The following is a 57,671-nucleotide window of genomic DNA, read 5'->3' on the forward strand; positions in this document are numbered from 1 at the left end:
ATGCATCGCGGCAAGCTGGTGCGGTTCGGCCCGAAATCGACGGCGCTGTCGCCGCCCTTTGACGACTACACGGATCTGCTCTTGAAATCCGTGCCCGCGATGGAAATCGGCTGGCTGGAGAAGGTGCTCACGACGCGAAAGATGGCCAGCGCCGGGAATTGACCAAGCGGTCGTTCGAGACCAGCAGGCGTAATGAAACATGGAATTATACAATGACTAACCGCAGCTTCACTGTCATCGAAAACGAATGGATCATGCTCAAGGACGGAACGCGGCTGGCGGCGCGTATCTGGATGCCTGACAATGCCGAGGCACAGCCGGTGCCGGCGGTGTTAGAATTCCTACCCTACCGCAAGCGCGACGGAACCAGCCTGCGCGACGAATCCACCTATCCCGTCTTTGCCGCGGCCGGCATTGCCGGGGTGCGCGTCGATATCAGAGGGTCCGGTGAATCCGACGGCGTTATCGACGGCGAATATACCGAGCTCGAACTCGCCAATGCCTGCGAATTGATAGCCTGGATCGCAGAACAGCCATGGTCGAACGGCTCCGTCGGCATGATGGGCATCTCCTGGGGCGGCTTCAATTGCCTTCAGGTCGCGGCCCTTCGCCCGCCGGCGCTGAAGGCGGTGATTTCGATTGCCTCCACTGTCGACCGTTACAACGACGATATCCATTACAGGAACGGTTGCCATCTGTCGGCGCAGCTCTCCTGGGCTGCCACCATGCTTGCCTATCAATCCCGTTCACCCGATCCGGCCATCGTCGGTGAAGACTGGCGGGAGATGTGGCTGCGGCGCCTTAAGCAGGAACCTTTCTTCATGGAGGAATGGCTTCAGCATCAGCGCCGCGACGACTTCTGGCGACATGGGTCGATCTGTGAGGACTTCGACAGCTTCGATATTCCGGCCCTCGTCATTGCCGGCTGGGCCGACGGCTATCGCAACACGCCGTTGCTCGCAGTGGAAGGCCTCGGCGAGAAGGCGAAAGCGCTTGTCGGACCATGGATCCACAAATATCCGCACCTCGCCTGGCCGATGCCGCGCGCTGATTTCCAGGGCGAAGCCATTGCCTGGTGGAATCGCTGGCTACGAAACGGGGATAATGGTGCGGAGACCATGCCATCCGTGCGCGCCTATATTCTGGATGCCATCAAGCCCGCCACGCGCCGGGATTTCGACCCTGGCTTCTGGATCGCCAAGCGTAGTTGGCAGCAGCCTGACATGCAGTGCTTCTATGTAGAGCAGTTCGGCACCTTGATGGAAGGCAAGCCGATCCCGCACGCGCCGGAGCACCCCGTCTATCTGCGCTCGCCGCTCGACACGGGCACCGCCTCGGGCGAGTGGTTCTCGCTGAAGCCGGATGCCGAACTGGCGATCGATCAGCGCGTCGATGACGCCGGGTCGCTGACCTTTCAGACCGCGGCGCTGGCCGAAGATCATGATTATCTCGGCCGTCCGGTTGTGACGCTGGCGCTCAGATGCGATGCCGAAACCGCCAATCTCTGCGCAAGGCTTGTCGATATCCATCCGGACGGCACAGCAACCCGTGTCTCCTTCGGCCTGCTCAATCTCGCCCATCGCGATAGCAACGCCGCGCCCGAACCGATGAGCAAGGGTGAACGCACGACTGTGAACCTGACTCTCGATGCCTGCGGCTACCGTTTTCGCAAGGGGCACCGCATCCGTCTATCGCTATCGACTGCCTATTGGCCAATGGTTCTGCCGCCTCCGGAAGATCCGGGTCTGACGATCGACATCGCCTCCATCGGCCTTGGCCTGCCAATTCTCGGGCCGCATGAGCTCATCGACGTGAAGCAGCCTGACAATCCCGATCCGCTGCCGAAATATATCGAACATGCGCCGGGCTCGACGAAGCGGCAAGCGGTGCGCGATCTCTCGGCCGGCCTTACCCGCTATGAAATCCAAGAGGACACCGGCCTTTTCGAACATCCCGGTACCGGCCTGTCGACGCGGCAGCTGCGCGAGGAAACCTGGTCGATTGCGCCGGATGACCCGCTGTCGATGTCCGGCATCTCGACCTGGACCTGCGATATGCAGCGCCCCGGCTGGTTCGTTCGCACGGTCGCGACCTCATCCATAGCCTGCACGGCAAAGGACTGGATCATCAGCGCCTCGGTCATTGCCTATGAAGGCGAGACAGAGATCTTACGGAAGATATTCGAAGAGAAGCGCATCGCGCGCGACCTGATGTAAATCAGCGCTGACAGGCAAATGGGCTCGCCGCCGCAAACCGCGGCATGATTGCAATTGGTGGGGCAGTTTAGCCCGTGCCCCAAAAATGCTTAACCAGCTTGGGACAAATGTCCGGACATCGATGTTAAGGGCGTGCGTGCTTTCCATTTCAAGAGCTGGTGGAGAGCGGCCCAATTTCCGGCCAACTTCGCATCGATCCCGACGTGGATGCTATTGAGCCAGTCGCACGCTGATTGCAGCACTGCCAATTCCTGCGTCACGAGGTTGGGGTCGTATCGCTATGTCTCGACGATCTCGTCCTCCTGGTTCAACGTGACCAGAGCCCTGAGCGCGCTGCGCTGATCCCTGTCCCACCCCGTCAACTCCTCGGCGGTAATCGGTTTCTTCACCGACTTCGCTACGTTTCTGTCCGTTGGATACCGGAAGAACACACCGCGCTCATCCATTGCCTCTATAGCGCTAATGGCCCTGTCAAGTTCGTCCGGCATCGGCAGCCACGCCGTTCGCGCCTGCTTTTCAAGCTCAGCTTGGTTCTTGCTAAGGACATCGACCAACGTAGCGTACGGTGCTCCAACGCCGTGCACGCCGGTCATGGGCCTGAATTTACCCCCACCGACACAGCAGGATAGCCCGCGCCCCGGCCTACAAATGCTCGATGCGCCACCACAACGGCGGACTTCAAAAACAACTCGGTCGCGTGTCACTGTAGAAAGCAAGTGGCAATTTTCGATCGGAATCCTTCTCCGCAGCCAGCGACATCTCTGCGCTGGCTTTGAAAGCACCGGCCATAGCGCCGAATCCATCATCCGAATGGTGGTCGTAAGAAGGTGTAGTAGCCAAAGCACGGTGGGGCACATCGCTTGGACTGAGGCGGAATGGTTGCTTTGAGAAATCGCCGGCCGCGAAGAGGAAAAGGAAATCAGCGAGTTGTCTGTCATCCCTGTTGTCCAGCGGCGTCGCCCCAACGTGAACGGCCGCCGGTGGCGATTCTCCGGTAAGCTGCACGTATTCGATCTATTTCGGCGCGTCAGCCGAAATAAATTGACTTTTTGCGGAATTTACGCGAAATATGGACTTGATACAGGAAGGCCATAAATTATGTTGCTCGAATTCCGCGTCAATAACTACCGCTCAGTCCGTGACGAGGCTGTGCTAAGCATGGCCGCGAGTTCCGACTCCACCCTAGAAAGCACGCATACCCGCGAAACCGGCCTGGAAAAGGTCAAGCGGGTGCTCAATACCGCGGCTATTTATGGAGCCAACGCCAGCGGCAAGACGAACATCATCCGTGCCCTGCAATTCATGCACAGCATGGTGATAACCTCAAACCAGGTTCAACCCGACCAGCAAAACAACCTGACCCCATTCCGAATGCGGCCAGATCATGAAACTCACCCGACCTTATTCGAGGCGACGTTCCTTATTGCCGGAAAGCGCTTTCAGTACGGTTTCGAGCTGACGCGCACCCATGTCCTAAGCGAATGGCTGCTGGTTTACGAAAGTGCGAAGCCGCAGGTCTGGTTCTCCCGCACGTACAATGAGAAGAAAAAGAGCCGCTACGACTATACCTACAGCGACTATTTCACCGGCTCGAAGAAGCTCTGGGAGAGCGCGACCCGAAAAGAAACGTTGTTCCTCACAACGGCGATCCAGCTCAACAACGAGCAGCTGAAGCCCCTCTACCAGAAGTTCGCCGAGGATATGGCCATCTTCCCCGACGGAGGAGGTATAGGCTACGGGTTCTCAGCTAACTATGCGGAAGAGAACTCCCGCAACCTTTCGAGCGTTGTGTCCCTGATCGCTGCGGCCGACACGGGCATCTGCCGTGTATCCTTCACGAAACAGCCGGGTCGACAATTTCATATTAATCTAGGCACAGGTGTGCCGGAGGTTAAAGACACGGAAATCGACGTTCCGCAGTTTGGCCACCTCGCCGAAGGCCAGGTATACGAATTTGAGTATGGCGAGGAATCCGCCGGCACGCAGATCCTCTTCAGCCTCTCGGGGCCAATCTTGGATATTCTCCAGCGCGGCCGCCTACTGATCGTCGATGAACTTGACCGGAGTCTTCATCCGCTGCTGGTGCAGAAGATCGTCAAGATGTTCAACAATCCGGAGCTGAACCCCAAGGGAGCGCAGCTGATCTTTACCACCCATGACGTGTCCCTGCTCGACGGCAAACTCCGGCGCGACCAGATCTGGTTTGCCGAAAAAGACGCAGCCCAGGTCTCGCATCTCTTCCCCTTGCTGGAGTTTTCGCCACGGAAAGGCGAAGCCTTGGAGAAAGGCTATTTGGGCGGTCGCTACGGCGGCATCCCAATCTTCGGTACGATGAAAGAGTAAGATTTGGCCAAGAAGCACCGCTTTGAACGCACCGAAGCACGCCTGACACGCCGACCGGGTCGGAAGAGGTCCTATGACCGGACGCTGATCGTGTGCGAAGGCGAAAAGACTGAGGTCAATTATTTCGAGGCGATCCGCCGCGAAAAACGGCTTCCCAACGCCGATGTCCGGATTGTGCCGTCCGACTACGGAACCTCCCCATTGAACATCGTCGAGTATGCGATCGACCTGTTCAACGAAACCAAGGGCTTTGATCGCGTCTACGTCGTCTTCGACCGGGACGACCATCCGAGCTACCACAATGCCCTCGCCAAAGCTGAGGCCACCGACAAGAAGCTGAAAAGCGACGAGGGGAAAGCGGTTCCGTTTACCGCCATCCCATCGGTTCCGAATTTCGAGCTGTGGGTATTGTTGCACTTCCGCGACATTCTCGCTCCCATCCACCGGACCGAGGTTCATGCCGAGTTGAGAAAGCCGGCGCACTACCCAACCTACGCCAAGAACAGCAAGACAGTGTATGAAGACACCAAGGACCGGATTCCCACCGCCACGGCCCGCGCGGTTAATCTTCGCGCGCACTTTAACGCACATAACGGCACGGATCCCTACACGGCCGCCGACGTGCTGACCGGCGAGCTGATGAAGATTGCCGGACGGTTCTCCTAGATGGACGAGCTTGCAAAGGCGACCGCGGCGTTTCGGGCTGCGATTGAACATACGCCGTCGAGCAAGTTGTAGATCGGCCTTCAGTGGTTCCCCCGTAGAGCCCGTGGCGATACGACTGACCGTCTAGGCTACTATCTGAAAACTCACGGGGATCCGGATCAGGACAGGTTTGCCTATCATCTCCGCCGCTGTGAAGCCAACAGGCGCTTCGCGCCCCCATTCCAACTGGTGTCAAGCCGTCCAGCGTCTTGTTCTCACGTGCCCTTTATGGGACCCCAAAGGAGGATCTGGTCCGATCTTAAATCGAATTCGCCTTGAAGGGATCAGAACCAAGCATCCTGTTATTACACATTTCCTTTGTAATAGTTTCGTTAGGAGAGCCAAGAACTTGGCCTAACTGGATTGGGTGGTGATATGTGAGGAGGCGCAGGGACGATCCTGCACCTCCAAGCTTTAGTAGAAACCTGCTACGGGTAAAACGCCGCGCCATATCGCGGTGAGAACCATGGCAAGCGCGGCGAGGATCGCGAGATTACCATCGGCTTTTGCTTCGAATACGTAGAGCTTGAATTTCAGCCACATCTTCGCCAGCGCGATGCCAGTTGATCAGGGTCTGGACGGCGAAACGGTGACGAAGATCGTGAATCCGCGGGCCATCGCGATCCCCCTCCTGCCGTAAACCAATTTGCCGGGATAGTCGCCAGAACACCCGGTGCACGTATTGATGCAGCAACCTGCCGCCCTGTTCGGCGACGAAGAAATAGGGACTGCGCGGCGTGCCAAGGTGTGCATCGCGTCGAGCAGCATAGTTTGTAAGGACAGCGATTGTCGTGCCATGCAGCGGCACCAGCCGTGACTTGCCGAACTTTGTCTCTCGGATAGTGAGGACACCTTGCTCGAGATCGACGTCGGCCCGGAGCAGGCCGAGCGCTTCAGAATGGCGCAGTCCGGCGACCGCTATCAGTCCGAACAGGCAATGATACGTCCAGCGTCGAAGGGCGTTGGCTGGCGGCAGCGACAGTGCTGCCGCCAGCAGCGCCTGAATCTCGATGTCGCTATAGATGTAAGGCTTTGTCCGCCGCGCCGGCGGCACTGCGTCGCTCGGTGGCACTTCCGTCAGAGGATCGAAATGACTGAGGTGCTGGGCAAAGCCGCGCACATCAGCCAGGCGGATGGACCAACTCGGCTGTCGGCCCATCGACGTCACCCACTGCATTGCCAGGTCCGACGTGATGGTCTCGGCGCCGCGGGCTTCCATGAAGGTGACGAATGCCGACAACCGTCGTGCCGGCCCATCATATTTGTATCCCAGCCCTCGGCGCATGCCGACATAGCGGTTGAGGGCAGTGCGAAGCCGGCTCATTGGACACCTCCCGGCCAGGGCAGGCTCAGTCCACGCAGCTTCTCAACATCGAGCTTGGCATAGATCCTTGTGCTGTCGATGCTTCGATGGCGCAGCAGTTGGCCGATCTCGGCAAAGCTGGCACCCGACCGTAAAAGGTCGGTCGCGAGGCTGTGGCGGAAAAGATGGGCGCCGTGATGGGCATAGCCATCAATGCCTGCCCGCTCGAGTGCCTGCTTCGCGATCATCGTGATGGCGCAGCCGGAGGCAAAGCCCACGTGCGGCGCAAGTGTTCGCAAGAAAACTCGCCGACACGCCGAAGCGGGACGCCCATGCCGGATATAAGCCACGATAGCTGTTCCGACGTCGTGACGCAGCGGCATAGTCGCTTGCCGCCGTCCCTTTCCTTGTACGAGAATCGTGCCCGACTGCCAGTCGATGTCATCGAGATTGAGGCTAGCAACTTCGCTAGCGCGCAAACGGAGCTTGGCCAAGATCATCAGAACCGCATAGTCCCGATGCCCCATTGCCGTCGTCCGGTCACAGGCATCGAGAACCTTCTGGACCTTTTCGGGCGGCAGGAAGGTTGGAAGGCCGGCAAGTCGCCAGCGGCGGATGGATGGCACGCAATCGGCCAACGCCGTCGAAATGAAGCCCTTCAAATGCAAGTAGCGCAGCAAGGCACGCACGACTCCGCACATTGCCTTGCCGCTGTCGGCGGAGCCATCGAGCGCATTTCGTTCGACATACCCGATGACAATCTCCGGGGTGAGCGCTGCAAACCCATTCGCGCCGGCAGGACAGGCCTCCCGTAGAAATCGAAGTGACAGAAGCTTGTGGCTACCCACCGTCGAGGCGGCGAGCCCTCTCTCATTCGAGAGATATGCCCCGAATACATCGACGATCTGCTCGTGCTCAGTGCGCTCAACCGGAAGCGCAGCTGGTATTAAGCCCTCTTCCCGTAACGCTGAAAGCACACGTCGGAGTGCCGATCGGTCGCCCGTATCGGGACTCCAGTGTTTGAAGCGATGCTCAAGAAAACGATCGACATAAACTTCGTTCAAATCCTGCGGGGCATATCCATTGCCAACATGCCAGTCCATCATGTCTCGAAACAGGCTCAGCGAGCGCCACGTGCATTGCCGACCCAAACCTTCTTTCGACATCTTGGCGGCGTAGACACGCGCAAACTCCCGATACGGACCGTGGAGCAGCTTCCGATATAGGGCGCTGCGATTCAAATAGTCAGTTGTGTTCATGTGTCCTCTCCTTCGCGTCAATTGCGACGGAGAGACCCTAATCTATGCCGACTGAGCGACCGCTATGCTGCCGGAAACGTTGGGAAAAACTTGATTAATCGGCATAGTTCGCCGGTCGGCATAAACTGCTAAACTCCATGGCCACAATCCGGAGGTCTATCTCACAGACGTCCTGACCCGGATCAAAGATTACCCCATAGACAGGCTTGAAGACCTGTTGCCATGGAATATGCTCCCAGCAGATTCCGCCGTGCAAAAGGCTGTCTGATGGCTCGTTCGATGCACATCTATACGATCGAAAACGTCGCTGCCATGATCGGCGAAAACCTCGAACTGCTCCAAGAGATCGCTGCAAACTCGGACAATATCGACTACGGCGAAATGGTGCGCGTCCACAACGGGACCGAAGATGGCACAACCGGCTTCACGGACCGGGGCGTCGAATGCCTCGAGGAGTTCCTAGCGGATGTCAGGACATGGACCGGAGGGATCCGGCAGTTCTTGGTCGATGAACAATGCGATCCCGAGATGATCGAGCGCGTCATGGCAGATGAGCTAAGCCGCAAGTCCTAGACCGCGCCTCGTAGACGAAGAAATGCATTCGCCGGACGCTCACAAATCAGCTGCGGGCAGTCGAATATCTTTACTTTCCCGCACAACAGCCATCAGCGCCGCAACGTTGGCAAGGCCGCCGGTCGCGATGATCCCCGGTTCAGCCAGATGCGTACGCAAGGCGTTGACCGACTGCGTCCTCTGCTGGACCAGAAGGGCACGGGTTTTCAACACCATTACGTCTGCCTGCTGTTCGGCGGTCTTGATGGGAACGAAGCGCATGGTCTTGCGGATCACCGCCTCGCTGATGGCTTCCGCATCGGCCGCGTCCGTCTTGCCGCGTTTGACGAAAGGTTTGACGTAACCCGGTGGAATGAGGCGCAGATCATGGCCGAGTTTCGCGATCTCGCGCACCCATACCCCGACCTTAATCCGATCGAGCAGGCCTTCGCCAAGATCAAGCACTGGATGCGCCAGGCCCGAAACATTGAGGAAACTTGGCGACATCTGGGTCTGCTCGCCGACACCATCAAGCCAGAATGCGCCAACTACTTCTCAAACGCCGGCTACGCTTCCGTCAAAACATGAAGCGCTCTAGTGCTCACGAATAGCGCGCCGCAGTCGGTCAGAAAGCGGCTCCCAGAGATAATCGAGAAAAGTACGCTTGGATGTTGTGATAAAAGCCTCGACCGGCATGCCCGGAACAACTTGTGTACCATTGAGCCGGTCAAGCTCGCCCGGTGGCAGATGAACGCGGACGGGGTAATAGGAGATCCGCGTTGGAGTATCCTCGACCAGGTCTGCCCCGATCATTTCTACCTTTCCCTCGAGATCTGGAGTCGTGGAACGATTGAGGCCACTGATTCTGACAAATGATTTATCCCCCACATGGATCGAATCCACCTCTTGCGGCGAGATGCGCAATTCGACGTTGAGCTCTGCCATCTCCGGCACGATCATCATAAGCACCTCGCCTGCGCCAACAACGCCACCGACCGTGTGGACGGAGAGCTCGTGTACGACACCGGCCAGGGGCGACCGGACGCTGACGCGTGTCAAGGCATCCTCTGCCTCAATCTGTTTTTCGCTGAGTTCATTGATCTTGCTCTCGGTTTCCGCAAGATCCTTGCCCGCCTCGGCAACCGCGATCTGATCCAGATTCAACACCTGGAGTTTTGTTTCCGCGATCTTTGCCCGAATCTCGGCTGTGGACGCTTGAAGCTGCCCGATCTCACCATCGAGTTGCGCCATGTTCCGCTCGAGGATCTTTACTTGGCTAACCAAGACAAGCTGCCTGTCGAGGAGACTGCGAAGGCTGCGAAGCTCTGTATCGAGCAATTGACGCTCGTGTCGTTTGGCACTCTCTTGCAGGCTAAGGCCATCAATCTGATTCATCAACTGCGTCACGCGCTCGGTAAGCTGCTGCTTCTGTCCCTGCCTTGCCTTCAGGCGCGCATCGAGAAGCCGCTGCTCTCGGTTGAAAAGGACGCGAGCCGACACGGCATTAGAATATCTGGTGAAGTAGCTGGGAAGTTCGAAATGGACTGCTCCGTCGCGTTCGGCGACCAGCCTTGCTGCGCTCATTTGAAGTTCCGCAAGCTGATGCTCGACGATTTGGAGTTCAGACCGCGCATTGGTATCATCAAGACGCAGAAGTGTCTGTCCTCCCGCGACCCGCTGTCCCTCATGGACAAGTATCTCCGAAACAATACCACCTGCCTTGTGTTGAATCTTTTTTATGTTTCCTTCGACCTCGAAATGTCCTGACGCAACGACAGCGCTGGAAAGTGGTGCAACGGTTGCCCAGACACCGAACGTAGATGCGAAGGCGGCAATCAACATCGCGCCGGCTCGCCTGTAGCGGCGAAGCGAAAGCGAGTGGTCGGAATACAAAGGGGTCGAGCTATACATGGCTGGAATTTCCACTGGCCCTAAGGGGGATCGTGCTTTCGGAGGGCCTCGAAAGCACCGCCATGACCTCATCCTTGGGGCCAAAGAGCTTGATGCTCTTTTCGTGAACAAACGCGACCTTGTCCACGGATGCCAGTCCGAGCGGTCGATGCGTGATTACAATCGCGATTCCGCCTCGACTGCGCACGCCGCTGATGGCATTGCTGAGCGCCGCATCACCGGACGCATCGAGGTTGGAGTTCGGCTCATCGAGAACGACGAGAAACGGATCGCCATACAGTGCCCTCGCCAAGCCAATCCTTTGACGCTGACCCCCGGACAGAAAAATGCCCCCGTCGCCGATTCTGGTATCATAGCCGTCCGGCATGCCGACAATGAGCTCATGGGCGCCCGCGGCCGTCGCCGCCTTGATAATCTTCTCGGAGTTGCCCTCAACCTGAAACCGGGAAATCGCCTCCGCGATCGTGCTGTCTACCAGGGCGAGATCCTGCGGCAAATAACCGATATGGCGCCCAAGGCTGTCGCGGTTCCATTGATGAAGCAATGCACCATCGAGCCTCACACTGCCTTTCATCGGCAACCAAACGCCGACAAGGGTGCGCGCCAGCGATGACTTGCCTGAGCCACTTGGCCCGATGATACCGAGGCCGTCACCGGCTTTCAGTTCAAACGCGGCGTTCAACACGACAGGATCCTGGGCACCCGGCGCGGCAACAGCAAGTCCGTCGACGGTTACCTTCAGGCGGGGTGCCCGCAACTCGACCTGCTCGCCTTCGACAGCAATCGACAGGGAGCTCTTGAGTCTCGTATAAGCCGCCCTCGCGGAGACGAATCCCTTCCAATGTGCGATTGCTGTTTCGATCGGCGCCAGTGCTCGAGACGTCATAATCGAGGCGGCGATCATAGCGCCGCCCGATACCTCCTGGTTAACCGCCAAGTAGGCTCCCAACGCCAGTATTGACGACTGAAGGACCGTGCGGAATATCTTTGCAAACGCACCGAGACTGGCCTGCACGTCACTTGCCTGCAAGCTCGTATCGCGAAAATCGCGACTGAGCTTCCTCCACCTGTTTCCCATCGATCCATGCATGCCCATGGCATCGATCGCCTCGCAGTGGCGTCGCGCCGATTCTGCGAACAGTTGCTTCCGATTGCCATGCAAACTGGCTTCATGTGTCGGGGCGCGAACTTGCACATCCGTCGCGATGGCCAGAATGACGATGACACTCCCGCCACCGACCGCGAGCCAACCGAGCCATGGATGCAGCAAAAAGCAGCCGACCACGAAAAGCGGCATGAAAGGGAGGTCAAACATGGCTGTTGGACCAGGACTGCCAAGGAATGCGCGAACCTGATCGACATCGCGTAGAGGCTGCATTGCTTCGTCTGGCTTTGCACCCTTCAAGGGCAAAAGGCTTGCAGCACGAAAAGCCAGACTTGAGAGGTCTTCATCGAATTGCGCGCCAATGCGGCTCAGCATTCGTAGTCGAAACGAGTCGAGTAACCCCTGTAACAGAAAGGCAATAAGCGCTATCGCAGAGAGCACAATTAAAGTCTCAACGCTCCGGCTCACCAAGACCCGGTCATAGACCTGTAGCATGTAGAAGGATCCGGTCAGCGTCAAAATGCTGATGACGCCGGAAAAGATCCCGACTGCCCGAAGATCAGGCAGTCGGCGCCTGAGGGCGATGCTCGCTGGTAGTGTTCTGGATAGTCTAGGATCGAACAAAGCATGGTTTGCGTTTGCAGCACGCAGTGGTTGATGCATGTGAAGCTCCATCTATCGCCCGGCGAATGTCTCGATGGGGCCAGCCAATACCGGAGGGGTGCACGGGGCTGGCCGGCCCCCCGGCATCAGACGACCAGGAAGTCGGCTGCCTGCAGCGTGAGGTTTGCTTCGAGCGTGGCAAAATGCACCGGCGATCCGCCGTTGGCGGTGCCGTCGCTGTCGTATGTCAGCCAACCGTTCGTGGTGTTATAGATAACTCTGTCGGTAATATCGTGCGCCGTACCCGTTGCAGAGCTCCAAAAAGCTGCTGCCAAAAGATTTCCATTGTTTCCGACCTGGCTGAAAATGCCGTTTGCATTATCCAAGACGATACGATCGTGTTCAGCGGGATTGGCGGAGGTGCTGACGAAACCGGTAATCGTATCAACGCCCGCGCTGTTCAGGTTGGTGTTAAAGACAAACTGATCGGCACCTGCGTTGCCCGCAAGGAAATCGTTGCCAGAGCCGCCGACCAGGGTGTCGTTGCCGTTTCCACCATTCAGGCTGTCGCCGCCGCCGCCGCCCGTCAGCGTATCGTTTCCGTCCCCGCCATTCAGGGTATCGCCGGCACTGCCTCCGGTGATGGCGTTGTTGAGGGCATTGCCGTTGCCAGTGAATGATGCGTTGCCGACGTATACCAGATTCTCGACGTTGTCAGACAACGTGAAGATGGGCAACGAGGTGCGTACTGTATCAGTGCCCTGATTGGCATTTTCATGGATCGTATCACCTGCGTTGTCGACGATGTATGTGTCATTGCCGGCCCCGCCGGTCATCGAGTCTGCGCCCGCCCCTCCGTCGAGCGTGTTGTTGCCGGAGTTGCCGACGAGACTGTTTAAACCACCGTTGCCAGTACCGTTGATATTGCCGCCGCCGGTCAGTGTCAGGTTTTCGAGGTTGTTGCCTAGAGTATAGCTCGTCGAACTGAGCACAAGGTCTGCCCCGCCGTTTGCTTGCTCCACGATCGTGTCAGTACCCCCAAAAAACCCTCCATTGTTGGCGATCACGTAGGTGTCATCACCGATGCCACCTGTCAGAGTGTCATTGCCGGCTCCGCCATCGAGATAGTCGTTGCCATCGCCGCCGTTCAGAACGTCGTTTCCATTGCCACCAAACAACCGATCATCGCCGGCCAACGCGTTCAATGTATCGTTCCCTGCAAGACCGAAAATCGCATCCCCGATCAACAGACTGCTGGTGCCGCTCAAAGCGGCGCCGCCAGCGTTGTTGGAGGTGGTACCAACGATGAGGTTCCATGTATTCGATTGCACGGATTCGGGATTTCCGAGCGAGTCCACGAAGGATGCCACAAGCCTAATCAGCTTGCCCGAGGTCTGCCCCTGACTTAGAACGTGCTGGTTGGATTGCTGTCCGCTTCCGTTGCCACTCTGCACCGTTGTCCAGACGACGCCGTCGGCGCTTGTTTGCCAGTTGTAGCCGCTGTTCGGAATGGTGACGCTGCCCTGCGGGTTTGCGACAGTGATGTTATCGGCGTCAAAAAGCGCACTCGTCGGTGTAAGGCGCGCGAGACTTCCCTGCTCCCCGGCACTAAACGACAATGAGCCCGTGGCCGCGTGATTAGCCAATTGATCAATGGTGATCGTCCGATCCGCAAATTGCACGAGATCAATCCCAACCAGCAGGTCTGTGCCATCCGGCGAACCAGGTCTATTGTCCTGTATCTTGTAGGCTAGGACAGTGCCCTGATTTGCCGACGAAAAGGTGATCGCGGTAATGGTGTAGTCGGCTCTGTTGCCCGAATAGACCGTGGTATCCGCTCCGGCAGCCGCCGAGTCGGAGCCGAGTACCATGTCCTTGAACTTCTCGGTCTTAAGCAGATCGGTATAGTGCGTGGCAAACATTTGCGTACCAAGCGCTACATTGCCAAGGAGACCGGCGCTGAGGATATTTCCGACGGAATGAACGGCGTTGCCAATTGCATCGAGACTGATTGAATAACCGCCGTAGGCGCCGATTAGGGTGTCGAGACGGATACTGTCTCCGATGACGACGTCATTGCCGCCACTGCCGATGTTGCCGGTCGCGTCGGCGATCGTGGTATTGAAGCGATCGGCACCCCCACCCCCGATTAGCCAGTTGTCTCCGGCATCTCCGATCAGCCTGTCGTTGAATTTGGATCCGATAAGGCCTTCAATTTGGCTCAGCAACTGGTTGAACGGATTGAAGGCGGTTCCGCCATTGGCCGCGGTCAGGCCCTGGTTGCGAAGATCGGCAGCGACGTCGAGCACGATGCTCACATCGCTGTATGACGCCATGTCAAAGCCGTCGCCGCCAAGAGCTTCGTCGGCGTCGCCAACTTGCGCGGCCTGTCCGATACCACCCATGATGATGTCGTCGCCACCTTCGCCGAGCAACATGTCCGCACCGGAGCCGCCGGAAAGTATGTCGTCCCCTAGGCCGCCGCGCAGTTCGTCGGGGCCGTCGCCGCCATACATCTCATCGTTACCGCCGTCTCCGAATGCAAGGTCGGTGTCGCCGCCGGCGTCGATATAGTCGTCGCCGCTGCCGCCGTAGATTTCGTCGATGCCGGCTTCGCCGTAGAGCTTGTCGTTGCCACTTCCGCCGATAACGACATCCAGCGCCCCGGCACTGGTGCCAGCGTAGACAATATCGTCGCCCATCCCTCCATCGAGAAAGTCCTCGATATCTCCGCCGTAGATCACGTCCTGACCGTCGCCGCCGTAGAGATGATCTGCACCGGCCTTTCCGTCCAACACATCATCCCCCCGGTCGCCATAAACCGTATCGTCGCCATTACCTGCGTCGATCCAGTCGTCGTTGTCTGTGCCGGCGAGTACCTCGTGGGAATTGTATCCCGAGGCCGGTGTGCCATCCGGGTTCTCGCCCATGTCCGGACGAAAATCGCGAATGAAAGTACGCGTGATGCCAAGGTCGGAATTGGTTTTGGTTATAAGACCACCATTGCCGACGATGCCATTACCGAAACCTGAATATATGCCATAGCCCAGATTGGCTGCACCGCCGACAACATCTATGCCGTTGGGCGTCGCTGCGTAGCTTGACAGCAACGCGCCATAGGCGTGTGCGTTTTGATAGTCCTGTGTGATCAGTTGGTGGTTTGCATCATATTTCAGGTCGCCCAGGTTGCCGGCGACTGGATTGCCATTGATGTCAAGAATGAGCTCGCCTCGTACAGCCCGCAATGCCGTGCCTGGCACCACTGTACGGGCGAGTTCGATATTGCTATCCGCATAACCCATAACGTCGCCGTTCAGGTGAATGGCGCCGGTCGTCCGCTCGATAATGTCCTTGAACTGCTCGGTAACGATGGCGTGCCCGAGATCGGTGTCGATGTTCAAGGCGGTCTGGAGACGGTAGATGTAGTAGAAGCGATCGCCATCCATCAGCCGTTCCATCTGGTCTTCAAAAATCGCATTGAACGTAGTCCCGAGCTGGCCGGTAAAGACATGCAACTCAGCCAGGCCGCCGATCCATAGGTCTATGCTGTTGAACGCGTCAGCCCCGAGCGGCGGTTGCTCGCCTGGATTGACCCCGGTATTGTTGAGGAATGCGATCGCATAATCGACGGAAAAGCCCTGCGCTTCTGACGAGCCCTCGGCGATCGTACCATTCTCCAGTCCGACGATTGCTTCGGCCTTGGCCAAGTCCCCGTCAAACGCATAAGCCGCGATGAAATTTACCAGCGATTGCGGATGCTGCATCTGGGACCCGAATTCGGCCCAGCTTGTGTATGGATTTAGCGCATCGACGATGAGATTGGTATGGTGCGGGGTTGTCGGGTCCGCCGCGCGTTCCGCGACAAGTGCATCGTGAAGCTGCCTGCGTACCTCGTTTAGGGTCGGGATTCCGAGGTCTCTACCGCGGGCGATGTTGATCGCTGCGAGGTCAAGCGGTTGACCGAGCAACGACTGCTGCATGGCCGGCGTCAGGAACTCGTCCACCTCATTCGACAATTGCTGCGACATGCCGCGAACGATGTCGGTTGCTCCAACGGCAGCGAACTGTCCCGGGTTCAGAAACGCGCCCGACAGGGCAAACTTGCTGACCAGGCCATTGGGATCGATGGCGTCGATCGTCTCACGCAGTTGCGAATGGCCGAAGCGGAAGGCGGCTTGCGCATACTCAAGGGAGATATCGGCCTTGATATCGTTGTCGTAGGTCACGAACTCGGGAAGATCCGGCGTGACAAGGCGTGCATACTGGTCGATTGCCACATGCTGATATTCCATTTCGTTGATCAGCTTCGTGGCTTCGAACATCTTGTCGGGATCCCATGAGATCTGTCCGCCGGCGGAGACAAGGTAGTTTCCGTTCGCATCGGTGTAAGGACCGTTCGGGCCGTTGACCGCGATCTGGAAATTGTGGCGCGATGCCGCATCGGCCTGGCCGAGGATCGCGTTCTCGAGGTTGACAAGCTGGACATTGTGGTTTTCGTGAAAGACATGGTGCAGCGCCGTGAGGCCGAAGTTCTCGTTCGCACGACCGTCGCCGGCGACATAGTGGTTTCCCACCGATTGCATCAGCGCTTCGCTGACGGCGGCATACTGCGCGGCGGTGACTGCTACTCCGCCGACTGAATTGCGGATGGAAAAGTTGGAAAAGTCGATGAAGGACATCAGATTGGCAGCGGTAATGCCGCCCGCTACGATCGTCGCATTGGCGTAGTCAATGGCCGTCGTGAGGTTCGGGTTCATATCCAGGAGCAGCGCCTGGCCCGTGAAGACGTAGCCCCCCGGGACGGCGCCATTCGTATCGATCACATGGCCGCTCGCATCGCGAGCGCGATAATTGTTGATATCATCCCATGTCAGGTCATCACGGCCGGTTGCTAGCAAATGAGCGCGCAGTTCCGCGAGCGTGGGTACGGTCCTGGTTGTCGTCCCGGCACCCAGTCCATTGGGGCTGGCATCGTTGAAGACATTGCTGTTGTATGCCTGCGTCTGATGGCCGTCGAAAAGCTCTGCGCCGGGACGATATTGTCCGCTATTCGGGTCCAACACCCATGCCCGCAGTAACAGCGTGATTTGCGTGTCCGAGCCGTAGCTCTGGCTTTGGTCGATGTACGGTGACGTATGATTGGTGTAGCTCGATGCGGCAGGCTTGGCAACCGGGCCAAGAACATCGGCATCCTGCCCCGTCCCTCCGAGCACGCCATCAGCACCCAGTGACTGGACGTCATCTCCAGTTCCCCAGACGTTGTCGGCACCCGCTATGGATACCTGACGGCCGTGAATATCCCGCAAGGTGTAGTCATCCGGCGTTGCGCGCGAAATGGTAATGGTCGTGTTGCCAGGGTCCGAAGCACCGTTCGTCCCCGGTGCCCTGTAAAGGGGGTCGTCCGGATCCAGCGGGATGATGATTTTGGCGCCCTGACCGCCCTTGTCGATGAAATCGAGCCCGTGATCGAAAAACTGCCCGAACAAGGTGAAAATTCCGCTTGTCGAGGGGTCACCCGGGAGGGTGTTGAGGTTGCGTACGATATTCTCCGTGTGAACCGACCCGTCCGCATACGTTGAAGTGACAACGTCGGTCACGGTTCCCGGCGCGCTGACCTCCACCCGTTGAAGGGCGCCACCCTCATTGGATGAGCTGATCGTCTGGGCGATCATGCGTGGTGTGTAGTCGACCACACTCTTGTTGGGATCAGCGTAAGCCGCCGGCGTTGCCAGTGTCGTAGCAGCGTTTGGGTCGCTGATTGTGGGGTGCGTCGTGAGATAGCCGTCGTGTGTCGCATCTCCCGCCAGCGCCTGGTTGGTCACTATCTGCTGCACATAATGGTTGTAGTCCGCGACTGTAAGGCGCGGAAACGGATTGTCGGTGGCACCCCATGCCCAGCGGGTGAGATCCACGAGGTTGTTGAACAATCCACTGGGGATGCGAAAGCCGCTCGCTTCCCGCGCACCATCGTAGATCAACAAACCGGTGATGGGATCGACAATGCCCAGGGGGTCAAAGGTTCCAAACAAACCCAGCTCGTGGACGACGCCGGCAGAGTCATGATACCCATAAATCGGCCGGCCCTGTGCATCGAATCTGACAATAAAAATAGCATCGCGCATCTGGTCGAGCAGATAGTTGATATCGCCTAGTGTTATTTCGAAAGGTTTAACGGAGGGCATGTTCATCTCCCCTTGCTGGCGCGATCGCGCAGATGATTATGCGTGCATCTGGCGAAATCTATCAGAAGGAGTGTGATCCATATTCAGTTCCCATATCAGCTCAGAAAGTCCCATGCGATGGTTGAACTGAAGCCCAGTGGCCGGATAGGGCAATTAGGCCGTATTGGCCTGCGACTTTGGTCCCTCGTCTCCGGTCGCCGGAAGCGCCCAACCAGCAACTTGTCCCGACAGTTCCTGATGACCGCAACGCTGATCGTCGGGGTCTCGATGCTCATGCTCGGAAACTGGATGAGTTCGCGATACCAGGCGAGCGCCACGCGAAGCGCAGCCGAGGCCGGCGCGATCTTCCTGCAAGCGTTCCTCCAACCCTACATCCAGGAGCTTGGATCGGCAGATCCCTTGGCAGAACACATCGAAGAGCGCCTAGATACGCTTTTTGCCCATACGCTCTTTGCAGGTCACGATGTGAGCAATCGTTTTATCCTCCTGAAAATATGGCGCCTCGACGGGACACTCGCCTACTCTTCGAGCGATAACATCAAGGTCGGAGAGCAAGCGGAGGATGAAGTCAGGATTGCAGCAAGCGGGGGCCTGGCAACCGCGTTCGAAGATCTTGACGAATTGCTGGACGGCGTGACCGGGGACCAGAACATCCGATTGATCGAGGTTTATGCGCCACTCTATCAGACAGGAACCAACCGTATCATTGCGGTGGGCGAATTCTACCAGAGCGCCTCTGCTTTGATCGCCGAACGCACTAGCACGCGCAACTGGACCTGGCTTCTTGTTGGATTGACCTCGCTCGGAATGATCGCGGTACTCCACCTCATCGTTTCTCAAGGAAGCAAGACCATTGATCGGCAGAGAGATGATCTTAAGCGGCGTTACGCCGAAGCGGCTCATCTCGCCAAGCAAAATGACGAGTTGCGCAAGATTGCCGAGCGGGCTCGTGTGCGAGCAAGCGAGGACAACGAGAATTTCCTGGCCCGCCTGGGATCGGAGCTTCATGACGGGCCAATCCAGACACTCAGCATTCTGATGCTTTCGCTGCAATATGGACGCGATGGCGAGGAAAGGCCCGAGCTCATCAACGATGCCAATTCGGGCGGTGCCCCGCCAAACACCATCCAGCTCGCCAGATATCTCTATTCGGAACTCCGAAACATTTCGAGCGGGCTCGTATTGCCGGGTATTCAGGCGGAAGGATTGGCGCAGGTTGTTGAGGCTGCCATTTATCGCCATGAGCAGTTGACCGGGACGTCCGTGGCGCGAGACATCGGCACGCTGCCGGAAAACGTTCCGACGGCTGTGAAGATATGTTGCTACCGAGTCATTCAGGAGGGCTTAAACAACGCCTACCGACATGCCGCGGCGGCCGGCCAGTCAGTCACCGTCAAGGAAGAGAATGGCCGGCTTCTGATCACAGTGAGGGACCGCGGACCAGGCGTCTCGGCGCAAATGCCCGAGCCAACTGCCAACGCCAAGCTTGGACTAGTCGGGCTACGGAATCGGCTTGCCGCTCTATCTGGCGAGTTTTCGATCATATCGCCCGCATCCGGTGGAACCGAACTCATCGTCAAACTTCCCCTCGATCTGGAAAACACAGAGGTTGGATTATCACAGCCATGAACGGGCAGATCCCGCTACCGACTCAAGCGGCACCCACAACGTTATCTCCCGACAGAGCAGTCGATGGGGTGCGCTGAACGGTTCAGGAAGCCACACGTCACAACCGCGGAAATGCAGTAGTAGCGGCGCTAGCTGATGAGCGACACGTGCTGTTGGGCCGCGAGCGCGACTTCCACTCGATTTCGGGCGTTAAGTTTCGTCATGAGGTTGGCCATGTAGTGCTTTACTGTCTTTTCGCTGATCGACAGGGACAGAGCGATTTCCTTGTTTGAACGAGCTTTCAACAGAAGTGCAACGACCTGCTCCTCACGATGGCTAAGTTTGGCGCCTGCCGCTCCTTCTTTTCGACGGCGGCCCTTCAGGGCGAAAATTACCTTGCCGGCCAAACTGGGAGAAATGAAAACTTCGCCCTTCATGACGGCGTCAACCGCCCCAAAAAGCTCGTTCGAAATGCTCTCCTTGAGAATGAAGGCACTGGCGCCGCTGTCCAAGGACTTGACCGCCAGATCGACGCTATTGCACGCCGTGTAGACGATGACCTTTGTTCTGCCGGCCGCCGCGATGTCAGTGATAGCCCCATAGACGTCACCAGGCATGCTTAAGTCAACAAAGATCAGGTGTGGCTCATTTCGAGCCACAATGGCACGCGCAGCACCCGCGTCGCTGCCTTTCGCAACAACATCGTATCGACCGTGCCGGGCGAAGACAGCGCCGATACCTTCAAGTAACATGGGATGATCATCAACGAACGCCACTCTAACAGAGTTGAGCATAACCCCTCCACTACAGTACCGTAAATGGCGTCAAGACTACACTCAAATGTTATCTCTGCATAGGCGCGGCAATATTTATATAATATCAGTAGATTATTCAGGTTAGAAAATATTATCATTAATCTCTCAAAGAGAATACGAGCAAATGCGCTTACCTATTATTTCACGAGTACTCTACATCGTTGCTCCGTCATTCGCCAAATGCTGACGCTTTGGAAAGTTGCAACATCGAAGGGCTGGCCGCCAGAGAGGCCGCCATCAAGATGAGCGAAACCGAAGAAGAGAAACTCCGAAACTCCATGCTCCATCACGAAGCCGGCCTCGCGGGATCGGAGCCGGAGAAGCACAATGCGTTGGGTTCGACAGATCGCGACTTCCATTTCGATCTCTTGATCCAACTGCTGTGCGCTGAACTCCACCCTTTGCTCCGATTAGAGCAACCGGCAGACGCGGTAGCGACTGAGCCGCGATGAAGGAAATCTGCCCGGATCGAGCAACGCCCGAGTTGATGGAACTAATATAACCGCGCGGCTGGGAAGCATGATGCCGTACCGGCAGGCGGCGAGAGTGCTTGCTGAATTCCTGCCGGTTGAGCCGACCGAGACGCATGCGACCGTGCGCAAGCGCACCATCAGGATCGGTGAACGGCTGGACGAGCAGCACGCAGGAGAAGAGCGGCGCGCAAGGGCTCAGATGGAGGAACGGCGCCAACTTGAAATGCAGCTTCCCGGCGATCGGCGCAGAGAGTTCGTCGTCAGCATCGATACAGCGCATGTGCGGAGCGCCGATCCCAATTCAGCGCGAAACTTCGAGCTTGTTGTGGCCAGATGTGGTCGCGGCGGTCGGGGCGAACCAGGTGGCCGCTATTTCGCGACCAGCAGCACCGACCAGGAGGATTCGCAAGTAGAGGGCGAGTTCTCGATCGCCCGGCTTCACAACCTCGGCTCGCAGCTCCTGACCTATGTCAGATCGAACCGCGGCGCGATCGTCAACTATGGCAAGCGCTACCGAACTGGGCTTCGTGTCGCCACTACTCTTGCCGAGTCAGCGGTGAATTCGCTTGTCGGCAAACGCATGATCAAGAAGCAGCAGATGCGCTGGTCCCTCCATGGTGCCCACATGCTCATGCAGGTTCGGGCAGCGCAGATCAATGGCGACCTTCACGATCGGCTGCGGGCGCCGTTCCGACAGGCAGAATCGCACGTGCCTCCATTATTCAAGGCCAGACCGCCTCTTCTGCGAGCCGCATGACCCCAGAGAAATTACCGGTCTCTTGCGCGATCAAGATAGATCGTATTCCAAACATTCAGTCCGCTGGCGGACACTGAGCATGCAAGAAGTGAGCAATATAGGTCACGCTCTGTTGTGCCAATTGTGTTTGAAAAGCGGCAAGATTGTGTAATAATTAGGCAATGAGGGAAATCAAACCGCCGTTATTTGGGCTGTACCATGATCATCGCGCCTCTCAACGCCGGGCAGTATTTCAACGTGAGCTTGACCGATTGATTGAGGCGGCGGTTGCTGCAGGTTGGAGAGAAGCGGAAATCGCACTTGAAGTTGCGGACCTCGCGGAGGATTACGTCATGAAGCTGGCAAAGAGCGACGGCATATCATTCGCCAACGACAATACTTGCAAGAATTAGACTGGATGGCGCGGGAGCGATCGCGAGCACTGCCCCGACCCCGGAGGAAAAAATGAACTCAGCGGCAAAAGGTTGGATGCAGTCTACGATAAAGCCCCTAAAGATATTCGCGTTTGCAATGTGCGTTTCCGCGCTTCTACTGTGTTTGCTCGTAATTATGATGCGACATTTCGGTCCCCTCATTGTCGCGAGCTATCTTTATTCAGAACAATCGACGGCGATTCTAATAGTCAATTAGCTAAGTAGATCAGCAAAAAGGGAGTTCGGCGGCGGCCTGCTCCTGCAGGTGTCGACCGAGAATTTGCGCCGAGCCCCCGCCGGACCACGCAGCGCCATGTAGTCCGGCCCTTCGAGTTCGGCATAGACATAGCCCGCGACGTCGCCTTGCGACAAAGTTCGGCTTCAAGAACGGGCGCCCGGACGTCGGCCTCGACAGCCGGCCCGAAAGGATTCGCCAGGTCGCCGACGAGGCGCTGACGCGGTTGCGGACTGACCGGATCGACATCCGCGTCGATCCCAACGTTCCGATGGCGGACGTCGCAGGGGCCGTGAAAGACTTGATTGCGCGATCCGGGTCGGCACACTTCAGGATTCCAACCTGATTGCAAGACGCGTTGGTCCCCTTTATGGAAAATACGTCGCGAGCCCCGCCTATATCAAAGCCCATGGCTCCCCGGAAACACCGGAGGAACTCGTCACGCATCAGGCGCTTATGCAGGGGATGGAAACGTGGCAGGTGATGGACGGCGACAAGATCCTGACCATTCGCCCGCAGGGCCGTTTCAAGGCTGACAACGGGGCGGCTCTCGTCGTCGCTGCCGCGGCCGGTTTGGGTATCGCTGCCCTCCCCGATGGCCTCACCCGGGACTATCTCAATTCCGGCGCGTTGGTGACGGTCATGACGAATCATCCGCCACCACCGGCCGGAATCTATGTCGTTCGTCCGCCGGGACAGCACCCCTCGAGAAAGGTCCGCGTCCTGACCGAAATGCTGATCGAGTGTTTCGATGATAGCGGGCAAGGAAACGAACAGCCCATCTAACCGGATATCGAGCGGCAGATCGAGACGGTCCCGGAGCTGACGCGCAGGCCGGCGACTATGTCGGCAGGTACTTTGAGTAGAACGCCGTCAGCCCGGGCAACCAACAGCCATTACCAAACACTACGCAAGCGCACCGCCGTCCACCGTAAGGATGGTGCCGGTAATTTGCCGGGCGGCCGGCGTTGCGAGGAAAGCGACTGCTGCCGCGACATCCTCCGGCTGGTTAAAGCGGCCAAGGGCGCTGAGACCACGCTGATAGTCGGCGAATTCCCCCGTCTCGGGGTTCGCGTCGGTGTTTGTCGATCCAGGCTGGACGAGATTAACCGTTATATCTCGGGCGCCCAGTTCGCGGGCGAGGCCACGGTTGAATGCCTGGAGCGCGCCTTTGGTCATATAGTAGACCGTACCAGGCACGCCGGCTATGCGATCCGCGCCCGCTGATCCGATGGTAATGATGCGCCCGCCTTCCTTGAGGTGGGGGATGGCAGCCTTTGCGGTCAGAACAGGCCCACGCACGTTTACGGCAAGCAGCGCGTCGATGTCCTCGATCGTGAAATCTGCAATGTTGTTGTATCGCGCGATCGCCGCATTGTTGACGAGAATGTCGAGACCGCCCAGTGTGCGGACAGTTTCGTCCACTGACCGCTGGATGGCCGAAGGATCCGCGCTGTCGGCCTGTATCGCCATTGCCTTGCCCCCATTCCTTTCAATAGTCCGGAAAAGTCGCTCCGCGCTGTCGGCGGATCGCTCGTACGTTATCGCAACGTTCGCACCTTTCTCCGACAGAGCAATCGCGATCGCGGCCCCGATGCCACGCGATCCACCAGTGACGAGCGCATTCTTTCCAGCTAGTTCCTGCATGGTCGAACCCTTTCCTATTCCTGTCGCCTTGACGCCGATTTGGAGGCTCATTCCTCGCTACTGGCTGCTCCGGCAGGCTTTCTGTTGAGCCTCAAAATAGGCAGTTGCGACGCAGGCAACATTCCTGATCTTCCCAGACACTTGCCTGATCCTACCAAATCACTACATGCTGGCGTGATGTTCGACCCTGTGAAGCCATCGACACTTCTGCTGAACGCCATTGCTCCGTTTGTTTCGGCGCATGCGGGTACCGTCGGCGTTCCTACCCCCGTTCCGCGCTTGACGATTTGGACAAGCACAAGGGCCACGTCGCCCACTCCGGCGGTGTTCGAACCCATGTTCTATGCGGTGTTGCGCGGAACCAAAGTCTTGATCATGGGCGCCAATCGGTTCGAACTGGCCACAGGCGCTTGCGCGGTATCGTCCTTTGGCCTGCCCTACAGCCACCAATTGACCGGCGCTAAGCCTAATTTCCCCTATGTCGGCATCAGCCTTCATCTTGATGCCGATATTCTGACGCGCGTCATGCTCGATATCCCCAAGCGTGAGGACCGTTGGACATGCGCAGTCGCCGCCGGCGGTCTGGACGGACCCGTCGGCGACGCATTTGCTCGCCTCGTAGGGCTGCTGAAAGCGCCCGACGATATCGGTGCGCTGGCACCGCACTACGAGTTTGAGCTTTATTATCGCCTGCTTCAGAGCTCGATGGGCGACACGCTGCGACAGGTCAGCCAGAGAAACGGCCGATATCAACAACTCAAGTCGGCGGCCGATTGGCTCGCTTCCAATCATAGCGAGCCTGTCAATATTCCTGAGCTGGCGGCGGCTTCTCACATGAGCGTCACAAGCTTTCACAGGCATTTCAAGGAAGTCACCGGGTTCAGCCCACTTGCGTTTCAACGCCATATCCGTTTGCTTGAGGCGCGGAAGCTCCTTGCCGGCGGCAGCACCAATGTTTCGCGCGTGGCGTATGAGGTCGGTTATAAAAGCCCGTCGCAATTCAGCCGCGAGTACAAGAGCATGTTCGGCAGCGCGCCGGTGGGTGATCTGGAGCGGTGAACCCAGTCGTATCCGCTGACGGCAGAAAAAGGTCGATGGCTTCGGCGGGGACTGGAGGACATCAGTGTGTCGCGTAGTGCTGAACGAGCACGCGGCTGGGGCGTGCCCGTGCCTGGGAGCGACGAAGTTATCTATGTCTAGTTCGATGCTCTGGCGAACTATCTCAGAGGGCTCGATTACGGTTCCGACTAAACCCTGTTCTGGCGAAACTGGGCACAGCAAGGCGAACCCTCCCACTTTGTCGGCTAGGGAATTTCCAAGTTTCACGCGATTTACGGGCCTGCGATACTCCTGTCTGCCGGAGTGCTGCTCCCGTCATCGATCTTCGTTCATGGCTACCTGGAGAGGTTCTCCTCCCGCGGCAGGCAGCGGTGCGAACGAGGTGATGATTCAGCGCGAGCGCTTCCGATAACGCCTACGCACAATCCAAAGACCGAAACCGCTATGCAATATTTCGCTGTTCTCTCGTCAGTCAGGACTCACACCGTCAACATCCGGAGCAGGCCTTCCAGATTTCTCTCGCCCTCCTTGGTCTGCGCTCCTGCTTTCAGTCCACCCCGGATGAGCTTTTCGGCAGCAGGGAGTTCGAACAATCCTGCCCAGGCCTCATGCTCGCGCTGAAAGCCATCCCGCAGGTCCTCGGGAGGCAACGCCCTCTTGGCCGCGGCCATGACGCCGGTGGGCAGCGCGGCGATGTTGCGTGCCAAACGCTCGACGAAGCCGTCGAGTTCAGAAGCCGGCAGTGCCCGGTTGATCCACCCATATCGCTCCGCCGTCATAGCATCGACGAGATCGGCGGCAAGGATCACTTCAAGAGCTCGGCCACGCGTCATCCGGCCGGACAGATACTGGGTCGCTCCGCCGCCCGGCGTAATCCCCATTAACGCCTCGCATTGAGCAAGCCCTGCCAGCCCTTCCGCAGCAAACACCATGTCCGCCGCCGCGACAAACTCAGCTCCGCCGCCGCGGGCCAGCCCGGCGAGCTTGACGATCGTCACTTGCGGCTGCTCTCGTAGAAGTTCGCCAAATGCCTGGAACGGGTTGAGGCCTTCGCGAGCCTCACGGGCGATCTCGTCGAAGGCGTGCGGTTCATCGATCAATGTCATGTCGACATGGGCAATGAAGAACTCGGGGTCCGCACTTTGGAAAACCAGCACACGGGTGTCCGGATCGTTGCGAACAGAAAGGAGAAAGCGGCGGATCTCCCTCATCAGGGGGACATCGAGAACGTTTACCGGCGGGTTGTTGATCGCAATCGTGGCAACGCCGTCTGTCCGACTAATCCGAAGCCGGCTGAAATCTGTGTCTGTCATATTTGAGTCTCTGTTCTTCGGGAACCTCTGGCGCCGCACATGCGCCATTGACCATAAAGTATTCATTGGATACCTAGCGTCAATTACGCACCAGAAGCATCCCAGGGATGCTGGAGGATACCGAAATGGATGAACCGACCGATGAAAATGGCCCGGTCTACCGTGCCGACTGCCCGAGCCGCGTGATCCTCGACCAGATCGCCGACAAGTGGTCGATGATGGTGCTGGCGGTGTTAAGCGAGCCCCGTCGCTTCAATGCGATCAAGCGTCGCCTCGATGGCGTGACCCAACGCGTGCTGACACAGACGCTTCGAAAGCTGGAGCGCAACGGTATGCTGACGCGCAGGATCCTGGATGGGCGTGTGCTCGGGGTTGAATATGCCTTGACACCCCTTGGCAGGTCGCTGCAAGGGCCGTTCTCAACCCTGTTCGACTGGACTGTCGAGAATATCGACGTCATCCAGGATTGTCAGCGCAGCTACGATGCGCGCGAGGATTAGGGCCGACTTGAGCGGCGGTTTACGCGCAGCCCAATTCAGTGGGTGAAATAGCATGTACGCGCGAGTCGAACAGCCGGAATTGTTCTAAGGTTGCCGACATATGCCATCCCGCCTGGTCCACAATCAGGATGGCGTGGGCCTCGTTGGCGACGTTTCGGGATATCTCGATCAAAGCCACCTGCATGCTCACCGTTGATCGATGGGTGATGGCGCTGTAGCTTCCACTTCGCAATTTGGACGAACGACACAAGGATAAGGTCTCTCATGCCAACGGGTACGGTTAAATTCTTCAACGACGACAAGGGGTTCGGCTTCATAACGCCTGAGAATGGCGGCCAAGATGTATTTGTTCACGTGTCTGCCTTGCAACGCGGTGGTTCGCTCCGGGAAGGCGATAAAGTCAGCTTCGAGGTCGGACAGGATCGCAAGACCGGAAAGTCGAAAGCTGAGAACGTCTCGGTGCTCTAATCAACGGTCGTAGATTTCCCAGCCTGCCTGGACAGGCTGGGCTTCGCGTGAAGATACCATCGCAGGCCAACGCGAAGGCGCTGAATATCTGCGCGCGGCCCTTTAGGGTGTAGGGACTGCGTCGTGCCTTCGCTATCCTCACTCAGCGCGAGGCACAATGTAGAGCCAATTCCATCTACCGCCAAGGAACGTTGCTCGAGTGAGTACCGATATGATGTCCGCGGCACCGTTGAACCACCCATTCTCCACCTTGAACGGATATCCTTGCGCGCCAAACAACGACGTGTGTTCGCGAGTGTTGATCTCCACCTTGAGCTTAAGTGACGTTCCAGGCTCGGCCTCGGGCGCGAAGCGGAAAACCAAGTGGGTCGAATGACCCGCTTGCTCCCTTTTGCACTTCCCGAGCCAGGAAAGAGCATTGCGGATCGCGTCGATTGTTGGTCCGATGGGTTCGGCCGTGATCTGAACGATCGATATCTTCTGAATAGCGCAAGGGCCGTTTGAAAAGCAGCTTGTTGATAGCAGTGCCACCTCGGAATGCGATTTTGCCCTTAAGCTTTGGCGCCGAAAAAAGATCGCAGAGAGCGCGGGAAATAATAAAGTCCTGCTCAATCTGACGAGAATCCGGCCATGGCGCCTGAGTAGCCCAAGCTGTGAGGTGAGCATCTGGGATCAAAAGTCGATCTCCACGTTTTCATTGATATCGAGACGCCACCGATCATCTCTTGCTTCGGAGAATGAAAGGCCCTCGATTAGCGACCTTACCGATGGGTCGAGCCGCGTATATTTGTCGCTTTGCTGGGCAAATGATTGCAACGCGTCGGCCTGTTTTTTGTGATTTGACAAATCGAGCAGGTAGCCGAGTCGTCGGACCGATGTGTTTTCGAAATGCTGCGCGACTGATGTCAATTTCCTTGGATTCGCGCGGGCGCCGATATCCTTCGCGATCTGGGCCACACCATTGATGCCCGTAGCCCGCTTAAAGTAACGGATACAGTCGAGGAGCGTTAACTCCACACCGGCAGCTTGAGCGTATCCCGTGTCTGTCTTGAGGGGCGTCAGCCAATCTTTTTGGTTGGTAGCGCTGAAGATGCTCGGCGCCAAATAGATGAACTGAATCCGGTGGCGCCCAATAATAATCGATCGGAACTGCTGCGGCACGACAAGTTGAAACACCATTGATGCCTGGTGCGAAGAACCATGCATGGCCGCCGCACGCAGAAGGGATATGCGGTAATCAGTGCCGAGATATTTCATCAGGGGATCGATCCAGCGCGCAGGATCTGGAGCGCCGGCAGTCCTATCTTCAGGCCGCAGGATGATATAGAATCCGTGCCTCGGATTGGCCAATCTTTTCCTGGAGATTTGCCGCGTCAAAGCTGCGGTAAAGGCTTCAGGCTTCAGCGAGAGCTCCGCCAAAGCATCTTCACGGGTAAACGTCGAGTACCCGCTCATCAGTTTGCTTTCGATGTAATCTTCCAGCGAAGACATCCGTCAATCATACGCAAAAACAAACAGAAATATAGGGGTTTTGCATATGATTGGCGACAGATCGTCGCCACGCGGCTGGAGCTTGACCATCGACGATCGGCGTCGCTCGCCCCATCCGCACGACAACGCTCGCCTGAGATTCGGCAGCGCCTATTCGAGTTCAATCTTGGCGTCGCGCACGACAGGCGTCCACTTGGCGATCTCCGCCTTTACATGTGCGCCGAGCTGCTTTGGCGTCGAACCCACGACAACGGCACTGAATTCGGCCATTTTCTTGCTAACGCCCGGATCGGCGAGCGCCTTGCTGGCCGCCAGGTTCAGGCGAGCAACGACGTCTGCCGGGGTGCCGGCGGGAGCAAACAGCGCATTCCAGGTATAGGTTTCGTAGCCCGGAACCGTCTCGGCTACCGTCGGCACATCGGGGAAGGACGGTGCGCGCTGCTTGGTGGTGACCGCAAGTGCCCGCAGCGTGCCACTCTTGATGTGGCCGGACGACGACGGCAGGTTGTCGAACATGATCGGAACCTGATTGCCCAGAACATCATTCAGGGCCGGGCCCGAGCCCTTATAGGGGATATGTTCCATCTCCACCCCGGCCATTGCCTTGAAGAGCTCTCCGGAAAGATGCAGCGGCGTGCCGTTGCCGGACGAGGCATAGCTGTAGGTGCCCGGATTGGCCTTGAGGAGTGCTACCAGTTCGGCAAGTGTTCTGACCGGCAGTGCGGGATTGACGACGAGAACGTTGGGAACCAGAACCAATAGCGAGATTGGCGCGAAATCCTTTTCGGGGTCGTAGGGGGTCGACTTCAGGATCAACGGATTGAGCGCATGCGTCGCAACCGTCCCCATCAGGATCGTATAACCATCCGGATCGGCCCGTGCGACATTGCCGGCGCCAAGATTGCCGCCCGCACCTGCCACATTCTGCACGATCACCTGCTGGCCGAGATCTTCGGACATCTTCTGCGCGAGAATGCGGGCAACGACGTCGGTCGATCCGCCGGCCGCAAATGGCACGACCATCGTTACCTGCCGATCAGGAAAATTCGCCGCAAGCGATGGTGATCCAGCCACCAGCGTCGCTGCCAAGGAAAGGCCTGCAGCAAGCGTGCCTCGACGCGTCAGGGTCAGTCTCGTCATCCTATTTCCTCCTCGTTTCCAGTCTTCGATGCAATGGTCCGGTTTGCTCAGTCTTCTTCCTGGAAGACCTCCTCGCGCTTGGCCTTTACCGACGGCAAGAACACGACCAGCAGGACAGCGAGCGCAATCAGCAGCAGGATGGCACTGATTGGACGCGTCACGAACGTCATCGGATCGCCGCGGGAAAGGATCATGGCGCGCCTCAAGTTTTCTTCGAGAAGCGGCCCCAGCACGAAGCCAAGAAGCAATGGTGCCGGCTCGCAGCGCAGCTTGACCAGCAGGTAGCCCGCCAGCCCGAAAAAGGCGACGGCGTAGAGGTCGTAAACGTTGGAATTGACGCTGTAGACCCCGATCGAACAGAAGGCCATGATGATCGGAAAAAGCACGTAGTAGGGAATAGTCAGCAATTTCACCCAAAGGCCGATCAGCGGCAGATTGAGGACAACCAGCATCAGGTTGCCGATCCACATCGAGGCGATGATCCCCCAGAATAGCGCCGGCTGCTCGATCGCCACGTTCGGACCTGGCACAATCCCCTGAATGATCATGGCGCCCACCATCAGCGCCATCACCGGATTTGCCGGGATTCCCAGCGTCAACAGCGGAATGAACGAGGTCTGGGCGCCTGCGTTGTTGGCCGATTCTGGCCCCGCAACACCGGCAATCGCCCCGTGACCGAACTCCTCCGGGCGGTCGGAGATGCGCTTTTCCACCGTATAGGAAGCAAAGGCGGCAAGGATGGCACCGCCCCCCGGCAGGATGCCAAGTGCCGACCCGATTGCCGTGCCGCGCAGCACCGGTGCGATCATCCGCCGGAAGTCCTCGCGCGTCGGCCACAGATCGCTGACCTTGGCCATCAATACCGTGCGGGTCTTCTCGCCCTCCAGATTGCGCAGGATCTCGGCGACACCGAACACGCCAACGGCAACCGCAACGAAATTCAGCCCGTCGGCATATTCACGAATGCCGAGGGTAAAGCGCGGCGTTCCCGTGTAGATATCCGTACCGACCAATCCGAGCAGCAGGCCAAGCGCCACCATGGCGAGCGCCTTGACGATCGAGCCATGCGCAAGGGCAACCGAGGACACCAGCCCGACGATCATTAGCGAGAAGTATTCGGCAGCACCGAATTTGAGCGCAAGCGCGGTCAGAGGGATTGCGAAGATCGCCACAAGAAAGGTCGAGACGGTGCCGGCAAAGAACGAGCCGAGTGCTGCAATCGACAGTGCCGCCCCTGCTCTGCCGCGACGGGCCATCTGATAGCCGTCGATGGCAGTCACCGCCGAGGAGGATTCGCCCGGCATGTTGATGAGGATGGCCGTGGTCGAGCCGCCGTACTGGGCGCCGTAGTAGATGCCGGCAAGCATGATCAGCGAGGAAACCGGCTCGAGCTGGAACGTGATTGGCAACAGCATCGCGATGGTCGCGGTCGCCCCGATCCCCGGCAGGACGCCGATCAAGGTGCCGAGCAGCACACCGATCAGGCAGAACAGAAGGTTTTCGGGCGAGGCAGCGGTGCTGAAGCCGAGGGCGAGATTACTGACGAGATCCATCGACGCCTCCTAGAACCGTACCCAAGGGCCGAAGCGCTCGAATGGCAAGCCAAGCGCGTAGCTGAACACGGCGACCGAGAAGAGGGTTATTGCGGCTGCAAGTATGATCGCCAGCGGCACCTTCATCCGCGAGGAAGCGAAAGCCGCGATAAGTGCCACGACGAACAGCGACGGCACGAAACCGAGACCGCGCACCGTCAATCCAAAGACGATGGGTGCTGGCAGGATAAAGGCCATTCCGCGCAGCGCGATCGGGCCAAGCGGCTCGCCCTGGACTCGTGTCGCCTGTATCAGCACGATCAGGCCGAGACATGTCAGGACGACAGCAAGCAGCAGCGGAAAATAGCCCGGGCCCATGCGAAGCGCGGTGCCGAGCTCAAGGTTCAGACATTGATAAATGAAGAAACAGCCGAGCCCGATGAAGAGCGCGCCACAAAGGGCGTTGGTGCTGTCGAATGTCAATGATTTCATATCTCCCCCTGTGGCGATGCCGTTGTGTTCCCACTGTCACCGTATGCAAAATCCAGACGTTGCCCGCACGAACGGCAAGGGCAGCCAGGTGCTGCCGCGACAGCGCCGCCCGAAACGCATCCCGGGCGGCAACCGACAGCGCCTAGTCGGCGTACTGGCCCGCCGCCTCGATCACCGGCTTCCAGCGGGCAATCTCGGTTTCGAGCTTGGCCTTGAGCGCTGCCGGTGTCGCGTCAGCTTCCGACGACGGCTCGGTGCCGAGTTCGGCAAAGCGGGCAACGACGTTTTGATCCTTGAGCGCAACCTGCAGCGATTTCGACAGCCGCTGGGTCACATCAGCCGGCGTGCCTTTTGGCGCATAAATACCGTGCCAGATACCGACCTGGAAATCGGCAAGACCGCGTTCGACGGCAGTCGGCACATCCGGCAGCACCTTCAGGCGCGCGGGCGAGGTGACGGCGTAAGCCTTGATCGTGCCGCCCTTGATCTGCTTGGTCGTGTTGGTGGTCTGATCGCACATGATGTCGACCTGGCCGCCGAGCAGGTCGGTCATGGCGGGGCCAGTGCCCTTGTAAGGAACCGTGGTCAACTGCGTTTGGATCGCGCTCATCAGCATCATGCCACACAGGTGGGAAGCCGCGCCAATGCCTGCATTGGCAACGGTCACGCTATCCTTGTTGGCCTTGATGTATTCGACGAGGCCCTTGAGGTCGGTCGGCTCGAAATCCTTGCGTGCAACGATGGTCATCGGCACGTCAGTCACGAGACCGACATATTCGAAGGAATTCAAGGTGTCATAGGCAAGCTTGCGGTAAAGCGTGGCGCTTGTCGCCATGCCGATATGATGCAACAGCACCGTGTAGCCGTCCGGGTCTGCCTGCGCGACGCGGCCTGCGCCAAGCGTGCCACCGGCCCCGCCGACATTTTCGACAATGATCTGTTGGCCGAGATCCTTCGACATCGACTCGGCCACGAGACGGGCGACCGTATCCGTCGGGCCGCCGGCGGCGAACGGAACGACCATCGTGATGGTCCGTTCCGGATAGGTTTGAGCGATTGCGGACGCGGACATGAGCGAAACGGCGGCAACGGCCGTCATGCCCAGCAAGGCATTCAATATTTTCATTTCATCCTCCCAGTAAACCACCGGAGCGGCTCCCCCCGCCCCGGTTATCAACTGTTACTGTGGAGTGCTCAATGCGTCGGACAACCGGGCGAGGTGCTGCTTGTCGCATTTTCCTGCATGATATCACACAAGACGGGTAGAAAAGGGGACAAACGAGCGGGACCATGGGTGGATTTCCACCCATTCACGCTTCGACCTCGTCCTCACGCCGACTCCCTTTTTCAAGCCCGTATTTCTGCATCTTCTCGTAGAGCGTCTTTCGCGAAACGCCGAGCATCTCATAAACTGGACGGAGACTCCCACCGTGAGCGGCAAGCGCGCTGGCAATAAGGCCGCGCTCATAGGCGGCAACCCTGTCGGCGAGCTTCTGGTTTTGCTCTGCCGTGTCCTCAGGCTGCAGGTCGAGACCAAGAACCAGTCGGTCGGCGGCGTTGCGCAATTCGCGCACGTTGCCCGGCCAGCTTCGCGAGCCGATCTTGCCGAGCGTCTCCGGCCGTACCTCCATGTCGCTGCGCCCGTAGCGGGCCGCCGCCTCTCGAACCAGCTGGAAAAACAACAGCGGAATATCGGCTTGCCGCTGCGCAAGCGAAGGGACGTGAATGGTAACGACATTGAGGCGATAAAGGAGGTCAGGACGAAAGCGCCCGCGCGCCACTTCGGTCTCCAGATCGACCTTGCTGGTGGCAATGAAGCGCACGTCGAGCGATATAGCTTCGTTGGAGCCGAGACGGGTAATGACACGCTCCTGCAGGACACGCAGGAACTTCGCCTGGAGATCGAATGGCATCGAGCCGATCTCGTCGAGCAGGATCGTGCCGCCACGACCGTGCTCGAACTTTCCGTATCGCGGTCGAAGAGCACCGGGAAAAGCGCCGGCTTCGTGTCCGAACAATTCACTCTCGATCAGGGTCTCCGGCAACGCCGCGCAATTGATCGCAATGAATGGCTTTCCGGCACGGGCGCTGGTGTCGTGCAGCGCCCGGGCGACAACTTCCTTGCCGACACCGGTCTCCCCGATGATCAGCGTGTCGGCATCCGTTGCCGCAATTGCTCGCAGCCGATAGCGCAGGTCCACCATTGCCTGCGTGCGTCCGGGCAGACGAGCCTCGATGTCGTCGCGTTTGCCGGCCACTGCACGCAACCGCCTGTTCTCGAGAACCAGGCTGCGCCGATCCAGCGCGCGTCTGATGATGCCAACAAGGTGCTGGGCCGCGAATGGCTTTTCGACAAAGTCATAAACCCCGGCATGCATTGCGCTGACGGCGAGCTGCACGTCCGCATGTCCCGTCACCAGGATGACCGGTATCTCCGAATCCATCTCGCGTATCCGCTGCAAGAGCGTCATGCCATCCATGCCCGGCATCCGGATATCGCTGATCACCACGCCGTCAAAGCCATAGCCGACACGCTCCAGCACCGGCTCTGCGCTGGCGAACGTAGCAACGTCCAATCCAAACAGGCCGAGCGCCTGGGCGGAAGAGCGGCGCATCTCCTCCTCATCGTCTATCAGGAGTATCCGGCCTGCGCTCATTACTCAGCAGCCTCGCTGACGACAGGTGCAGCATCAAGGACGATACGGAATTCCGCGCCTCCGTCCGGTGCATTGCACACCGAAAGGCTGCCGCCAAAATCCTTGATGATGTTGTAGGAGATCGACAGGCCGAGCCCGAGGCCGCGGCCGACGCCCTTCGTGCTGAAGAACGGATCAAAAATACGCTCGGCGATCGAAGGGGGAACGCCTGCTCCATGATCGCGGACGGTCACGATCACTTTGGCACCGTCGCGAGACGACACGACATGGATTCGCCTGTCATCAAGCCCCTCCACCGCATCAGCAGCATTGGTGATGATGTTGACAAGAACCTGCTGCAGACGCACCGACCCCGCCTGCACGGCGACAGATGGCTCGCTAAGATCGATGTCGAGTGTCGCGTCTGCCACTTTCAGCCGGGCAGAAACGATTTCGAGCGTATCGGCCATTGCGGCCGCAAGCGAGACCGGACCCATCTTTTCATTGGGCTTACGCGCAAAATTACGCAGGTGCCGGCTGATCGACGCCATCCGGTCGATCAAGCCGGAAATGCGACCAAGGTTGTCACGCGCCTCATCCACACGATTTCGCGCTATCAGCATCGAGGCACTGTCCACATAGGTCTTGGCGGCGGCAAGCGGCTGGTTGAGTTCATGCGATAAGGCTGCTGACATTTGCCCGAGGCCGGCAAGCTTTCCCGCCTGAATGAGATCGGCCTGCATCTGGCGAAGCTTTTGTTCCGTCAGTCGTCGCTCGGCGATTTCCTCTTCGATGCGCTGGTTAACGCGCGCCAGATCGGCGGTTCGCTCCTCTACACGCTGCTCCAGCTGGTTGCGGGCATCGACCTGCATGCGCATTCTTTCGCGCGCACGTGCCCGGCGCTGCAGCACGATCGCGACAACCAGCCCCGACAGGCCTAGGGAAAGCAAGACCGCGATCAGCATGGTCCGCGCCTGCGCATGCACGGAGCTCGTGTCCATCAAGACACTAACGGTCCAGTCAGCGTTCGGCATGTAGTGGGAGAGCGACAGATATTCCCTGGCAGCGGCGCCATCGGCAACAGTGATCAATCTGTGACCACCCGCATTCTGCTCGCTGATTGGAAGCGGCTTTAGAACAGCTTCGGCGTAGCGGCGCGATGCCTGGGTGCGTTGCAGGCGCTCGTCTGTCAGGGGCAGGATGCCGGAATACAGCCATTCCGGGCTACCGGTCATGAAGATGATGCCTTCAGGATCGGAGACGAGTATCTTGTACTCGCCACCCTTCCACGAGGCCTCGATTGAGTCGATATCGACCTTGAAGACGATAACCCCGCGGATTGCATTGTTCACCCGGATTGGCGAAGCGAAATAGTAACCTCGCTTCAGCGATGTTGTACCGAGCGCATAGAACCGCGCCTGACGGCCCGCTATCGCATCCTGAAAGTAGGGCCGGTAGCTGAAATTCTCACCCACGAAACTCGTCGGGCCATCGTAGTTGCTGGCGGCGATTGTATCGCCGTTCATCCTCATCACGTAGATATCGGATGATTCAAGCAAACTGTTGATCTCCTTCAGATAGGTGTTAGCCGCATCGCGCAGGGCCGGATTGCCAGGATCGCTCACAAGCTGCTTGATGTCGTCATGATCTGCGATCAGTTCAGGCAGCGGCTCGTATCGGCTCAGATGCCCGCCAAGTGCCGAAACAGCAAGCCGAAGCGCCGAGCCAGCTTGCAGTGACGCCTCGTCCATATAGCTTCGCGTTGCGAATTCTCTGCCGGGAAAGATGCCAACATAGCAAACGGCCGACAACAGGCAGAAGCCGACAAGGATACGAAATCGTTGCTTCACGAACGCGGGCTCCTCCTTCCCTCGCCGCGGCCACTGCGACCGTCAGGCAAGTCTAGAGTTCAATCCCGCAGTTTCCAAGGGTGCACGTTAACACACCTGTTCGCTCCGACGCTGCACACTTAAGATCGTCGCGAAATGAGGTCAAAACCAACAGCGGCGCCCTGTCTGTCGTCGATTCGCGATGGATAGGGCTTTTGAGCCTTTGACAGAGGTGGAAATCGGCTTCAAGGATCGCGGGATTGCCATCATCGGCGGCTGAGCGCCGCATTTGATCAAGGGAAGATTTTTATGACGTCGCATGTCGTACCAGGGCTCGAGGCGCGCTTTGCACTTGCCGAGGCGGTGGCCCGCGAGGCAGGAGCGGTGGCGCTCGATTACTTCAAGCGCCGCGAGACACTCGTTATCGAAACCAAACGGGACCCGCAGGACGTGGTCTCGATCGCCGACCGGGATGTCGAAAACCTGATCCGCGCCCGGTTCAACGAAGCATTTCCCGCCGATGGCGTGCTTGGCGAGGAGTATGGCCTTGAAGAAGGCACCTCGGGGCTCACCTGGGTCGTCGATCCGATCGACGGCACCAGTCCGTTCGTCAACGGCATGCCGAATTGGTGCATCTCCATCGGCCTGCTGCATGACGGCGTGCCCGTCGTCGGTGTCATCTCCGCACCATGCCACGACGAGCTCTATGCCGCAGCGCTCGGCAAGGGAGCAACGCTGAATGGCAAGAAGCTTTCCCTGGACGCGTCTCGGACCATCAGAAACGCCGTTACAGGCATCGGTGCCAACAACCATGTCACGCCGGCGCTCGTCGCCGGGATAGTCGAAAGCCTCCTGGAGGCAGGCGGCAATTTCATCCGCAATGGATCGGGCGCCCTGATGCTCGCCTATGTCGCAGCCGGCCGTCTCGTCGGCTACTACGAGCCATACATGCACGCATGGGATTGCATGGCCGGATACTGCCTCGTGAAGGAAGCAGGCGGCTGGTACCAGCCCTTCCCGACGTCGGGAGAACGGCTGACGAAGGGCGCGCCGGTGCTTGCTGCCGCGCCGGGTGCGATCGACGACCTGCGCAAGATCGCTGGCATATGATCCATTCCTAATCGAGCGACGGCCGGTTGGCGTCAGGCGCTGCGCCGCCTCTATGCCTTCGCCTTTAAGAGCGCGGTCGCAATGTCGACAAACCCAAGGCCGGCCGGTTCCGAGGAAACCCATCGGGGCTTGTGCGGAAACTTGTCCAGGATAGGCACGATGTTGCGCACCCCGAAGGAATTGCGATGTAGCCGAACATCGGGGGCCGAGGCGAAAGACTGTGGAAAGTCACCCTGCCACACCCTATCTAAAAGTATGCTAGGTTTCCGGTGCCCGATGCTGTGATATTGCCCGATCTCAATCGGGAGAGATTCGATGGCCTTGATCGATATACTGACGTCCGTGGCTCTCGCGGCAACTGCAACGGTCACCGCGTCCATTTCGCCGGCTCAGACGTCAACTCCTGCCTTCCGGCCATTCGGCGTTTCGCAAGATGCCCTGCCCTCCGCGCTCGGCTGCACGCCGATTTACGGCAACCAACCCGATGCGACAGGACAATATTCGTGCAATAGCTTGCCGGACGGAAATGACCTCTACGACCAGTATGTGCTCGCCTATGTCCGCGGGATGGGAATCTGCAACGTCGTCGCGGTCTCTCGCTACATCAACGATGACCAGCGCGGCACTACGACGCGGCAGGTCTATAGGGAGGCGGCTTCCTTGCTCGCATCCCAATTCGGTCCCGCGGACGAGAAGATCGACCATGTTGCCACGTCCAAATTCGGAAAGGATGGGATGTTCAAAGAGGCCGTCATCGCCCAGGAACGACAGATCTTCGAGCAGTGGGATAATCTGAACACTAAGTTTCAAAATGCTCAATCTGCCAGCGTGACCATTTCCGGAAGTGAGGACGCGGGGTTGGCGGTCTACAGTATTCTCCGCTTCGCCCACAACGATGCGTGCCTCAGCAATCTCGAGCAGCAGACGGGACTGTCAGGCGACGATGCAGAGTGATTGGTATTGGCAGATTTCGGACAAAGGCCGCCAGCCGGCGGCCTCAAGGCAAGCAGCTCAGGCGTCCGATCGAGCCCGACCCGTTTGTGGTCAGGATATGAACAATGCCCGCAAGCGAGAGAATAAGCTCGGCCGTTCTGCGCCGAGGATCCCGCGCACATAATGGGCTGCCGTTGCGGCGTTGACGGTCGCGCCGAAATGGCAATAGCAAAGCACATTGTGCAGTTCACTATCGGTAAGACTGAAGAACTTCCTTGCCTGACCGTAAGTGTCATTTTCCAATCCAGCAGCCCGCAGGATCGGATCCTCGAAGGCGACGGAAATCGGCGAGTTATCACTGCGCAGCAGCGACAAGACTGAAGTCGGCTGATGTTCCGTCTGGTAGAGGGTCGCCAGTCGTCGATGCGGACTCAGCTCGAGAAGCTCCACCCAGCGCTCGAGACGCTCGTTTCGCGACATGATGCGGTGCGGATATGTCTGGTCGATATCCGCAATATTTTGCAGTTGCTCCAATGTCTGATGTTTCATGGTGGGCTCCATTCGGCTGAAATTTGCGCAGCCCCAACACGCGTACGCCCTGTATAATTGAGCTAGGGGACAGGGAAGCCCAATCAAGATAGCTTCGAAGGATTTATGCAGGCTTCGAGCAAATTGAATGACAGGCCGCTTTGGTGCCGCGCTCTGTTACACGGCGCATCCGGCTGCAACGCGCCTTTGGGCCAGCCTTAAGGATACTAAAAAAGCCCAGGCTGTCGGAAACTGAGCGGCCGAAAAGCCCCTCAAGCCGTATGAATTTCATTCATAAAGGGTTTCGCGCGACGAACAATATAAGTTGACATCAATAGTAAAGTTTCGCAGGAGCGTACGAACCGGCAATTGCTATCTGAATGCGAACAAAGAGACACCGCGCATGTCGACGCCCTTCCTGACCATGTCACAGATTGCCTATCAAGCCGAAGGAAAGACTATCCTTGCGGCCATCGACCTGACATTGAAGAACGGACGCGTCTATGGCCTGGTTGGGCAGAACGGTAGCGGCAAGAGTACGCTTCTGAAGATCATGGCCCGACAGATTACTCCGACCGCTGGCGCCATCGATCTGAAAGGACAAGCGCTTGCGCGCTGGGGCGGCAGAATCCTTGCCCGGCAGATCGCCTATATGCCGCAGTTTACGCCGGCAACCGACAGTATGACAGTTCGAGAACTGGTGGCACTCGGCCGCTTCCCCTGGCACGGCACGCTCGGCCGATTTACCAGCGTCGATCAGAAACTGGTCGATGAAGCCATAGAGCGCACCGATCTCGAGCGTTTTGCACACAGCTCGGTTGCCCACATGTCTGGCGGCGAGCGGCAACGGGCCTGGATTGCCATGATGCTGGCACAGAATGCGCAGTGCCTGCTTCTCGATGAACCGACTTCCGCGCTAGACCTTCTGCACCAGGACGGTGTCCTGGCACTGCTGCGCGAACTCAGCCATGAGCGCCGTTTGACAATCGTCGTCGTCCTCCACGATATCAATCTGGCCGCCCGCTATTGCGATGAGATTGTGGCCCTGAAGAATGGTCGTGTCTCGGCACACGGCACGCCCGCCGACATCATAAAATCCGATGTGCTGAAATCGGTCTTCGATTTGGAGATGGGTGTATTTTCGCACCCGGTCAGCAACGATCCGATCAGCTATATCCTCTAACAACGGCATTGTGGTCGTCATGCGCGTTGACGGGACCGGGGTTGGCGGGTTCACCGTATTCAGCCTATAATCTATTATTTCTATGGACTAAGAAATACGCAGCCCCCACGGCCGTCAAATAGGAAAAGTCTTTCCTCGATGCCCCTCCCCGGATGCTGCATGGTGACGCCAAATGAACGGGAGTCAGCCATGAACGCGCAACTGCATCACCTCGTACCGGACCGATCTGCGGCTATTTCTCTTGAGAATGAACAACAGGCGATTGCTGTCGCGCGGGAGCTCGCCAAGCAGTTTCAGACAACCGCATCAGGGCGAGATCGTGAGAGGCTGCTCCCCTTTGCTGAACTCGACGCCCTATCGCAATCCGGCCTGCTTGGTATCACGGTTCCTGAGCAGTATGGCGGGCTCGACGTGTCCAATTCGGTATTGGCTGAGATCATCGCCATACTTTCCGAAGCAGACGGCTCGATTGGTCAGATCCCGCAGAACCATTTCTATATCCTGGAGGCGCTGCGCACCGACGGAACGGAAGAGCAGAAGCGCTTCTATTTCGGCCGTGCGCTTGCAGGCGACCGCTTCGGCAATGCTCTTTCGGAGCGCGGAACAAAGACTGTCGGCCACTACAATACCCGCATCACACGCGACGGCATCGGCTACCGCATCAACGGGCGGAAATACTACTCGACAGGCGTCCTGTTTGCCGACTGGATCGCGATTTTCGCATTGGATGAGGAAGAGCGACTGGTTATGGCCTTCGTACCGAAGGGCACCGAGGGCGTGGAGATTATCGACGATTGGGACGGTTTCGGTCAGCGCGTCACCGGCAGCGGCACGACGGTTCTCAGCAATGTCTATGTCCATGCAGATTCCGTGGTGCTTCATCATAGAGGGTTCGAGCGTGCGACGACCATCGGCTCTGTCGGACAGATCATTCACGCCGGCATCGATCTCGGCATAGCCCGCGCTGCCTTCAGCGAAACGCTCGACTTCGTGCGCACCAAATCGCGCCCTTGGACGAACAGCGGCGTCGACCATGCGTCGGACGATCCGTTGACGATCGCCAGGATCGGCCAAATCGCCATTCGGCTGGAGGCCGCCACGGCGACAATCGAACGGGCCGGCCGCAAGGTCGATGCGGCACAGATCGACACGACGGAGGAGAAGGTCGTTGAGGCAACGCTTGCCGTGGCGGCAGCGAAAGTCCTGACGACCGAGATCGCCCTTGAGGCCACCAACACCCTCTTCGAACTTGCCGGCACCGCGTCGGTGACGCTCGATGCCAATCTCGACAGGCACTGGCGCAACGCACGCACCCACACGCTGCACGATCCGGTGCGTTGGAAGTACCATGTTGTCGGCAACTATCACCTGAACGGCGTCATCCCGCCGAAAAGCGGCGCCCTGTAAGTCATCCGTCAAAGCAAAACCCCATTCCCTTACCTGGGTATGGGGTTTTGCGTTTTGAGACTGTAGTGCACCTTAACTGTAAAGGCTGACCTCAGGAATCTTGTCGTTCAGAACAAACTCGCCGATTTCCTTGGCCTTGTAGAAGACTGGATCGTGCAGCGTGTGTGTGCGCACGTTTCGCCAGAAGCGATCAAACCGATATCGTTCTGCCGTCGAGCGCGCACCGGTCAGTTCGAAGACGCGCGAGGTGATGTCGAGCGACACATGGGTCGCATGCACCTTGGCAGCATAGGCCTCCGCCGCCGCTTCGCCACGCTCGCGTGCCGTCACATGGTGCCCACGCGCGAGACTTGCCTGAACGGCTGCAGCAGCATGGTCCGCCAACGCTGCCGAGGCTTTCAGCGCTGCGGTGAACTCGCCGATGCGCTCGAGAATGTAAGGGTCATCGGCGGCGCGCTCGACGCCAGAGGTGATCCACGGCCGCGTCGTGGTGCGGACATAGTCGATGGCCGCCTGCAGCGCCCCTTCTGCCGTACCGAGGTAGAAATTGACGAAGACAAGCTGGATCAGCGGCGTGTTGAAGGTGGCGAGCACGGGCGCCAACGCACCCGGCGCATCAACGAAATCCTCCTCGTAGACGGGAAAGTCGCGGAACTCAACGCTGCCGCTGTCGGACAAGCGCTGGCCGAAATTGTCCCAGTCGTCGTTGGCCATGTAGCCCGAGCGGCTTGTCGGTACCGCAAAGCCGACGCTCTTGCCATCGAGGCTCGCATTCGCGTTGATGTAATCGGAGACATGCGCCGCCGTGGAAAAGGACTTGCGCCCGTTGAGCACATAACCGCTGCCGCGACGCGTCAGGACGAGACCGGTATCGCGTGGATTGACAGCGGCCCCCCAATAAAGATTCTTGGCGACCGTTTCGCTCCCGAGCACGCGGGCACGGGCCTCGTCGAACGCCCAGTAGACGTACTGACTGTTGACGAAGTGGTAGCCGAGCAACTGGCCGATGGAGCTTTCGCCGCGTGCGAGAATGCGCGTGAGCTTCAAACCGTCCACCCAGTTTAACCCACCCCCACCGATCTCCGGCGCATGCAGAGCGTTCAGCAGACCAGCGTTCTTGAGTTTGACGATCTCTGAAAGCGGGGGACGCCCATCGCGGTCGAGCTGGGCGGCGCGCTTGGAAAGATCGGCGGAAATATCCTTTGCACGGGAGAAGAGATCCTCTCGGCTGGCTGTGCGATTGCTTGCAAAGAGCACGTTGGATTGGCTCATGGGTCGGAACTCCAATTCTTGAAATGGTGTCGGCGGGGACCTCGCTGCTCGCGCCGACAGGTCGAGGCAGGCAGCTTAGAAAAGCCTGTCCGGAATCCAGCTTGCGGTCGCCGCGTCGCTCGTGCTGAAGGCCGGAACCTTCTGCGCCAGGTCCTCGATCGTCTTGACCCCGGCCGCGCGCAGGCTTTCCTGGGTGAGCAGCGCCGGCTTGACGGTGATCTGATGGGGAACGTCCTCGCCCGCGACCTGCAGCGCCGCCGCACGCACGGACACGGCCCCGACCACCGCCGGATTGGTCGCGACTGTCGCGACCCAGGGGCTACCGTCTTCGGTGATCTCCTGAATGTCCGCAGTCGAAACGTCAGCAGAGTAGATCTTCAACTTCTTGGCGATGCCGAGATCGCTTGCCGCCAATTTCACGCCGCGGGCAAATTCGTCATATGGCGCGAAGACGACACTGATGTCGGGATTGGCCGAGAGAACGGCCTTCGCCTGATCGGCCGTAGAGGTTGCCGTCGTATCGTTGACGACACCAAACCGCGCCTTCTCCACAACGCCGGAGTTTTCCGATCGGAACTTGTCCCAAACCTCGTTGCGGCGGTCGAGTGGCGCAAAGCCGGCGACATAGGCGTAGCCCGCCTTGAAACTCTTGCCATTGTCTTTCACCGCCTCATCGAGTGCGAGTTGCGCAAGCTCGTGGTCGCTCTGTTCGACCTGCGGGATCTTCGGGTTATTGAGGTTTACGTCGAAAGCGACGACCTTGATGCCCTTGTCCAGCGCTTGCTGGGCTACGTCTGCGAGCGATTCCGGCAGGCCGTGATCGATCACGATGGCGGATACGCCGAGGTTGATTGCCTGCAGCACCTGTTCGCGCTGCTCCGCGGCGTCCTGACGGCCCGGAAAGACACGCAGATCAATATCGAGCGACTTCGCCTGCGCTTCGGCACCGGCCTGATAGGCCTGGAAGAAGTCGCCGGCGGAAATGTAGCTGATCAGCGCTATTTTGACGCCACCCTTGTCGAAGGGGGCGGGCGCACCGGCGAGGCCTCCGGCGAAGGCTGCCTCAGAGACAAAGAGTGGGATGGCGGCGCTCAGGGCCAGCCGTGCAAGAAGTTTCATCGTCGCGTTCCTCTAGTCATTTGAAAGCGTCGTCTGACGGACGGCAGATCCCTGCGACGCACGAATTATTAGATATAAACTCTATGTTTTTAGTAGATTAAATCGTCTGATTTTGCAGGCTTGCAGAGATTCTTTGTTTCGCGGGTAAGACCTGCCCGGCAAAGGCTTGCCTGGAAGTTCGGCCATTCTCCAGGTCAATATCAGCCGCTCGAAGCCGATCGGAATACCCACGATGCCACTTCTTCATATAGACAACCTCACCCGCAGCTTTGGCGCGACGCGTGCGCTGACGGGGATCGATCTTTCGATCGATCGGGGAGAGATCGTCGCGTTGATGGGCGCGAACGGCGCCGGCAAGTCGACGCTGGTCAAGATCCTGTCGGGCGTGCTTGCCGCAGACGACGGCAAGATCAGCCTCAACGAACATGCCTTCGCTCCCCGTACGCCTTCCGAGGCCAGCAGTGCCGGTATAGCGACCGTCCATCAATCGACGGATATTGTCGGCGCCGCCGGGCTTACGGTAGCGGACGCACTGCTCCTGCATCGCTTTGCCGACCGCGGCACGCCGTTCTTCGTCTCGCGCCGGAGCCTCCGTCGCCAAGCGCGGGCAATGCTCGACGCCGCAGGCTTTTCGCTACCGCTCGATCGCGACTTCGGCGATCTCGCTGCGGCCGACCGTCAGCTCGTGGCGATTGCCCGGGCTCTTGCGGACAGGGTCGATCTGCTGATCCTCGACGAGCCAACCGCCAGTCTTTCCGGCGACGAAAGCCGCCGACTGTTCGACATACTTTTGCGGCTGCGTTCCCAGGGCCTCGCGATCCTCTACATATCCCATCGTACGGCCGACCTCGAAGCCATCGCAGATCGAGCCCTCGTGATGCGCGGCGGCCGTGTCGTGCGCAGTTTGCGGCGACCGATTGACATCTCGAGTGCCATCGAAGCAATGATCGGCCGCCGGCTCGAGGCGGCGCATCCGGATGCGCGCGGCCAGGCTGGACCCTTGGTCTTTGAGATGCGTAGCGCGCGGCTCGTGCCGACAAGCGTGCCCTTCGATCTGACGATACGAGAAGGAGAGGTCGTCGCAATCACCGGGGCGCTCGGCGTTGGCAAGAGCCGACTGCTGTCTGCGATCTTCGGCGCGAACCGGCTTGCCGGCGGAGAAATGCTGCTCGACGGGCGACCGCACGCGCCGCGATCCCCTGCCGAGGCGCTTGCCGTTGGCGTTGCAATGGCTGGGGAAGACCGCCATCGTTCATCCTTGATCCCAGCGGGCTGGCCGGGTCATTCGGTTGCCGCCACGATCAGTCTTCCGCATTTGTCGAAATGGTATCGGCAAGGCTTCCTGCTCGGCGACCGGGAACGGCGCGAGGCAGCAAAGGCAATTTCCCGTCTCGGGATCAAGACTTCTGATCCCCTCGCCTCCGTCTGGAGCCTTTCCGGCGGCAACCAGCAGAAGACTGTGATCGCCCGCTGGGAGGCTGAACCAAGCCGACTGCTTCTCCTCGACGAGCCTTTCCAGGGCGTCGATGTCGGGGCGCGCCGCGATATCATCGACGCGATCCGCGCCCGTACCGATCGCGCCACATTGATCGCCAGCTCCGATCCTGAGGAGGCCTACGAGGTCGCCGATCGCATCCTGAACATCGAACGCCATACCCTGCGACCGATCGCAGCCGCCAATCCAGTCATTCAAGGAACATATGCATGACGACGATCGATGATCGTGCTCTTTCAAAGGAAACAGCTGCACCTGACGGCAACAGCAAATATAGACGCAGCGCCGGCGCGGTCTTGCGCTCCGGCGCGGTCTTCATTCTGCTCGGCCTGATGCTGGTCGGCTTCGGCGTTGCCGAACCAGCCTTTATCAACATCGGCAATCTGATGAGCGTCCTGCAGGCAGTGTCTGTCGTCGCGATCCTCGGGGCCGGCGTCACAGTGACGCTCGCCGTCGGCGGTTTCGATCTTTCCATCGGCGCGGTCGCCGCCTCGAGCGTCATGGCGGCAAGTTACGCCATGATCGTCTGGCAGTTCGATGCCTTTGCGACGGTACCTCTCGTGTTGGCCTTCGGCGCGACAATTGGGCTCATCAACGCCGTGCTTATCGTGCGCCTGCGCGTGCCCGATCTGCTGGCCACGCTTGCCATGATGTTCCTTTTGTCCGGATTGCAGCTCATCCCGACGGCGGGCCGCTCGATCTCGGCCGGCCTGGTTCTGCCGGATGGATCGAAGGCGGTAGGAGCCTTTGATCCGGTCTTTCTCCTCATCGGCCGGTATAGCTTCCTCGGCACCTTGCCCGTCTCGGTGCTGCTCATGACGCTCGTGGCTCTTGTTCTTTATGTCCTCACCGAACGGACGCGCATTGGTCGCCTGCTCTTTGCAACCGGCGGCAACGAGGTGGCGACACGGCTTGCAGGCGCGTCCACCGCGCGACTGAAGACGCTTGCTTATGTCATTTCAGGTGCGCTCGCCTCTCTCGGCGGCATCGTAATCGCCGCCCGCGTCGGTCGCGGCGACGTCTCGTCCGGCGGATCATTGCTCATGGATGCCGTGGCCGCCGCTCTGATCGGCTTCGCCGTTCTCAACCTTCGCCGCCCCAATGTGCTCGGAACTCTGGTGGGCGCGGTCTTCGTCGGCGTGCTGCTGAACGGCCTGACGATGCTGAACGCGCCCTATTACACGCAAGACTTCGTCAAGGGTGCAGTGCTGGTCGGCGCACTTGCCCTCACCTACGGCCTTGGCCGCAACCTGGATCGCTGAGGGCTGGCTGCCGCCTTCCGAAATTTTCCCGTCGGGCGGTCCTTTTGGAATGACGTTTCTCCTTAATGATATAAATCCATATATTTTATGGATTAAAGGAAAAACGAGAGGGCTATTTCCATGACTGAAGAAACGGCATCCGGCTTCGGCCGCCGCGAAATATTGAAGCTCGCGGCCGTCGCGGGGGCAACATTTGCAGGCGCAGGCGTATTTGCGTCGGCGTCGGCCAGCGCTGCGGAGGATGGGCTTTCGCTGAAAGGCAAGCGCATCGCAATCAGCGCGACCGGCACCGACCACTATTTCGATCTGCAGGTCTACAACTCCCAGATCGAAGAGGTGAAGCGGCTGGGCGGCGAGCCGATTGCTGTCGACGCCGGCCGCAACGACGGCAAGCTGATCGCCCAGTTGCAGACGCTGGTTGCCCAGAAGCCCGACGCACTGGTGCAGATCCTGGGTACTCTTAGCGTCATCGACCCGTGGCTGAAGAAGGCCCGCGACGCCGGTATCCCGGTGCTGACCGTCGATGTCGGCTCGACCAATTCGCTTAACAACACGACCTCGGACAACTGGGGCATTGGCAAGGATCTCGCCTTGCAGCTGGTGTCCGACATCGGCGGCGAGGGCAACATCGTCGTCTTCAATGGCTTTTACGGCGTGACGCCCTGCGCCATCCGTTACGACCAGCTGGTCAATGTCATCAAGTACTTCCCGAAGGTGAAGATCCTTCAGCCGGAACTGCGCGACGTCATCCCGAACACCGTCCAGGACGCATTTACGCAGATCACCGCGATCCTTAACAAGTATCCGGAAGAGGGTTCGATCAAGGCCGTCTGGTCAGCCTGGGATATTCCCCAGCTCGGCGCTACACAGGCGATTGCCGCGGCCGGCCGCAACGAGATCCGTACCTACGGCGTCGACGGCAGCCCCGAGGTTCTCCAGCTCGTCGCCGATCCCAAGTCTCCAGCAGGTGCCGATGCTGCCCAGCAGCCGGCCGAGATCGGTCGCGTCGCGATCCGCAACGTCGCCAAGCTCCTGGCTGGCCAGACCCTGCCGCGCGAGACTTATGTCCCGGCTCTCCTCGCAAACAAGGACAACGTCACCGAGATCACCAAGAAGCTCGGCATCGGTTGATAGCCGTCTCGCGATGCGGCCAGGCCGCATCGCGCACCTTACCTGTGAAGAGCCAGCAACATGACCGCAGCTGAAACAGCTAAGTCCGGCGACGACATCATTCGTTTTGACCGTATCGTGAAACGCTTCGGCGGCGCGCAGGCGCTGGCAGGCGCCTCCTTTGCTGTGCGACGCAGCACCGTGCACGGCCTCGTCGGTCAAAACGGCGCCGGCAAATCCACACTCATCAAAATCCTTGCCGGCCTGCATAGGCCGGACGAAGGGCGCATTGAAATCGAAGGACGCGGCTACGAAAGCCTGACGCCGCATCTCTGCGAAGAGCTTGGTATCCACTTCATCCATCAGGACCGCCTGTTGGTGCCGACGTTCACTGTCGGGGAAGCGCTTTTTCTCGGCCGCGAAACACGCCTTCCCGGAACACCGTTCCTCGATCGCCGCGCCATGCAGCGGCGGGCAGAAGAAATCCTTCTCAACTACTTCGGGCTGCGGCTGGCGAAAGATGCCCTGATCGGCGAGCTTTCCACTGCCGAACGACAGATCGTGCAGATTACCCGTGCCCTGCTCGACCAACCCAAGGTACTGGTCTTCGATGAGCCAACAGCAGCGCTGGTGCGGCGTGAGGCGGAAACGCTCTTCCGGCTAATCCGACGCCTTCGCGACGATGGCGTCACCATCATCTATATTTCTCACTACCTCAACGAGATCGAGGACCTGTGCGACCACGTGACGGTCCTGCGCAACGGCCTCGACGTCGCCTCGCTGCCGATTGCCGAAACCTCGGCGAAGGGCATCGCCGGACTGATGATCGAGCGCGATATCACCGAGATGTTCCCGAAGTCACATGTCGAGCCGGGCGCTGAAATCCTCAGGGTCGAGGCTCTATCGGCACCGAACCGTTACGACAATGTCGGTTTCACGCTGCGCCGTGGCGAGGTGCTTGGCATCACCGGTCTGCTGGGATCGGGAGCCAAGGATCTCATCCGTACGCTCTTCGGGCTGGAACAGGCCGCATCCGGTCGGATCGAGATGGACAGCAAGGCTGCGCAGTTGCGCAACCCCAAACAAGCCGTCGAGCGAAGCGTCGCATTGGTGCCGGAGGATCGGCGTGGCCATGGAGTGGGTCTCGATCTTAGCCTGACCGAGAACATAACCTTGTCGAGCCTTGCGCGATATACCCGCTTCGGCTTCCTGAAGCGGAAGCGTGAACGCTCGGACACCGACGACCTCATTTTACGCCTGCAGATCAAGACCACCGGACGAGACGCCCTGGTGCGCACACTTTCCGGTGGCAACCAGCAGAAGGTCGCAATTGCCAAATGGCTGAGCCGACAATCGGAGATCTACCTCCTGGACGAGCCGACCGCAGGCGTCGATATCGGCTCCAAGGTGGAGATCTACGCGTTGATCGGAGAGCTCGCCGCCCGTGGCGCCGGCGTCATCGTTCTTTCCTCTGATCTGCCCGAGCTTGTGGGCATTACCGATCGGATCCTCGTTTTCTTCCGCGGGCGTGTTGTCCGCGAACTCGTCTCCTTAGACACCACAACGGATGAAGTGCTGGCGGCATCGACCGGCGCTTCGGAAGGATTGCGCCATGTCGGCTGATGTTCAGTTCGCTTCCCTGCCCGCCATTGCCGACAGCGACGCACCGAAGTCCAGGGGCAATCTTGCAGCCGCTGCACTTCGCTTCGGCTCGTTGCTCGCCTTTGCCTCCATTTTTGTCGTCTTCTCGCTCACCGCTCCTTATTTCTTCACGATCGGCAACATCGGGAATGTTCTCGGTCAGTCGGCCATCGCAGGCGTTCTTGCGATCGGCTTGACGATCGTCCTGATCGCCGGAGGCTCAAACGTGGTCACTGGCGGCATCGATCTGTCGCTTGCCGCCAATATGGGCTTGAGCGCTGCGGTCTATGCTTCGCTCATTCAGCTCGGCTATGGCGATGCGACTGCCGCCGTGGGAGCAATCCTTACCGGGCTTGCGATCGGTGCCGTCAACGCTGCCGCCGTCGTGCTCGCCGGCATCGTGCCGCTTCTGGCAACGCTTGCCGTGATGAATGTTGTTGCCGGTCTTGAACTGGTTCTGACCCAGAACACCGTGGTACCCGCCTCCACCGACGTGCTGACCGCGATCTCGACGTCTGACAGCTTCGGAGTGCCGATCCTCGCCTATATCCTGATCGGCTTCACGGCCATTGTGGCGGCGATCATCCAGTACACGCCACTCGGGCTGCGGCTTTACGCGGTCGGTGATTTTCCGGACGCTGCCCGCGCAGCTGGCCTTCCCCTCAAGCGTCTTGTCGCCAGTGCGTTTATCGCAAGCGGCCTCTGCGGTGGCCTCGCCGGTGTTCTCTCGGTGTCCTATCTCAGCGGCAGCACGACGGGTTCCGGGGAAATGCTCCTGCCAGTCGTCGTCACCGCCCTGCTTGGTTCGGTGTTTTCGCGCCGCCTTGTTCCGACGATCACCGGCACCCTGATATCGGCGCTCTTCGTCGGCTTCCTCGTCAACGGCTTCCAGCTTCTGAACCTGCCGAGCACACTCGTCAGCGGCGTCCAGGGTCTCCTGATCCTGATCGTCGTCTCTGCCACGACCTTGCTACGCAAATGGGAGATCTGACCATGTCTGCCTCAATTTCCGCCGGGCGACTGATCGCCCGCCTTTCCCGGTATGGTTTGATACTCGCTCTCATCGCCGTCTTCTCGATCTTCTCTGCTGCCGCTCCAACCTTCCTGACGACGGGCAATCTGCAGAGCATTCTCGTCAACAACTTCACGCTGCTCGCCATCGTCTCGATTGCCATGACGCTCGCGGTGTCGGCTGGCGGGATCGACCTCTCGGTCGGCACCGCAGTCGATTTTGCAAGCTTCGCGTTCGTTTCGCTCGTTCTTGCCGGCCAACCCGTCGCGCTCGCACTGCTCGCGGCCCTCCTGGCCGGCGCCCTTGTGGGAGCCTTCAACGCGATCCTGATTTCTGCAATCGGGGTGTCGCCGTTCCTGGCAACACTCGGCACACTGTTCATTGGCCGCAGCATCCAACAGCTGCTGACGAATGGCGGCAATCCCGTCTATCTTGCCCCGAACGGCGTTCCCGAAGCCTTCCGCTTCCTCGGGCACGGAACCATCGCAGGCCTACCAGTTCCACTTCTAATCGCTGCCGTCGTGATCTCAAGCGTCGCAGTGCTGTATTCTCGAACGCGTTTTGGTCGTGTTGTGCTATCCATCGGCCTGCAGCCAAGCGTGGTGCGCTATTCTGGCATCGCGCTTGGACGAGATGTCGCCGTCATCTTCATTCTCGCAGGCACGGTCGCAGCAATTGCCGGCATCATCCTGACGTCCACCGTCACGGTCTACATTCCCTCATCAGGCAATGCTTTCCTGCTGAATGCGATCGGCGCCACGTTCATCGGTACAACCTTCTCGCCACTCGGCCGGCCGAACGTCGCCGGTACGGTGCTCGGGGTTCTCCTTCTCAGCATCGTGTCCAACGGTCTGCTTTTGACCGGACTGAACTTCTACTGGCAGCAGGTCGGCACCGGCAGCCTGATCTTCGCCGTGCTGGCATTCAGCTTCATCAACCAGAAAGCGGTCGGCGCCTGATCGCGGCCGAACCAAACCAATGCAGGAACAGTGACATGAGCCGAGAAATCAGGCTGAACGCCTTCGACATGAGCTGCGTCGGACACCAATCGCCCGGGCTCTGGCGCCACCCGCGCGACAAATCCTGGACCTACAAGGATCTCGATTACTGGGTGCATCTTGCCAAGACGCTCGAGCGCGGGAAGTTCGACGGGCTCTTCATCGCTGACGTGCTCGGGGTCTACGATGTGCTGAACGGCAATGTCGATGCGGCGCTGCGCCATTCGGCACAGGTGCCGGTCAACGATCCGCTGCAGCTCATCCCAACCATGGCCCATGAGACCGAACACCTCGGCTTCGGGCTGACGGCATCGCTCTCCTTCGAGCACCCCTATACCTTCGCCCGCCGGATCTCCACGCTCGATCACCTGACCAAGGGGCGGGTGGGCTGGAACATCGTCACCTCCTACCTCAACAGCGGTGCCCTCAATGTCGGCCAGCCCGCGCAGACGAACCACGACGATCGCTATGACCTCGCCGACGAATATCTCGAGGTCTGCTACAAGCTTTGGGAAGGCAGCTGGGAGGATGACGCCGTCGTCCGTGACCGCCAGAAGGGCGTTTTCACGGATCCGCGGAAAGTGCACCCGATCCGCCATGCGGGCAAGCATTTCACCGTGCCGGGCATTCACCTCAGCGAGCCCTCCCCACAGCGCACACCGGTACTCTATCAAGCGGGCGCCTCCAGCCGTGGCAAGGACTTCGCCGGCGCTCATGCCGAGTGCATTTTTGTCGCCGCACCGTCGAAAGCCGTGCTCAAGCGCTATGTCGCCAATGTCCGGCAGGCGGCCGAGCGGGCCGGCCGCAACCCGCGCGAAATCCTCGCCTTCAATCTGCAGACGGTCATCCTCGGCGAAACGGACACCGAGGCGCAGCGCAAATTCAGCGAGTACCGGCAGTACGCATCCTTTGAAGGAGCGCTGACACTGATCTCAGGCTGGACGGGGATCGACTTTGGCCAGTTCGGCCCCGACGAGGTGCTGCGCCACCGCCATACCAATGCCGTACAGTCCGCCGTCGAGACCTTCACGACGATCGATCCGAGCAAGGAATGGACCGTACGGGAAATGGCCGATTGGGTCGGTGTCGGCGGCTTCGGACCCGTCTTCGTCGGCTCACCATCGACAGTCGCGGACCTGATGCAGGAATGGGTCGAGGAGACCGACGTCGACGGTTTCAACCTTGCTTACACGGTAACCCCGGAGAGCTTCGAGGACGCGGTCGAGCTACTGGTGCCGGAACTCCAGAAACGCGGCGTCTACAAATTGGAGTATCGACAGGGAACCCTTCGCGAAAAGCTGGGTGGCACAAGCCCTCGCCTGCGGGCGCCGCATCCAGCCACCGCCTATCGCAATCTCGCAAACACGACGAAGCTTGCCGTGTAAGGCCGATAGGACGCAACGGCAAGAAGCCTATGACGTCTTGTTTGATCATTGCCGGCTCGGCTTAAGAAGCAACCTATAACGTTACCGTGCTGAGCTTCGACGTACTGCTGGCAAAGTTGCGCGCACGACTTAGCTTCCTAAAGGGCGAAAAGGCATCGCGTTGACCTAGAAGAAAAGCCGCGCGGGAAATGGTCCGCGTTTGGCTTTGTCGCCAGGTGCCCTTAGCTTAGCGCGCCAACACGCCGATCCGAGTTGCGTGAATAGCCGAGCTTCTCGGATATTTCCGATGCAGCGTCGAGAAGACTCTCAAGGTAGGCCGCCCGATTGCGCAGGCCATCTTCGCGCGGCGCGACTAAACATAGCGTCGCGATGCATGCACCATCCGCCTGATGAACCGGCACGGCGAAGCAATGCGTAAAGTTCTCGACTTCGCTGTTGAAGGTGAAATAGCCGTCGCGCGCCGCGTTGCGGACTTGGCCGATGAAGTCGGCTGGATCGAGGCGCCTGCCGTTCGGCAGGACGAAGTCGTCCGGGGGAATGAGGTCAAGGATCTGGCGGTCGGACAGGTGCGACACGAGCAGCCGCCCTGAGGCCGTCCAGGGTATCGAGACGAGTTCGCCTACATTTGAGGAAATGCGGAACGGGCGGATGCCTTCCCGCATCATAGCCACCGTATACTTCGTACCCTCGAGGACGCACATCTGCGCCGTCTCCCGGGTTTCCTCTGCGAGGCGGATCAGCATGCGCTCGCATTCGCGCATGAGGTCGAACTGTTCGGCATAGGCGGTGCCGAGGAAATAGAGCCGGCGGCCGAGATAGACCCGGCCATCGTCCTGATAGTAGTCGAGCATACCATGGCTGAGCAACAGGTTGACGAGCTCGTAGACCGAGGAGCGCGGCGCACCGATCTCGGCGGCGATCTCGTTTGGCCGCATGGGCTGGCGCCTCACGCGCAGGAATTCGAGGATCTCAAAGGCACGATCCAGTCCTCGGGTGCGCCGCGACACTGTGTCGACACCAGCCTCAGCCATGCTTTTCTCCAGTATTAGGCGCGATCCGCGCGGTAGGCAACGCAGTCAACTTCGACCTTGCAATCGACCATCATGCGTGATTGGACGCAAGCGCGCGCCGGAGGGTTTTCGCCGAAATAGTCGGCATACACGCCGTTAAAGCTCCAGAAATCGCGCGGATCGTCAAGCCAAACGCCCACGCGCACGACGTCTTCAAGGCTGTAGCCCGCCTCATTGAGAATGGCAATCAGGTTTTCGATCGCCTTTCGGCTCTGGGCAACGATTCCGCCACCGACAATCTCCCCCTTTTCCATAGGGACCTGACCGGAAACATACAGCCAGCCGCCTGCTTCGGTGGCTCGGGCGAAGGGAAGTGGTTGTCCGCCTGCGCCAGTTTCACCGGCCCCATAGCGCTTGATCGTCATTCTTTTCACTTTCTCTTTTAGTTGAAGCTGGAGGTCTTCAGGAATTCAGCCAAGCGCTCGGTCTTGGGCCTCACGAACATCTCCCTTGGATCACCCTGCTCGCAGATGACCCCTTGATTCATGAAGATGACACGCGATGAAACTTCGTAGGCAAAGCGCATCTCATGGGTGACCAGCAGCATGGTCATGCCGTCTGCCGCGAGACCCTTGATCACCTGCAGCACTTCACCCACCAGTTCGGGATCAAGAGCCGAGGTCACCTCATCGAACAGCATAAGGCGTGGTGACATTGCGATTGCACGGGCGATTGCCACGCGTTGCTGCTGACCACCGGAAAGCTGGCCTGGGTAATGATTGGTTCGTGCCGACAACCCGACGCGGTCGAGCCAACGCTCGGCGATCAAGCGCGCTTCGGCTTTCGGCATCTTCTTGACCTTGATGAGGCCAAGCATGACGTTCTGGGCTGCAGTCAGGTGCGGGAACAGGTTGAATTGCTGGAACGCCATTCCCGTAAGAGCGCGTTGACGGGCAATCTCCTTCTCGGTCTTGCGCCGACGCGTCGATCCTTGGACGTGGTAGCCGATCTCTTCGCCATCGAGGCTGATCGTGCCGCCCTGGAATTCCTCCAGCATGTTCACGCAGCGCAGCATCGTGGTCTTGCCCGAGCCGGACGAGCCGATGATCGAAATGACCTCGCCTTCCTGCACGGAGCAGTCGACGCCTTTGAGAACCTCGTGTTGGCCATAAGTTTTGCGCAGGCCCTTGATTTCAAGCATTGTCTTGGCCATCGATCGGCCTCCTCAGGATGGAAGGGCAGTCTTGCGCTCGACGAATTTGCCGAAACGCTCGATACCGAAGTTGACGACGAAATAGAGGGCTCCTGCCAGGAAGTAGAACTGCAGGCTCATGAAGTTGCGGGAGATGATCTCCTGCGTGCGCAGCAGCAGCTCCGCTACACCGATAACCGACAAAAGCGTCGATGCCTTCACCATTTCTGCCGCCGTATTGACCCAGGCTGGCAGACACTGGCGCAGGGCTTGAGGCCACAGGACGGAGGTGAACGTCTGCGTGAACGTCAGTCCGATCGCCTTTGCAGCTTCGGTCTGTCCCTTCGGGATGGCTTGCAGGGCACCGCGAACGATCTCACCGACGTGGGATGAACAAAATATCGCCAGCGCCAGAACGCCCGCCGCGAATGGTCCCAATTCGATGCCCACGGCGCTCGAGACGTAGTAGCTGGCGAGGACAAGGACCAAAACCGGCGTGCCGCGGATCACATCCGTATAGGCCCTCACGATCAGGCGCAGCACACCGTTTCCATAAACCAGAGCCAGACCGACAAAGATCCCGAGCACCGAGCCTGCGAGGATGGCCAGCAGGGAGATCGATACCGTCATCGCGACGCCATTCACGATGACATGGCGGGCGATCCAAAGTTGATCGAGAAAAGTTTGAGACATTGGCTTACCTCGGCAATGCCAGACGCCGCTCGACAAGGCGCATCAGGGCGGCAATGAGGAAACAGGTGACGACATAGAGAGCGGATGTGACTATCCAGGTCTCGATGACACGGAAGCTCTCGACGTTGATCTTGCGCGCTGCAAACGTCAGCTCGGGCACGGCGATCGTTGCGGCAAGCGATGTGTCCTTAAAGAGAGAGATGATTGTCGACGATAGCGACGGCAGAACGTTGCGGATCATCAGTGGCGCTATGATCGAGGTGCGTATCTGCATCGACGTTAGGCCAATCGCCATTCCGGCTTCCGTCAATCCCTTTGGAATAGAAAGAAGTCCAGCGCGGAAAACTTCCGCCAGATACGCTCCCGAGTAGAGCGACAGAACCAGGACGAAGCTCTTTATCTTGTCGAGCCGGAAGCCGATCTGAGGCAGCGCAAAGAACGCAAACAAGACGAGAACGAGGATCGGCAGATTTCGTATCACAGTAACATAGGAGCGCGCCGGCACGACGATGAGGCGGTTCCTCGAAAGCAGCGCGAAAGCTACAAATATGCCGAGGACAGCCCCGATCAAGATCGAGATCACCGCCAAGCCGAGGCTCAACATCAAGCCGCTAAGTAGGAAATCGAAGTTGCGCCAAACGGCAGCGAAATTCAGCGTATAACCCATTGTAGGCCGCCCCTCCAGAAGCGGGAGCGGGATGGACCCGCTCCCTCGGGCCATTTACTTGTATTCGACCGGGAAGCCGATTTGCGGAGGCGTCAGATCCTTGCCAAACCAGGTCTTGAACGATTTGGCATAGGCATCAAATTCGACACCGGTCATGGCTTCGTGAAGGGCGGTGTTGACGAAATTCAGCCAATCCTGGTCGCCGCGCTTGACGCCGCAGGCATAGGTCTGCGGATTCCAGCCGAAGCCTGCATCCTTATACTTGCCGGGGTTTTGGGTCATGTACCACGCCAGCGAGGACTGGTCGGTGGCCACGGAGTCGGCACGGCCGGATTCCAATGCCTGATAAATCAGGTCTACGGAGTCATACTGGTCGACTGTCGCTTCTGGAAGCGCGGCATGAACCATAGCTTCTGCATAAACATTCTGCAGGACCGAAATTGTCACCGATGAGCCGGCAGCCTTAAGCGCTGCGTAGTCGGCATACTTGCCATCAGCCTTCAGCATCAGGCCGACACCTTCACGGTAATAGGGAATCGTGAAGGCGATCTGCTGGGCTCGCTCGCCCGTCACCGTCATGAACTGGCAGGTGATGTCGACTTTGTCCGTGGTGATGTTCGGAATGCGGGCGTCTGAGGACTGATTGACGTACTCGATCTTCTCAGGATCGCCAAAGAGAGCCTTGGCGATGATGTGACCCATATCGACGTCAAACCCCTGGAGCTTGTCATCGGCGCTCTTGAAGTGCCAGGGCGCATTGGTGCTGCCCGTCCCCATGACGAGGTGACCGCGAGCAAGCACCTCGTCGAGCTTGCTCCCGTCCGCGAGAACCGGGCTGGAAAGAATTGTGGCTGCGGCCAAAGCGATCAGGCCGACACGAAAAGAAGATGTCATGGCGTTCCCCTTGTGAACATTTTGCTCTTGTCCAATATTCCGGACACGTGTCTGTTTTATTGGATTTTCACAGGAAGCGGCATCAGCAATAAATTGTCAAGCTGCATCGCCAAAAAAGCTGCAGCGATGCGAACTGGCTTTTTTTGCAGGGCAGCATTTCTCCCATATTCGAG

The 57,671-nt window shown here is 58.9% G+C and carries 46 protein-coding genes and 7 pseudogenes; 26 read left to right on the forward strand and 27 right to left on the reverse strand.

Going from position 1 to position 57,671, the window contains the following annotated elements; all coding sequences use genetic code 11:
• The first annotated feature begins 212 nt into the window (after positions 1–212).
• Positions 213–2,216 (forward strand): CocE/NonD family hydrolase, encoded by a 2,004-nt coding sequence (locus FHT71_RS26685; protein ID WP_132593522.1) that lies wholly within the window; start codon positions 213–215, stop codon positions 2,214–2,216.
• Between the two features lie 278 nt (positions 2,217–2,494).
• On the opposite strand, the gene FHT71_RS26690 is transcribed toward FHT71_RS26685, so the two are convergent.
• Complete coding sequence (locus tag FHT71_RS26690; protein WP_132593524.1) at positions 2,495–2,809, reverse strand: hypothetical protein; 315 nt, start codon at positions 2,807–2,809, stop codon at positions 2,495–2,497.
• 505 nt (positions 2,810–3,314) lie between these two features.
• On the opposite strand from FHT71_RS26690, the gene FHT71_RS26695 reads away from it, so the two are divergent.
• Both FHT71_RS26695 and FHT71_RS26700 read left to right on the forward strand, forming a co-directional pair.
• Positions 3,315–4,559: an ATP-binding protein gene (locus tag FHT71_RS26695; RefSeq protein ID WP_132593526.1), complete on the forward strand. Its 1,245-nt coding sequence runs from the start codon at positions 3,315–3,317 to the stop codon at positions 4,557–4,559.
• Between the two features lie 3 nt (positions 4,560–4,562).
• On the forward strand, positions 4,563–5,225 hold the full coding sequence (locus tag FHT71_RS26700) for an RloB family protein (RefSeq protein WP_132593528.1): 663 nt from the start codon (positions 4,563–4,565) through the stop codon (positions 5,223–5,225).
• A gap of 532 nt (positions 5,226–5,757) precedes the next feature.
• Here the strand turns inward: FHT71_RS26700 and FHT71_RS26705 are convergent.
• Positions 5,758–6,588, reverse strand: a complete 831-nt coding sequence (locus FHT71_RS26705) for a tyrosine-type recombinase/integrase (RefSeq protein ID WP_245505539.1) — start codon at positions 6,586–6,588, stop codon at positions 5,758–5,760.
• Complete coding sequence (locus FHT71_RS26710) at positions 6,585–7,826, reverse strand: site-specific integrase (RefSeq protein WP_132593530.1); 1,242 nt, start codon at positions 7,824–7,826, stop codon at positions 6,585–6,587. The genes FHT71_RS26705 and FHT71_RS26710 overlap by 4 nt, the downstream gene beginning before the upstream one ends.
• A gap of 124 nt (positions 7,827–7,950) precedes the next feature.
• On the opposite strand from FHT71_RS26710, the pseudogene FHT71_RS26715 reads away from it, so the two are divergent.
• Positions 7,951–8,094 (forward strand): annotated as a pseudogene (locus tag FHT71_RS26715) (transposase domain-containing protein); the annotation flags it as partial.
• A complete protein-coding gene (locus FHT71_RS26720; protein ID WP_132593532.1) occupies positions 8,094–8,399 on the forward strand; it encodes a hypothetical protein in 306 nt (101 codons plus the stop codon). The pseudogene FHT71_RS26715 and the gene FHT71_RS26720, both read left to right, overlap by 1 nt.
• A gap of 87 nt (positions 8,400–8,486) precedes the next feature.
• Here FHT71_RS26720 and FHT71_RS26725 read toward each other — a convergent pair.
• A pseudogene (locus tag FHT71_RS26725) lies at positions 8,487–8,855 on the reverse strand (transposase); the annotation flags it as partial.
• Between FHT71_RS26725 and FHT71_RS26730 the strand changes: the two are divergent.
• A pseudogene (locus FHT71_RS26730) lies at positions 8,799–8,966 on the forward strand (IS630 family transposase); the annotation flags it as partial. The pseudogenes FHT71_RS26725 and FHT71_RS26730 sit on opposite strands and share 57 nt — an antisense overlap.
• Before the next feature lie 6 nt (positions 8,967–8,972).
• Here FHT71_RS26730 and FHT71_RS26735 read toward each other — a convergent pair.
• From FHT71_RS26735 to FHT71_RS32200, 3 genes are all read right to left on the reverse strand, one after another.
• Positions 8,973–10,361 (reverse strand): HlyD family type I secretion periplasmic adaptor subunit, encoded by a 1,389-nt coding sequence (locus tag FHT71_RS26735; protein WP_132593534.1) that lies wholly within the window; start codon positions 10,359–10,361, stop codon positions 8,973–8,975.
• A complete protein-coding gene (locus FHT71_RS26740; protein ID WP_348632829.1) occupies positions 10,282–12,069 on the reverse strand; it encodes a type I secretion system permease/ATPase in 1,788 nt (595 codons plus the stop codon). The genes FHT71_RS26735 and FHT71_RS26740 overlap by 80 nt, the downstream gene beginning before the upstream one ends.
• A 74-nt stretch (positions 12,070–12,143) precedes the next feature.
• Complete coding sequence (locus tag FHT71_RS32200) at positions 12,144–18,179, reverse strand: peroxidase family protein (protein ID WP_165933179.1); 6,036 nt, start codon at positions 18,177–18,179, stop codon at positions 12,144–12,146.
• Between the two features lie 237 nt (positions 18,180–18,416).
• Here FHT71_RS32200 and FHT71_RS26750 point away from each other — a divergent pair, with 237 nt between their 5' ends.
• Complete coding sequence (locus FHT71_RS26750) at positions 18,417–19,808, forward strand: ATP-binding protein (protein ID WP_165933180.1); 1,392 nt, start codon at positions 18,417–18,419, stop codon at positions 19,806–19,808.
• Between the two features lie 128 nt (positions 19,809–19,936).
• Here FHT71_RS26750 and FHT71_RS26755 read toward each other — a convergent pair whose 3' ends face one another.
• The gene (locus FHT71_RS26755; protein WP_132593542.1) at positions 19,937–20,581 is read right to left on the reverse strand and encodes a response regulator transcription factor; all 645 of its coding nucleotides are present in this window, start codon (positions 20,579–20,581) and stop codon (positions 19,937–19,939) included.
• 543 nt (positions 20,582–21,124) lie between these two features.
• Between FHT71_RS26755 and FHT71_RS26760 the strand changes: the two genes are divergently transcribed.
• From FHT71_RS26760 to FHT71_RS26770, 4 genes and pseudogenes are all read left to right on the forward strand, one after another.
• Positions 21,125–21,832, forward strand: a complete 708-nt coding sequence (locus tag FHT71_RS26760; RefSeq protein ID WP_183722828.1) for a hypothetical protein — start codon at positions 21,125–21,127, stop codon at positions 21,830–21,832.
• A 161-nt stretch (positions 21,833–21,993) separates the two neighbouring features.
• Positions 21,994–22,224 (forward strand): hypothetical protein, encoded by a 231-nt coding sequence (locus FHT71_RS26765; RefSeq protein ID WP_062369725.1) that lies wholly within the window; start codon positions 21,994–21,996, stop codon positions 22,222–22,224.
• A 383-nt stretch (positions 22,225–22,607) separates the two neighbouring features.
• Positions 22,608–22,787: pseudogene (locus FHT71_RS31945) on the forward strand (aldo/keto reductase); the annotation flags it as partial.
• A pseudogene (locus FHT71_RS26770) lies at positions 22,784–23,266 on the forward strand (substrate binding domain-containing protein); the annotation flags it as partial. The pseudogenes FHT71_RS31945 and FHT71_RS26770, both read left to right, overlap by 4 nt.
• 120 nt (positions 23,267–23,386) lie before the next feature.
• On the opposite strand, the gene FHT71_RS26775 reads toward FHT71_RS26770, so the two are convergent.
• Positions 23,387–24,127 carry an SDR family oxidoreductase gene (locus FHT71_RS26775; RefSeq protein WP_113544111.1) on the reverse strand — a complete coding sequence of 247 codons (741 nt, stop codon included), beginning with the start codon at positions 24,125–24,127 and terminating at the stop codon, positions 23,387–23,389.
• A 39-nt stretch (positions 24,128–24,166) separates the two neighbouring features.
• On the opposite strand from FHT71_RS26775, the gene FHT71_RS26780 reads away from it, so the two are divergent.
• Positions 24,167–25,186, forward strand: a complete 1,020-nt coding sequence (locus FHT71_RS26780) for an AraC family transcriptional regulator (RefSeq protein WP_245505540.1) — start codon at positions 24,167–24,169, stop codon at positions 25,184–25,186.
• Positions 25,187–25,225: 39 nt separating this feature from the next.
• Positions 25,226–25,528 (forward strand): annotated as a pseudogene (locus FHT71_RS31950) (class I tRNA ligase family protein); the annotation flags it as partial.
• A 137-nt stretch (positions 25,529–25,665) separates the two neighbouring features.
• On the opposite strand, the gene FHT71_RS26785 reads toward FHT71_RS31950, so the two are convergent.
• Positions 25,666–26,499, reverse strand: coding sequence for an enoyl-CoA hydratase/isomerase family protein (locus FHT71_RS26785; RefSeq protein ID WP_132593548.1), 834 nt, complete (start codon positions 26,497–26,499; stop codon positions 25,666–25,668).
• A gap of 125 nt (positions 26,500–26,624) precedes the next feature.
• On the opposite strand from FHT71_RS26785, the gene FHT71_RS26790 reads away from it, so the two are divergent.
• Both FHT71_RS26790 and FHT71_RS26795 read left to right on the forward strand, forming a co-directional pair.
• Positions 26,625–26,999 (forward strand): helix-turn-helix domain-containing protein, encoded by a 375-nt coding sequence (locus tag FHT71_RS26790; RefSeq protein ID WP_007826017.1) that lies wholly within the window; start codon positions 26,625–26,627, stop codon positions 26,997–26,999.
• 264 nt (positions 27,000–27,263) lie between these two features.
• Complete coding sequence (locus FHT71_RS26795) at positions 27,264–27,467, forward strand: cold-shock protein (protein WP_007826019.1); 204 nt, start codon at positions 27,264–27,266, stop codon at positions 27,465–27,467.
• 672 nt (positions 27,468–28,139) lie between these two features.
• On the opposite strand, the gene FHT71_RS26805 is transcribed toward FHT71_RS26795, so the two are convergent.
• The 7 genes from FHT71_RS26805 to FHT71_RS26835 all read right to left on the reverse strand — a co-directional run bounded on the left by FHT71_RS26805 (position 28,140) and on the right by FHT71_RS26835 (position 36,608).
• Positions 28,140–28,958 carry a type IV toxin-antitoxin system AbiEi family antitoxin gene (locus tag FHT71_RS26805; protein WP_132593552.1) on the reverse strand — a complete coding sequence of 273 codons (819 nt, stop codon included), beginning with the start codon at positions 28,956–28,958 and terminating at the stop codon, positions 28,140–28,142.
• Between the two features lie 150 nt (positions 28,959–29,108).
• Positions 29,109–30,098 (reverse strand): tripartite tricarboxylate transporter substrate binding protein, encoded by a 990-nt coding sequence (locus FHT71_RS26810; protein ID WP_183722830.1) that lies wholly within the window; start codon positions 30,096–30,098, stop codon positions 29,109–29,111.
• Positions 30,099–30,145: 47 nt separating this feature from the next.
• Entirely contained in the window at positions 30,146–31,651 is a 1,506-nt protein-coding gene (locus tag FHT71_RS26815) for a tripartite tricarboxylate transporter permease (RefSeq protein ID WP_132593556.1), read from the reverse strand.
• A 9-nt stretch (positions 31,652–31,660) separates the two neighbouring features.
• The gene (locus tag FHT71_RS26820; RefSeq protein ID WP_007800836.1) at positions 31,661–32,122 is read right to left on the reverse strand and encodes a tripartite tricarboxylate transporter TctB family protein; all 462 of its coding nucleotides are present in this window, start codon (positions 32,120–32,122) and stop codon (positions 31,661–31,663) included.
• A 142-nt stretch (positions 32,123–32,264) separates the two neighbouring features.
• Positions 32,265–33,248: a tripartite tricarboxylate transporter substrate-binding protein gene (locus tag FHT71_RS26825; protein WP_183722832.1), complete on the reverse strand. Its 984-nt coding sequence runs from the start codon at positions 33,246–33,248 to the stop codon at positions 32,265–32,267.
• A 184-nt stretch (positions 33,249–33,432) separates the two neighbouring features.
• The gene (locus FHT71_RS26830) at positions 33,433–34,779 is read right to left on the reverse strand and encodes a sigma-54 dependent transcriptional regulator (RefSeq protein ID WP_132593560.1); all 1,347 of its coding nucleotides are present in this window, start codon (positions 34,777–34,779) and stop codon (positions 33,433–33,435) included.
• Positions 34,779–36,608: a sensor histidine kinase gene (locus FHT71_RS26835; RefSeq protein ID WP_348649326.1), complete on the reverse strand. Its 1,830-nt coding sequence runs from the start codon at positions 36,606–36,608 to the stop codon at positions 34,779–34,781. The genes FHT71_RS26830 and FHT71_RS26835 overlap by 1 nt, the downstream gene beginning before the upstream one ends.
• A 288-nt stretch (positions 36,609–36,896) precedes the next feature.
• Here FHT71_RS26835 and FHT71_RS26840 point away from each other — a divergent pair, with 288 nt between their 5' ends.
• Positions 36,897–37,697, forward strand: a complete 801-nt coding sequence (locus FHT71_RS26840; RefSeq protein ID WP_183722834.1) for an inositol monophosphatase family protein — start codon at positions 36,897–36,899, stop codon at positions 37,695–37,697.
• Between the two features lie 50 nt (positions 37,698–37,747).
• Here FHT71_RS26840 and FHT71_RS31955 read toward each other — a convergent pair.
• Positions 37,748–37,882, reverse strand: a pseudogene (locus FHT71_RS31955) (hydrolase); the annotation flags it as partial.
• Positions 37,883–38,012: 130 nt separating this feature from the next.
• On the opposite strand from FHT71_RS31955, the gene FHT71_RS26845 reads away from it, so the two are divergent.
• Positions 38,013–38,651, forward strand: a complete 639-nt coding sequence (locus FHT71_RS26845; RefSeq protein ID WP_132593564.1) for a hypothetical protein — start codon at positions 38,013–38,015, stop codon at positions 38,649–38,651.
• A gap of 90 nt (positions 38,652–38,741) precedes the next feature.
• On the opposite strand, the gene FHT71_RS26850 is transcribed toward FHT71_RS26845, so the two are convergent.
• The gene (locus tag FHT71_RS26850; RefSeq protein WP_132593566.1) at positions 38,742–39,179 is read right to left on the reverse strand and encodes a hypothetical protein; all 438 of its coding nucleotides are present in this window, start codon (positions 39,177–39,179) and stop codon (positions 38,742–38,744) included.
• A gap of 382 nt (positions 39,180–39,561) precedes the next feature.
• Here FHT71_RS26850 and FHT71_RS26855 point away from each other — a divergent pair, with 382 nt between their 5' ends.
• Together FHT71_RS26855 and FHT71_RS26860 are read left to right on the forward strand one after the other, a co-directional pair.
• A complete protein-coding gene (locus tag FHT71_RS26855) occupies positions 39,562–40,341 on the forward strand; it encodes an ATP-binding cassette domain-containing protein (protein WP_183722836.1) in 780 nt (259 codons plus the stop codon).
• A 189-nt stretch (positions 40,342–40,530) separates the two neighbouring features.
• Positions 40,531–41,748 (forward strand): SfnB family sulfur acquisition oxidoreductase, encoded by a 1,218-nt coding sequence (locus FHT71_RS26860; RefSeq protein ID WP_183722838.1) that lies wholly within the window; start codon positions 40,531–40,533, stop codon positions 41,746–41,748.
• Positions 41,749–41,820: 72 nt separating this feature from the next.
• Here the strand turns inward: FHT71_RS26860 and FHT71_RS26865 are convergent, their stop codons facing one another.
• Both FHT71_RS26865 and FHT71_RS26870 read right to left on the reverse strand, forming a co-directional pair.
• Positions 41,821–43,020 carry an acyl-CoA dehydrogenase family protein gene (locus FHT71_RS26865; protein ID WP_132593572.1) on the reverse strand — a complete coding sequence of 400 codons (1,200 nt, stop codon included), beginning with the start codon at positions 43,018–43,020 and terminating at the stop codon, positions 41,821–41,823.
• A 75-nt stretch (positions 43,021–43,095) separates the two neighbouring features.
• Positions 43,096–44,139, reverse strand: a complete 1,044-nt coding sequence (locus FHT71_RS26870) for a substrate-binding domain-containing protein (RefSeq protein ID WP_132593574.1) — start codon at positions 44,137–44,139, stop codon at positions 43,096–43,098.
• 232 nt (positions 44,140–44,371) lie between these two features.
• Here FHT71_RS26870 and FHT71_RS26875 point away from each other — a divergent pair, with 232 nt between their 5' ends.
• From FHT71_RS26875 to FHT71_RS26905, 7 genes are all read left to right on the forward strand, one after another.
• Positions 44,372–45,847, forward strand: coding sequence for a sugar ABC transporter ATP-binding protein (locus FHT71_RS26875; RefSeq protein ID WP_183722840.1), 1,476 nt, complete (start codon positions 44,372–44,374; stop codon positions 45,845–45,847).
• Positions 45,844–46,896 carry an ABC transporter permease gene (locus FHT71_RS26880; RefSeq protein WP_132593578.1) on the forward strand — a complete coding sequence of 351 codons (1,053 nt, stop codon included), beginning with the start codon at positions 45,844–45,846 and terminating at the stop codon, positions 46,894–46,896. The genes FHT71_RS26875 and FHT71_RS26880 overlap by 4 nt, the downstream gene beginning before the upstream one ends.
• A 120-nt stretch (positions 46,897–47,016) precedes the next feature.
• Complete coding sequence (locus FHT71_RS26885) at positions 47,017–48,027, forward strand: sugar ABC transporter substrate-binding protein (protein WP_183722842.1); 1,011 nt, start codon at positions 47,017–47,019, stop codon at positions 48,025–48,027.
• A gap of 60 nt (positions 48,028–48,087) precedes the next feature.
• Positions 48,088–49,629, forward strand: coding sequence for a sugar ABC transporter ATP-binding protein (locus tag FHT71_RS26890; protein WP_183722844.1), 1,542 nt, complete (start codon positions 48,088–48,090; stop codon positions 49,627–49,629).
• Positions 49,619–50,638, forward strand: a complete 1,020-nt coding sequence (locus FHT71_RS26895) for an ABC transporter permease (RefSeq protein ID WP_132593584.1) — start codon at positions 49,619–49,621, stop codon at positions 50,636–50,638. Before FHT71_RS26890 ends, FHT71_RS26895 begins: the two co-directional genes overlap by 11 nt.
• Positions 50,639–50,640: 2 nt before the next feature.
• On the forward strand, positions 50,641–51,618 hold the full coding sequence (locus FHT71_RS26900) for an ABC transporter permease (RefSeq protein ID WP_183722846.1): 978 nt from the start codon (positions 50,641–50,643) through the stop codon (positions 51,616–51,618).
• Positions 51,619–51,653: 35 nt separating this feature from the next.
• Complete coding sequence (locus tag FHT71_RS26905) at positions 51,654–53,042, forward strand: LLM class flavin-dependent oxidoreductase (protein ID WP_132593588.1); 1,389 nt, start codon at positions 51,654–51,656, stop codon at positions 53,040–53,042.
• Between the two features lie 221 nt (positions 53,043–53,263).
• Here FHT71_RS26905 and FHT71_RS26910 read toward each other — a convergent pair whose 3' ends face one another.
• Genes FHT71_RS26910 through FHT71_RS26935 form a run of 6 tightly spaced genes read right to left on the reverse strand, consistent with a single transcriptional unit; the run spans position 53,264 to position 57,498 of the window.
• Positions 53,264–54,073, reverse strand: coding sequence for an IclR family transcriptional regulator (locus FHT71_RS26910; RefSeq protein ID WP_007800163.1), 810 nt, complete (start codon positions 54,071–54,073; stop codon positions 53,264–53,266).
• 14 nt (positions 54,074–54,087) lie between these two features.
• Positions 54,088–54,477, reverse strand: coding sequence for a RidA family protein (locus FHT71_RS26915; protein ID WP_007800161.1), 390 nt, complete (start codon positions 54,475–54,477; stop codon positions 54,088–54,090).
• 17 nt (positions 54,478–54,494) lie between these two features.
• The gene (locus FHT71_RS26920) at positions 54,495–55,265 is read right to left on the reverse strand and encodes an amino acid ABC transporter ATP-binding protein (protein WP_132593591.1); all 771 of its coding nucleotides are present in this window, start codon (positions 55,263–55,265) and stop codon (positions 54,495–54,497) included.
• 12 nt (positions 55,266–55,277) lie between these two features.
• Positions 55,278–55,937, reverse strand: a complete 660-nt coding sequence (locus FHT71_RS26925; protein ID WP_007800158.1) for an amino acid ABC transporter permease — start codon at positions 55,935–55,937, stop codon at positions 55,278–55,280.
• A gap of 4 nt (positions 55,938–55,941) precedes the next feature.
• Positions 55,942–56,604, reverse strand: a complete 663-nt coding sequence (locus FHT71_RS26930; protein WP_132593593.1) for an amino acid ABC transporter permease — start codon at positions 56,602–56,604, stop codon at positions 55,942–55,944.
• A 54-nt stretch (positions 56,605–56,658) separates the two neighbouring features.
• Positions 56,659–57,498, reverse strand: coding sequence for a transporter substrate-binding domain-containing protein (locus FHT71_RS26935; RefSeq protein WP_007800155.1), 840 nt, complete (start codon positions 57,496–57,498; stop codon positions 56,659–56,661).
• Positions 57,499–57,671 lie beyond the last annotated feature (173 nt).

It is taken from the genome of Rhizobium sp. BK060 (assembly GCF_014193145.1).
Taxonomy (GTDB): domain Bacteria; phylum Pseudomonadota; class Alphaproteobacteria; order Rhizobiales; family Rhizobiaceae; genus Rhizobium.

Bases quoted from the DNA above. Each gene is read 5' to 3' on its own strand.
- FHT71_RS26685 (WP_132593522.1), top strand. From the start codon at position 213: ATGACTAACCGCAGCTTCACTGTCATCGAAAACGAATGGATCATGCTC.
- FHT71_RS26690 (WP_132593524.1), bottom strand. From the start codon at position 2,809: ATGACCGGCGTGCACGGCGTTGGAGCACCGTACGCTACGTTGGTCGAT.
- FHT71_RS26695 (WP_132593526.1), top strand. From the start codon at position 3,315: ATGTTGCTCGAATTCCGCGTCAATAACTACCGCTCAGTCCGTGACGAG.
- FHT71_RS26705 (WP_245505539.1), bottom strand. From the start codon at position 6,588: ATGAGCCGGCTTCGCACTGCCCTCAACCGCTATGTCGGCATGCGCCGA.
- FHT71_RS26710 (WP_132593530.1), bottom strand. From the start codon at position 7,826: ATGAACACAACTGACTATTTGAATCGCAGCGCCCTATATCGGAAGCTG.
- FHT71_RS26720 (WP_132593532.1), top strand. From the start codon at position 8,094: ATGGCTCGTTCGATGCACATCTATACGATCGAAAACGTCGCTGCCATG.
- FHT71_RS26735 (WP_132593534.1), bottom strand. From the start codon at position 10,361: ATGAGGTCATGGCGGTGCTTTCGAGGCCCTCCGAAAGCACGATCCCCC.
- FHT71_RS26740 (WP_348632829.1), bottom strand. From the start codon at position 12,069: ATGGAGCTTCACATGCATCAACCACTGCGTGCTGCAAACGCAAACCAT.
- FHT71_RS32200 (WP_165933179.1), bottom strand. From the start codon at position 18,179: ATGCCCTCCGTTAAACCTTTCGAAATAACACTAGGCGATATCAACTAT.
- FHT71_RS26750 (WP_165933180.1), top strand. From the start codon at position 18,417: ATGACCGCAACGCTGATCGTCGGGGTCTCGATGCTCATGCTCGGAAAC.
- FHT71_RS26755 (WP_132593542.1), bottom strand. From the start codon at position 20,581: ATGCTCAACTCTGTTAGAGTGGCGTTCGTTGATGATCATCCCATGTTA.
- FHT71_RS26760 (WP_183722828.1), top strand. From the start codon at position 21,125: ATGCCGTACCGGCAGGCGGCGAGAGTGCTTGCTGAATTCCTGCCGGTT.
- FHT71_RS26765 (WP_062369725.1), top strand. From the start codon at position 21,994: ATGAGGGAAATCAAACCGCCGTTATTTGGGCTGTACCATGATCATCGC.
- FHT71_RS26775 (WP_113544111.1), bottom strand. From the start codon at position 24,127: ATGCAGGAACTAGCTGGAAAGAATGCGCTCGTCACTGGTGGATCGCGT.
- FHT71_RS26785 (WP_132593548.1), bottom strand. From the start codon at position 26,499: ATGACAGACACAGATTTCAGCCGGCTTCGGATTAGTCGGACAGACGGC.
- FHT71_RS26790 (WP_007826017.1), top strand. From the start codon at position 26,625: ATGGATGAACCGACCGATGAAAATGGCCCGGTCTACCGTGCCGACTGC.
- FHT71_RS26795 (WP_007826019.1), top strand. From the start codon at position 27,264: ATGCCAACGGGTACGGTTAAATTCTTCAACGACGACAAGGGGTTCGGC.
- FHT71_RS26805 (WP_132593552.1), bottom strand. From the start codon at position 28,958: ATGTCTTCGCTGGAAGATTACATCGAAAGCAAACTGATGAGCGGGTAC.
- FHT71_RS26810 (WP_183722830.1), bottom strand. From the start codon at position 30,098: ATGACGAGACTGACCCTGACGCGTCGAGGCACGCTTGCTGCAGGCCTT.
- FHT71_RS26815 (WP_132593556.1), bottom strand. From the start codon at position 31,651: ATGGATCTCGTCAGTAATCTCGCCCTCGGCTTCAGCACCGCTGCCTCG.
- FHT71_RS26820 (WP_007800836.1), bottom strand. From the start codon at position 32,122: ATGAAATCATTGACATTCGACAGCACCAACGCCCTTTGTGGCGCGCTC.
- FHT71_RS26825 (WP_183722832.1), bottom strand. From the start codon at position 33,248: ATGAAAATATTGAATGCCTTGCTGGGCATGACGGCCGTTGCCGCCGTT.
- FHT71_RS26830 (WP_132593560.1), bottom strand. From the start codon at position 34,779: ATGAGCGCAGGCCGGATACTCCTGATAGACGATGAGGAGGAGATGCGC.
- FHT71_RS26840 (WP_183722834.1), top strand. From the start codon at position 36,897: ATGACGTCGCATGTCGTACCAGGGCTCGAGGCGCGCTTTGCACTTGCC.
- FHT71_RS26845 (WP_132593564.1), top strand. From the start codon at position 38,013: ATGGCCTTGATCGATATACTGACGTCCGTGGCTCTCGCGGCAACTGCA.
- FHT71_RS26850 (WP_132593566.1), bottom strand. From the start codon at position 39,179: ATGAAACATCAGACATTGGAGCAACTGCAAAATATTGCGGATATCGAC.
- FHT71_RS26855 (WP_183722836.1), top strand. From the start codon at position 39,562: ATGTCGACGCCCTTCCTGACCATGTCACAGATTGCCTATCAAGCCGAA.
- FHT71_RS26860 (WP_183722838.1), top strand. From the start codon at position 40,531: ATGAACGCGCAACTGCATCACCTCGTACCGGACCGATCTGCGGCTATT.
- FHT71_RS26865 (WP_132593572.1), bottom strand. From the start codon at position 43,020: ATGAGCCAATCCAACGTGCTCTTTGCAAGCAATCGCACAGCCAGCCGA.
- FHT71_RS26870 (WP_132593574.1), bottom strand. From the start codon at position 44,139: ATGAAACTTCTTGCACGGCTGGCCCTGAGCGCCGCCATCCCACTCTTT.
- FHT71_RS26875 (WP_183722840.1), top strand. From the start codon at position 44,372: ATGCCACTTCTTCATATAGACAACCTCACCCGCAGCTTTGGCGCGACG.
- FHT71_RS26880 (WP_132593578.1), top strand. From the start codon at position 45,844: ATGACGACGATCGATGATCGTGCTCTTTCAAAGGAAACAGCTGCACCT.
- FHT71_RS26885 (WP_183722842.1), top strand. From the start codon at position 47,017: ATGACTGAAGAAACGGCATCCGGCTTCGGCCGCCGCGAAATATTGAAG.
- FHT71_RS26890 (WP_183722844.1), top strand. From the start codon at position 48,088: ATGACCGCAGCTGAAACAGCTAAGTCCGGCGACGACATCATTCGTTTT.
- FHT71_RS26895 (WP_132593584.1), top strand. From the start codon at position 49,619: ATGTCGGCTGATGTTCAGTTCGCTTCCCTGCCCGCCATTGCCGACAGC.
- FHT71_RS26900 (WP_183722846.1), top strand. From the start codon at position 50,641: ATGTCTGCCTCAATTTCCGCCGGGCGACTGATCGCCCGCCTTTCCCGG.
- FHT71_RS26905 (WP_132593588.1), top strand. From the start codon at position 51,654: ATGAGCCGAGAAATCAGGCTGAACGCCTTCGACATGAGCTGCGTCGGA.
- FHT71_RS26910 (WP_007800163.1), bottom strand. From the start codon at position 54,073: ATGGCTGAGGCTGGTGTCGACACAGTGTCGCGGCGCACCCGAGGACTG.
- FHT71_RS26915 (WP_007800161.1), bottom strand. From the start codon at position 54,477: ATGACGATCAAGCGCTATGGGGCCGGTGAAACTGGCGCAGGCGGACAA.
- FHT71_RS26920 (WP_132593591.1), bottom strand. From the start codon at position 55,265: ATGGCCAAGACAATGCTTGAAATCAAGGGCCTGCGCAAAACTTATGGC.
- FHT71_RS26925 (WP_007800158.1), bottom strand. From the start codon at position 55,937: ATGTCTCAAACTTTTCTCGATCAACTTTGGATCGCCCGCCATGTCATC.
- FHT71_RS26930 (WP_132593593.1), bottom strand. From the start codon at position 56,604: ATGGGTTATACGCTGAATTTCGCTGCCGTTTGGCGCAACTTCGATTTC.
- FHT71_RS26935 (WP_007800155.1), bottom strand. From the start codon at position 57,498: ATGACATCTTCTTTTCGTGTCGGCCTGATCGCTTTGGCCGCAGCCACA.